This window comes from Bartonella sp. CL266QHHD (genome assembly GCF_042195355.1).
In the GTDB taxonomy this organism is placed as follows: domain Bacteria; phylum Pseudomonadota; class Alphaproteobacteria; order Rhizobiales; family Rhizobiaceae; genus Bartonella.
The window spans coordinates 1-57671 of sequence record NZ_JBHIOD010000018.1 but is presented as its reverse complement, the minus strand read 5'-3'; the positions used below and the strand labels follow the sequence as shown (position 1 = coordinate 57671).

At 38.5% G+C, this 57671-nt stretch carries 47 protein-coding genes, 1 tRNA gene and 1 pseudogene (1 of these 49 running past the window's edge); 15 read left to right on the top strand and 34 right to left on the bottom strand.

Annotated features, from left to right (window positions below):
• From sdhA to rimM, 6 genes are all read right to left on the bottom strand, one after another.
• Positions 1-250, bottom strand: the start of a protein-coding gene (gene sdhA, locus ACFIK7_RS01490) for a succinate dehydrogenase flavoprotein subunit (protein WP_375662795.1). It extends 1595 nt beyond the left edge of the window; the window shows 250 of its 1845 coding nt (coding positions 1-250); it begins with the start codon at positions 248-250; the stop codon falls past the left edge of the window.
• Positions 251-256: 6 nt separating this feature from the next.
• Positions 257-643, bottom strand: coding sequence for a succinate dehydrogenase, hydrophobic membrane anchor protein (gene sdhD, locus ACFIK7_RS01485; protein WP_273790057.1), 387 nt, complete (start codon positions 641-643; stop codon positions 257-259).
• 18 nt (positions 644-661) lie between these two features.
• On the bottom strand, positions 662-1063 hold the full coding sequence (sdhC, locus tag ACFIK7_RS01480; protein ID WP_375662794.1) for a succinate dehydrogenase, cytochrome b556 subunit: 402 nt from the start codon (positions 1061-1063) through the stop codon (positions 662-664).
• 475 nt (positions 1064-1538) lie between these two features.
• The gene (gene rplS / locus ACFIK7_RS01475) at positions 1539-1979 is read right to left on the bottom strand and encodes a 50S ribosomal protein L19 (protein ID WP_273790058.1); all 441 of its coding nucleotides are present in this window, start codon (positions 1977-1979) and stop codon (positions 1539-1541) included.
• 209 nt (positions 1980-2188) lie between these two features.
• Positions 2189-2887, bottom strand: coding sequence for a tRNA (guanosine(37)-N1)-methyltransferase TrmD (gene trmD, locus ACFIK7_RS01470; RefSeq protein WP_273790059.1), 699 nt, complete (start codon positions 2885-2887; stop codon positions 2189-2191).
• Positions 2888-3170: 283 nt separating this feature from the next.
• Positions 3171-3728, bottom strand: coding sequence for a ribosome maturation factor RimM (rimM, locus tag ACFIK7_RS01465; protein ID WP_375658007.1), 558 nt, complete (start codon positions 3726-3728; stop codon positions 3171-3173).
• 131 nt (positions 3729-3859) lie between these two features.
• Here rimM and ACFIK7_RS01460 point away from each other — a divergent pair, with 131 nt between their 5' ends.
• Both ACFIK7_RS01460 and ACFIK7_RS01455 read left to right on the top strand, forming a co-directional pair.
• Positions 3860-4681, top strand: coding sequence for a SapC family protein (locus ACFIK7_RS01460; RefSeq protein ID WP_375630713.1), 822 nt, complete (start codon positions 3860-3862; stop codon positions 4679-4681).
• Between the two features lie 3 nt (positions 4682-4684).
• Complete coding sequence (locus ACFIK7_RS01455; RefSeq protein WP_273790062.1) at positions 4685-5653, top strand: tyrosine recombinase XerC; 969 nt, start codon at positions 4685-4687, stop codon at positions 5651-5653.
• 18 nt (positions 5654-5671) lie between these two features.
• On the opposite strand, the gene ACFIK7_RS01450 is transcribed toward ACFIK7_RS01455, so the two are convergent.
• On the bottom strand, positions 5672-5944 hold the full coding sequence (locus ACFIK7_RS01450) for a BolA family protein (RefSeq protein ID WP_375622119.1): 273 nt from the start codon (positions 5942-5944) through the stop codon (positions 5672-5674).
• Positions 5945-6068: 124 nt separating this feature from the next.
• Here ACFIK7_RS01450 and ACFIK7_RS01445 point away from each other — a divergent pair, with 124 nt between their 5' ends.
• The 3 genes from ACFIK7_RS01445 (at position 6069) to cobT (ending at position 9781) form a co-directional block, all read left to right on the top strand.
• Positions 6069-6689, top strand: a complete 621-nt coding sequence (locus ACFIK7_RS01445; RefSeq protein WP_273790064.1) for a J domain-containing protein — start codon at positions 6069-6071, stop codon at positions 6687-6689.
• A gap of 201 nt (positions 6690-6890) precedes the next feature.
• Positions 6891-7871 carry a cobaltochelatase subunit CobS gene (gene cobS / locus ACFIK7_RS01440; RefSeq protein WP_273790065.1) on the top strand — a complete coding sequence of 327 codons (981 nt, stop codon included), beginning with the start codon at positions 6891-6893 and terminating at the stop codon, positions 7869-7871.
• Positions 7872-7885: 14 nt separating this feature from the next.
• Positions 7886-9781 carry a cobaltochelatase subunit CobT gene (cobT, locus tag ACFIK7_RS01435; RefSeq protein WP_375637339.1) on the top strand — a complete coding sequence of 632 codons (1896 nt, stop codon included), beginning with the start codon at positions 7886-7888 and terminating at the stop codon, positions 9779-9781.
• 48 nt (positions 9782-9829) lie between these two features.
• On the opposite strand, the gene ACFIK7_RS01430 is transcribed toward cobT, so the two are convergent.
• The 3 genes from ACFIK7_RS01430 to rpmB form a co-directional block, all read right to left on the bottom strand.
• Positions 9830-10012 carry a HaeIII family restriction endonuclease gene (locus ACFIK7_RS01430; protein WP_375659825.1) on the bottom strand — a complete coding sequence of 61 codons (183 nt, stop codon included), beginning with the start codon at positions 10010-10012 and terminating at the stop codon, positions 9830-9832.
• Positions 10013-11167: 1155 nt separating this feature from the next.
• Positions 11168-11851, bottom strand: a complete 684-nt coding sequence (locus ACFIK7_RS01425) for a VUT family protein (protein ID WP_375662793.1) — start codon at positions 11849-11851, stop codon at positions 11168-11170.
• A gap of 120 nt (positions 11852-11971) precedes the next feature.
• Positions 11972-12289, bottom strand: a complete 318-nt coding sequence (gene rpmB, locus ACFIK7_RS01420; protein ID WP_273787609.1) for a 50S ribosomal protein L28 — start codon at positions 12287-12289, stop codon at positions 11972-11974.
• A gap of 297 nt (positions 12290-12586) precedes the next feature.
• Here rpmB and ACFIK7_RS01415 point away from each other — a divergent pair, with 297 nt between their 5' ends.
• The 3 genes from ACFIK7_RS01415 to ACFIK7_RS01405 all read left to right on the top strand — a co-directional run bounded on the left by ACFIK7_RS01415 (position 12587) and on the right by ACFIK7_RS01405 (position 16209).
• The gene (locus tag ACFIK7_RS01415) at positions 12587-13369 is read left to right on the top strand and encodes an SURF1 family protein (RefSeq protein WP_375654306.1); all 783 of its coding nucleotides are present in this window, start codon (positions 12587-12589) and stop codon (positions 13367-13369) included.
• A 718-nt stretch (positions 13370-14087) separates the two neighbouring features.
• A complete protein-coding gene (gene purH, locus ACFIK7_RS01410; protein ID WP_375659682.1) occupies positions 14088-15707 on the top strand; it encodes a bifunctional phosphoribosylaminoimidazolecarboxamide formyltransferase/IMP cyclohydrolase in 1620 nt (539 codons plus the stop codon).
• Positions 15708-16056: 349 nt separating this feature from the next.
• Entirely contained in the window at positions 16057-16209 is a 153-nt protein-coding gene (locus tag ACFIK7_RS01405) for a DUF1127 domain-containing protein (protein ID WP_273790070.1), read from the top strand.
• A 930-nt stretch (positions 16210-17139) separates the two neighbouring features.
• On the opposite strand, the gene ACFIK7_RS01400 is transcribed toward ACFIK7_RS01405, so the two are convergent.
• From ACFIK7_RS01400 to htpX, 3 genes are all read right to left on the bottom strand, one after another.
• The gene (locus tag ACFIK7_RS01400; RefSeq protein ID WP_375643052.1) at positions 17140-18885 is read right to left on the bottom strand and encodes a heparinase II/III family protein; all 1746 of its coding nucleotides are present in this window, start codon (positions 18883-18885) and stop codon (positions 17140-17142) included.
• Between the two features lie 64 nt (positions 18886-18949).
• The gene (locus tag ACFIK7_RS01395) at positions 18950-20314 is read right to left on the bottom strand and encodes an RsmB/NOP family class I SAM-dependent RNA methyltransferase (protein WP_375662792.1); all 1365 of its coding nucleotides are present in this window, start codon (positions 20312-20314) and stop codon (positions 18950-18952) included.
• Between the two features lie 47 nt (positions 20315-20361).
• Positions 20362-21408, bottom strand: coding sequence for a zinc metalloprotease HtpX (gene htpX, locus ACFIK7_RS01390; protein WP_375630696.1), 1047 nt, complete (start codon positions 21406-21408; stop codon positions 20362-20364).
• A gap of 83 nt (positions 21409-21491) precedes the next feature.
• Between htpX and ACFIK7_RS01385 the strand changes: the two genes are divergently transcribed.
• A complete protein-coding gene (locus ACFIK7_RS01385; RefSeq protein WP_273790074.1) occupies positions 21492-21707 on the top strand; it encodes a DUF1674 domain-containing protein in 216 nt (71 codons plus the stop codon).
• Positions 21708-21843: 136 nt separating this feature from the next.
• On the opposite strand, the gene rpsP is transcribed toward ACFIK7_RS01385, so the two are convergent.
• From rpsP to ACFIK7_RS01365, 4 genes and pseudogenes are all read right to left on the bottom strand, one after another.
• On the bottom strand, positions 21844-22218 hold the full coding sequence (rpsP, locus tag ACFIK7_RS01380; protein WP_273787601.1) for a 30S ribosomal protein S16: 375 nt from the start codon (positions 22216-22218) through the stop codon (positions 21844-21846).
• Positions 22219-22234: 16 nt separating this feature from the next.
• Positions 22235-22563, bottom strand: a pseudogene (locus ACFIK7_RS01375) (chorismate mutase).
• Between the two features lie 24 nt (positions 22564-22587).
• Entirely contained in the window at positions 22588-24156 is a 1569-nt protein-coding gene (ffh, locus tag ACFIK7_RS01370) for a signal recognition particle protein (protein WP_273790300.1), read from the bottom strand.
• A 230-nt stretch (positions 24157-24386) separates the two neighbouring features.
• Entirely contained in the window at positions 24387-25043 is a 657-nt protein-coding gene (locus tag ACFIK7_RS01365; RefSeq protein ID WP_273790076.1) for a carbonic anhydrase, read from the bottom strand.
• 276 nt (positions 25044-25319) lie between these two features.
• On the opposite strand from ACFIK7_RS01365, the gene ACFIK7_RS01360 reads away from it, so the two are divergent.
• Positions 25320-30029: an NAD-glutamate dehydrogenase gene (locus ACFIK7_RS01360; protein ID WP_375662791.1), complete on the top strand. Its 4710-nt coding sequence runs from the start codon at positions 25320-25322 to the stop codon at positions 30027-30029.
• Between the two features lie 1310 nt (positions 30030-31339).
• On the opposite strand, the gene ACFIK7_RS01355 is transcribed toward ACFIK7_RS01360, so the two are convergent.
• From ACFIK7_RS01355 to ACFIK7_RS01340, 4 genes are all read right to left on the bottom strand, one after another.
• Positions 31340-32326, bottom strand: coding sequence for a DUF2125 domain-containing protein (locus tag ACFIK7_RS01355; protein ID WP_375662790.1), 987 nt, complete (start codon positions 32324-32326; stop codon positions 31340-31342).
• 795 nt (positions 32327-33121) lie between these two features.
• The gene (locus ACFIK7_RS01350) at positions 33122-33868 is read right to left on the bottom strand and encodes a glutamine amidotransferase (protein ID WP_273790078.1); all 747 of its coding nucleotides are present in this window, start codon (positions 33866-33868) and stop codon (positions 33122-33124) included.
• 146 nt (positions 33869-34014) lie between these two features.
• A complete protein-coding gene (locus tag ACFIK7_RS01345) occupies positions 34015-35574 on the bottom strand; it encodes a heme biosynthesis protein HemY (RefSeq protein WP_375662789.1) in 1560 nt (519 codons plus the stop codon).
• Positions 35575-35585: 11 nt separating this feature from the next.
• Positions 35586-36770 (bottom strand): COG4223 family protein, encoded by a 1185-nt coding sequence (locus ACFIK7_RS01340; protein WP_375662788.1) that lies wholly within the window; start codon positions 36768-36770, stop codon positions 35586-35588.
• A gap of 286 nt (positions 36771-37056) precedes the next feature.
• Here ACFIK7_RS01340 and tsaD point away from each other — a divergent pair, with 286 nt between their 5' ends.
• The 3 genes from tsaD (at position 37057) to ACFIK7_RS01325 (ending at position 40736) form a co-directional block, all read left to right on the top strand.
• Positions 37057-38151, top strand: coding sequence for a tRNA (adenosine(37)-N6)-threonylcarbamoyltransferase complex transferase subunit TsaD (tsaD, locus tag ACFIK7_RS01335; RefSeq protein WP_375662854.1), 1095 nt, complete (start codon positions 37057-37059; stop codon positions 38149-38151).
• A gap of 587 nt (positions 38152-38738) precedes the next feature.
• The gene (locus ACFIK7_RS01330; RefSeq protein ID WP_273790082.1) at positions 38739-39173 is read left to right on the top strand and encodes an EVE domain-containing protein; all 435 of its coding nucleotides are present in this window, start codon (positions 38739-38741) and stop codon (positions 39171-39173) included.
• Between the two features lie 882 nt (positions 39174-40055).
• Entirely contained in the window at positions 40056-40736 is a 681-nt protein-coding gene (locus tag ACFIK7_RS01325) for a response regulator transcription factor (RefSeq protein WP_375630684.1), read from the top strand.
• 499 nt (positions 40737-41235) lie between these two features.
• On the opposite strand, the gene ACFIK7_RS01320 is transcribed toward ACFIK7_RS01325, so the two are convergent.
• The 6 genes from ACFIK7_RS01320 to argH all read right to left on the bottom strand — a co-directional run bounded on the left by ACFIK7_RS01320 (position 41236) and on the right by argH (position 48140).
• Positions 41236-41367, bottom strand: coding sequence for a DUF4102 domain-containing protein (locus tag ACFIK7_RS01320; RefSeq protein WP_375630682.1), 132 nt, complete (start codon positions 41365-41367; stop codon positions 41236-41238).
• Positions 41368-41670: 303 nt separating this feature from the next.
• The gene (locus ACFIK7_RS01315) at positions 41671-42441 is read right to left on the bottom strand and encodes a class I SAM-dependent methyltransferase (RefSeq protein ID WP_273790085.1); all 771 of its coding nucleotides are present in this window, start codon (positions 42439-42441) and stop codon (positions 41671-41673) included.
• A gap of 222 nt (positions 42442-42663) precedes the next feature.
• Positions 42664-45093 carry a TIGR02302 family protein gene (locus ACFIK7_RS01310; RefSeq protein WP_375662787.1) on the bottom strand — a complete coding sequence of 810 codons (2430 nt, stop codon included), beginning with the start codon at positions 45091-45093 and terminating at the stop codon, positions 42664-42666.
• A 126-nt stretch (positions 45094-45219) separates the two neighbouring features.
• On the bottom strand, positions 45220-46500 hold the full coding sequence (gene lysA / locus ACFIK7_RS01305) for a diaminopimelate decarboxylase (RefSeq protein ID WP_375662786.1): 1281 nt from the start codon (positions 46498-46500) through the stop codon (positions 45220-45222).
• Positions 46501-46508: 8 nt separating this feature from the next.
• Positions 46509-46688 carry an LPS translocon maturation chaperone LptM gene (locus tag ACFIK7_RS01300; protein WP_273790088.1) on the bottom strand — a complete coding sequence of 60 codons (180 nt, stop codon included), beginning with the start codon at positions 46686-46688 and terminating at the stop codon, positions 46509-46511.
• A gap of 51 nt (positions 46689-46739) precedes the next feature.
• Positions 46740-48140, bottom strand: coding sequence for an argininosuccinate lyase (gene argH / locus ACFIK7_RS01295; protein WP_273790089.1), 1401 nt, complete (start codon positions 48138-48140; stop codon positions 46740-46742).
• A gap of 32 nt (positions 48141-48172) precedes the next feature.
• Here argH and ACFIK7_RS01290 point away from each other — a divergent pair, with 32 nt between their 5' ends.
• Positions 48173-48868 (top strand): TlpA disulfide reductase family protein, encoded by a 696-nt coding sequence (locus tag ACFIK7_RS01290; RefSeq protein WP_273790090.1) that lies wholly within the window; start codon positions 48173-48175, stop codon positions 48866-48868.
• A gap of 2 nt (positions 48869-48870) precedes the next feature.
• Here ACFIK7_RS01290 and ACFIK7_RS01285 read toward each other — a convergent pair whose 3' ends face one another.
• The 7 genes from ACFIK7_RS01285 to ACFIK7_RS01255 form a co-directional block, all read right to left on the bottom strand.
• The gene (locus ACFIK7_RS01285; protein WP_273790302.1) at positions 48871-49347 is read right to left on the bottom strand and encodes a YaiI/YqxD family protein; all 477 of its coding nucleotides are present in this window, start codon (positions 49345-49347) and stop codon (positions 48871-48873) included.
• Between the two features lie 30 nt (positions 49348-49377).
• The gene (locus ACFIK7_RS01280; protein WP_273790091.1) at positions 49378-50232 is read right to left on the bottom strand and encodes a YihY/virulence factor BrkB family protein; all 855 of its coding nucleotides are present in this window, start codon (positions 50230-50232) and stop codon (positions 49378-49380) included.
• Positions 50233-50642: 410 nt separating this feature from the next.
• Entirely contained in the window at positions 50643-51572 is a 930-nt protein-coding gene (locus ACFIK7_RS01275; RefSeq protein WP_273790092.1) for a prephenate/arogenate dehydrogenase family protein, read from the bottom strand.
• Between the two features lie 1954 nt (positions 51573-53526).
• Positions 53527-54567, bottom strand: a complete 1041-nt coding sequence (gene holA, locus ACFIK7_RS01270; protein WP_375662785.1) for a DNA polymerase III subunit delta — start codon at positions 54565-54567, stop codon at positions 53527-53529.
• A 4-nt stretch (positions 54568-54571) separates the two neighbouring features.
• Positions 54572-55366: an ABC transporter ATP-binding protein gene (locus tag ACFIK7_RS01265; RefSeq protein WP_273790094.1), complete on the bottom strand. Its 795-nt coding sequence runs from the start codon at positions 55364-55366 to the stop codon at positions 54572-54574.
• The gene (locus ACFIK7_RS01260; protein ID WP_273790095.1) at positions 55359-56255 is read right to left on the bottom strand and encodes an ABC transporter permease; all 897 of its coding nucleotides are present in this window, start codon (positions 56253-56255) and stop codon (positions 55359-55361) included. The genes ACFIK7_RS01265 and ACFIK7_RS01260 overlap by 8 nt, the downstream gene beginning before the upstream one ends.
• 64 nt (positions 56256-56319) lie before the next feature.
• The gene (locus ACFIK7_RS01255; protein ID WP_375637309.1) at positions 56320-57297 is read right to left on the bottom strand and encodes an ABC transporter substrate-binding protein; all 978 of its coding nucleotides are present in this window, start codon (positions 57295-57297) and stop codon (positions 56320-56322) included.
• 186 nt (positions 57298-57483) lie between these two features.
• Here ACFIK7_RS01255 and ACFIK7_RS01250 point away from each other — a divergent pair.
• Positions 57484-57558: transfer RNA gene (locus ACFIK7_RS01250), tRNA-Gly, on the top strand.
• Positions 57559-57671 lie beyond the last annotated feature (113 nt).

The window sequence follows — 57671 nt, the reverse complement described above, 5'->3', positions numbered from 1 at the left end:
GCCACTGCCAATTATCAGGTCCCATATTTGAAAGCGATGCAGCAATTCCCCCTTGTGCTGCAACCGTGTGTGAGCGCGTTGGAAAAACCTTCGTAATACAAGCTGTCTTTAATCCTTGTTCCGCCATACCCAATGTTGCACGTAATCCTGCACCACCTGCCCCAACAACAACAACATCAAATTTATGATCTACAGTGCGATAAGGGGCGTTACCTGCTTTAGCGCCCAGAGATGATCCTGTACCCGCCATATTTGTTTAACCCCCTAATGCAATTTTCAAAAGAGAAAAAATAATGATACCACCTATGAGAAAACAAAATAAAATATTTAACGTCAAAAAGAATATCCGGAAACCTTCACGTGGAATATAATCTTCAATCACCACTTGCATACCAAGTTTCATATAATAAAGGACCGAAAAAGTCATCAATCCCATCAAAATAGCAACAATAGGATGTGCAAGTCTTGCACGCACAATGCTATAGTCCTTTCCCACAAGCGAAAGAATAAGAACAATAAAAAATATCAAAAGTGGTAGATTGATAAACCCTGTCAAACGTTCTAGCCAAAAATGCTCTGTTCCTTCATGAGCACTGCCACGCCCCCGTACTTTTCCAAGTTCCGTTCGAAAATCTTTTTTCATATCTCTTTTCACCCCCAGCTAAACAACGGTATATCCAATAATCCAAATCGCAAAAGTAACAATAAGAGAAATAAACACTGTCGCCCAAGCAGTGACTGTTGCCTTTTCTTTTGCCAAAAGGCAAGGTTTCAGATCCCAAACAATGTGGCGAACACCACCAACCATGTGATGAACCCCTGCCAAAGTATAAAGAAACAAAATACACAATCCAAACCAAGAACTATAAATCTCGTGAACCGTTCTGAATGCCTCCTCCCCGCACGCAATAGCAATTAACCAAACAGCAAGAAAAACCGTTCCAATATAAAGTGCCATACCCGTAATGCGGTGTGCAATGGACATAGCCATAGTAATTGTCCAACGATAAATACTTATATGAGGGGAACGAGGGCGCTCTTTTATCCTAGTTGTCTCTGTCATAAAATATCCTGACCTGGTTTTTACTGCAACCGCAATGAACGAGAAAGTTCGCGCAAAACGACTAAATATATTCTCTCGTTTTCACTTGTTTGGCATCTCAAGATACCGATACTACAGGTCGGTTGTCTCAAATAACGGATTAAAGGTCACGCATAAAAAAACCGATTACTCCACGGATATGATCCGCAAAACTTGCTTTAATCTAATACAATTTTATCTTCACGTCAAAGGTCTAACATCTTTTCTCAAATATAAACAGGCATTTTTTCAGATTAAACTTATCCTTTTGAGTATCCATGATATATGCAATGGTATCTTAAATTGCACCCATGATTAAGGATAAAAAGAGGAAAAAATTGATAGATTAAACATTTTTATGTCCCCTCCAAGCCTTTTAAAAGGCAAAACGAATCACGAAAGACACAAATAAGCGGCATAAAAGCCGCTTTTGCATAAAGTTTAGCCGATATAATCTTTACTCAGCAACTTTCTTTTCAACATCTGTGCTGACAGATGCTGCTTCTACTTTCTCAATAACCTTTTCAGCTTTTTTCCGATAATCTCTCTTTTCAGCGATACGCGCAGCTTTACCTCTCAAACCACGAAGATAATAGAGTTTTGCACGGCGCACTTTACCACGGCGCACCAGCTCAACACCTTCAATCAACGGAGAATAAACAGGAAACACCCGTTCCACCCCTTCACCATAAGAAATCTTGCGCACTGTAAAGGTCTCATTCAACCCACCGCCTGAACGTGCAATACAAACACCTTCATAAGCCTGAACACGCGTCCGCGTACCCTCCGTCACACGCACCATGACACGAACTGTATCTCCTGGCTTAAAGGCTGGAAATTGGCGCTTTTCTTCAATTTTTGCACATTGTTCAGCTTCAAGTTGTGCGATAATATTCATTTCTTTTATCCTTCATGTTCTTTATCGAACAGTCAGAGCGCTCAACTCTTACCAAAAAAGCCTTTATTAAGAATAAGGAGCTCTTTAGGCTATGTCTTACACAGGAGCGAATACACCATTCCTTCATTTTAATTTTGGAACTACAGAAAACCTTTTATAAAAAACTCTCTAAAAAGAGAGCCATGCAATACACTACCTTATCATATGAATCAAGTTTTCTGATGATTTTTATCATAACGCGCATAAAGATCAGGGCGACGTTGACGTGTTAACAATTCGGCTTGGCTTTGACGCCAATCTGCGATCGCTTTGTGATGACCTGAGAGCAATACAGGCGGAATACCCCGCCCTTCGAAAAGAGAAGGGCGTGTATATTGCGGATGTTCCAGCAAGCCATTTTCAAAACTTTCACACCTTGCAGAAGCTGCATTCCCCATCACTCCAGGCAGAAGACGTATAATAGCATCTAAGATAACCAATGCGGCTGTTTCACCCCCTGAAAGAATATAATCACCAATAGAAACTTCTTCTAATTCTCGTGCTTCTATGACTCGCTCATCAACCCCTTCAAAACGTCCACAAACTAACGTTACACCCGTATCACGAGCCAAGCTATGCGCGTAAGCTTGGTCAAAAGGGCGCCCACGTGGACTCATCAACAATCTTGGCGAATCCTGTGGACAACAATCAAGAGCCGCCGCCAATACATCCGCCCGCATTACCATACCCGCCCCCCCACCAGCAGGTTTATCATCAACGCTATGGTGTTTGTCTAAAGCAAAATCCCTAATCTGTACCGTCTCCAGTGACCAAATTCCGCGCTCTAAAGCTTGCCCTGCTAAAGAATACCCTAAAAAACCAGGAAACATTTCAGGATAAAGGGTTAAAACGCGCGCCTGAAACTTCATTTTATTTCTCATCCTTATTTTCTTAAACAGACTCTTAATAGCAAAAATAGCACAAACAAGATTTTTAACGCTATAGCGTTAAATTGAATCTCCTTGATCTGCGCTTTATTCAATACGATCCTTCTAAATACTTGCACTAAAAAAGACTCTAAAAATTCAGAACTATTTCGAGATAAAGTGCTTACAATATCTGCTCAAAAGTGCATTTTTAATATTTCCACACATTCCACTTTTTATTGACGAAATTTATCTGTTATTTTTTCCTTCATCTTTATTTTTAGATTCAAGCTATTTCCTTTTTATCATTGTCTCCCCCATCACTTAAACCAGCTGCCATGGGATCAACAACAAGAAAACCAGAATTCATACAAACTTCTGGTACCGCCGCCTTACTAAAGGGAATAAGGACTCTTTTACCCGTATTCAAACGTATTTCAAGCAAATCACCAGCCCCGAAATTAAAAAAACCACACACTTCACCTAAGATTTTTCCCCCACAATCTTGGACACACAAGCCTATTAAATCGACTTGATAAAACTCATCCTCCATCAAATCATCAATTAATTGATCACGCGTCACATAAAGGCGAATACCTTTTAAAGACTCAGCCGCATTACGATTTTCTATCCCTTTAAAACGTACAATCGCCTTATTTTTTTGTATGCGAAGAGTTACAATTTCATAAGAACGCCCCATATCATCATAAAGAGTGCTGTAAAACTTGAAACGCTGTGGCTCAGCACTTAGAATTTTAACAAAAACATCTCCTTTTATACCATGAGGCATACCAATAATGGCAAGATAGACTTTATTTTTAAGCTTTTCTTTATTATACTTCATACGAAAATATTATCTCTCAAAAATGAACCCTTCAATCTTATAGTTTTCTATTCAATCTTGTTGCCATATGAGACAATCTTCTAAAAGACCTTTCTTGGTAACAAAAACAAATTAATAAAGGAGAAAGTCTTATGGCAAATATTATGCTATTTTACAAAGATATCACGCCAATCAACAAAGTTTCCCATAAAAATCTAAAATTTGCTCCTCCAAGTGATATGTCTTTTGCCAAGGATACTCACTGGGTTCCTTTAGCAAGTACTGAATATTTTCAAGCAGCACTAGACTATCCTATTTTATTTATGTGCGCCGAAGATGAACAAAAAAAACGGCACTACACATCCGCAGCTCTTGTCGGCCTTTCTAATGACGAAAATGACTATATCGCTTCTGATAAAAGTTGGAAAAATAATACTTATGTTCCTGCTTTTGTCCGTCGCTATCCTTTTGTTTTGGCACAAATTAGCAATGAAAAAGAACTTTCTGTTTGCTTTGATCAACAGTCAGGTATGTTTAATGAAGTTGCAGGAACAGAACTTTTTAATTCCGACGGCTCTATTTCTCCTTTTATGGAAGAACGTATTCGTTTTCTTGAAAGTTTTAAAATCGCTATGGAAAAAACCTCTGAGTTTATTGATGCTCTTGTAGAAATGGATCTTCTAAGCCAAAAATCTATCAATGTGAAAAACGATAAAGGTCTCTCAGCTCAATTAGAACATTTTTGGGTTGTTGATGAAGAAAAATTGAATAAATTATCAGCAAGCCAACTTGCCAAACTTCATAAAAATGGCTTTTTAGGATTAATTTTTGCGCATTTGATGTCAACGCACAATCTTGTGAAAATACTCTCTCTCAAAGGTGAAAAGCAACTTATCAATCGTGAAGAGCAACCCCAAAACAAGAATGGTCATTCTAACGATGAAAAATCTAAAAAGAAAGAAACTCTCAACTAGATAATGCCTATCAAAAACGACAAGAGAAAAGATGAAAATATTCCTCTCATTCCAGCAGACCATGCAATTTTAAACGCAAGGAAAAATTGGTTAGAGTGTCTTACCCAAACACGTCGTATGTCAGCACAAACAGTGCAAGCCTATGAACGTGATACGCGGCAATTTTTGTCTTTTCTCTGTCAACACTTAAGTCATACACCAACCCTTACAGATCTTGCTCATTTACGCATCAGTGACTTGCGTGCTTATCTTGCTTATCGGCGTACAAACAATGTAAGTGCTCGTTCTTTAAGCCGCGGAGTAGCAGGCATCCGTTCTTTTTTCAAGTACCTATCACGTGAAGGAATCGTCAATGTTCCGGCGGCTCAACTTATCCGAAGCCCCAAACACCCAAGATCGCTCCCAAAACCTTTAGCGATCAAATCAGCACTTCACATAGTCAAACAAGAAAACCAGCTAGAAAATGAACCTTGGATTAGCGCTCGTAATGCGGCTGTCCTCATGCTTCTCTATGGCTGTGGAATGCGAATATCAGAAGCCTTAAGCCTCACACCAGAACAATTTTCTGATCCTGAAAAAACAAGTTTATTTATAACAGGAAAAGGTGGAAAAACACGCCTTGTTCCTCTCATCAAAATTGTTTCCGAAGCTGTACAAAATTATCTCAAATGTTGTCCATATCCTTTAGTGGATAACCAACCCATATTTCGCGGGGCACGAGGCGGTCCCCTACAGCCCGCCATTATTCAGAAAACTGTACGCAACTTACGAGCAAGCCTTGGTTTACCAGAAACTGCAACGCCTCATACACTGCGCCATTCTTTTGCCACCCATCTTTTATCACGGGGGGGAGATTTGCGCACGATTCAAGAACTTCTTGGGCACGCTAGTCTTTCCACCACACAAATCTATACCCATGTCGATACAGACCATTTGTTAAAAATTTATCAAAAGGCCCATCCCCGTTCCTAAAAGTGTCTCATCAAAAAATTAGAGTGTTTCAACCTCAAGTGCCAAAGCATGGACACAAGTAGCTAACTCTTCTTGTAAAACTTTATAAATCGCTCGATGTATTTCTACGCGTGTCATATTAGAAAAAGAAGAAGATAAAATTTTCACTCGAAAATGTGTTTCTCCTTTACCATCAAAAGCATGTTCATTATGAGAATGCCCCTCATGAAGATGACTTTCGTTAATCACTTCAAGCTTTTGCGGATGAAAAGCATCCTGAAGCTTTCTCTGGATTATTGTTTCTATAAACATTTTTCATTCCTCAAACAAAATGAACGTGCAAAAATACACCTTTTTCATAATAGAATAAGTGTGAAAACAAATTTTTCAAAAGTCAATTCTTGTAAAATTAATCAATTTTGCATAAACCAATAATATGACAATAACATCTAAATTATTCGATTCAATTCGCATAAGCTCAAATAAAAAACAAAACGCTGAGCCAGAAGCACAACAGTGTCAGTGGGAAGGTTGTGAAAAAACAGGGGCCCATAAAGCACCAGCAGGTCGAAATCACGAAGGACAATATTTATATTTTTGTATTGAACACGTACGCGCCTATAATAAAAATTTTAATTACTTCTCTGGTCTTAGCAATAAAGATATCGCAAAATTTCAAAAGGATGCTCTCACAGGACATCGTCCGACATGGCCTACAGATCTGAGCAATGGTACATCGAAAAAAACAGCCGCTAATTATGCAAAGATTCGCTCTGGAACAGCTGCCTATCAAAATCGTATGCGCGATCCCTTCACGCTTTTTACTGGGCAGCATTCAAGCAATAAATTCTCACGAAAATTAAAGCCCTTAGAAGCAAAAGCTTTTGATACACTGGGACTACAGGCAAACGCTTCAGCAGAAGACATCAAAATGAAATATAAAGAGTTGGTAAAAAAGCACCATCCTGATTCCAATGGTGGTAATCGTGCTTCAGAAGAGCGCTTTCGTGATGTTTTACATGCTTATAATTTGCTAAAAAAGTCTGGTTTGTGCTGAAAACATGCGCTTATATGAGTCTATTTTCATTTAGACCATCATTATTTGCGCAAAATGTTACTTTTTTTGCAAAACATTATAGAATACGTAAAAAATCTTTCTTCAATATCTAAGGCTCTCATTATAGAGCATTGCATAAATACTCTAACTCTTGTATCGTTTCTAATGAATAAATAGCATCCTCTCCCTTCCAGAAACATAATGACAAATCTTACCGTTGAAAATTTGCCCGATATTACACTTTGTGCTCGCGATCTATTTCATATTGAAACAGATCTGAAAGTCCCTGCTTTTAGCACAAAAAGTTCCCATGTTCCTGATATCGATTCTGATTATCTTTTTGATCAGCAAACAACTTTAGCGATTCTCGCAGGTTTTACCTTCAACCGCCGTGTAATGGTTTCTGGCTATCACGGTACAGGGAAATCAACGCATATTGAACAAATTGCTGCACGTCTCAATTGGCCTTGTCTTCGCATTAATCTCGATAGTCATGTAAGTCGTATCGATCTTGTAGGAAAAGACGCTATCGTTTTAAAAGATGGCTTACAAATCACTGAATTTAAAGAAGGCATTTTGCCATGGGCTTATCAAAATAATATTGCTCTTGTTTTCGACGAATATGATGCGGGGCGTCCCGATGTTATGTTTGTCATCCAACGCGTTCTTGAAACCTCTGGAAAACTAAGCTTACTTGATCAAAGCCGAGTCATCTCTCCACACCCAGCCTTTCGTCTTTTTGCAACAGCAAACACCATTGGTCTTGGTGATACAACTGGTCTCTATCATGGTACCCAACAGATCAATCAAGCTCAAATGGACCGCTGGTCTATTGTTACGATACTCAATTATTTACCCCATGATAAAGAGGTTAATATCATTTGTTCAAAGGTCAAATCCTTTCAAACGACTGAAGGAAAAAAGATAATTTCACAAATGGTTCATGTTGCTGATATGGTACGCCAATCTTTTATCAATGGAGATCTTTCAACTGTCATGAGTCCACGTACCGTCATTACTTGGGCAGAAAATACAACAATTTTTCAAGATGTCGGCTTTGCCTTCCGATTAACCTTTCTCAATAAATGTGATGAACTCGAACGTGCCACTGTTGCAGAATTTTATCAACGCGCCTTTGGACAAGAGCTTCCCGAATCACTTATTCATGGTGTTTCGCCTTAAGGAATCTGTCACTCATGGCTACCGATATTGGCGACAACAAAAATCCGGCAAAAGATTCTTCCAACAACACTCTTAATATTGAAGCTTTTAAAAAAGCACTTTCCACCTGTATGCGTGCAATTGCAGGCACAAACAACCTTGAAGTTTCCTTTAGTCATAACCGACCATCTTTAAGCGAAAGTTGCGCGCGTTTACCAGAATTACCTCAATACGCAACGAATAAAGACATCACCATTACCCGCGGATTAGGTGATTCCATGGCTCTGCGCAAAGCATGGCATGATAACCGCATTCACATGCAATTTTCTCCACTAGAATCAGAAGCACGTGCTGTCTTTGATGCCTTAGAACAAACACGTGTTGAAGCAATTGGTACTTTAGCCATGGAGGGGCTTGCAAAAAATCTTGATATCATGCTCGCCGATAAATACAAAAGAGCCCATTATCATAAGATTAGCAACCAAAGTGAAGCCCCCATCCAAGAAGCAATTGCACTTTTATTGCGTGAAAAAATAACAAAGCGCGCAGCTCCAAGAGAAGCGGGTCCTGTCTTAGAACTGTGGCGTCAAGAACTCGAACAAAAAGCAGCAGCAGAACTCAATGAACTCCCACATCATATTTACAACCAACAAGATTTTGCACAGATTGTTCGCCAAATGCTTGTTACACTCAAAATGACAGTGCAACAAGCTGAAGCTTCTAACAGTGAAAACAATAAAAAATTAAAAAATGCGTGTGAACCTCAAGACCAAGGAGAAGAAGAGAGTAAAAACAAAAAACACGCTCAAAGTGAAGAACAAACCAGCACTGAACAAGAAAGTGATGTGCAAGATGACGGAAAAACACAAGCGACACAATCAAACAACAATGATCAAGCTGACGGCGAGCAAAAAAATGGACCTTGGCAAGAAAAGCCGAGCAAACCCAAACACCTTTTTTCTGATTCGGAACAAATGGAAAGACTTGGCAATTATAAAATCTTCACCCGTCAATTTGATGAAATTTTGGAAGCAACAGATTTTTGTTCTGAGAACGAGTTAGATCACTTACGCCGTTATCTTGATAAGCAAATCAATCATCTCCAAAACATCGTTGGACGTTTAGCAAACCGTCTCCAGCGCCGCTTGATGGCGCAACAAAATCGCAACTGGAAATTTGACCTTGAAGAAGGATATCTTGATACAGCACGGCTTCCACGTCTAATTATTGACCCCATGCAACCCCTTTCTTTTAAAATGGAAAGCAACACCCAATTTCGGGACACAGTTGTTTCACTTCTCATTGATAATTCAGGCTCAATGCGCGGACGCCCCATTAGCGTTGCTGCAAGTTGTGCTGATATTTTGGCACAAACTCTTGAGCGTTGTGGTGTCAAAGTTGAAATTTTAGGTTTTACCACCAAAACTTGGAAAGGGGGCAAATCGCGCGAACAATGGCTTACCCAAAACAAACTCCATAATCCTGGACGCCTCAATGATTTATGCCATATCATCTATAAAAGTGCTGATACCCCATGGCGTCGCGCACGACGCAATTTAGGTTTGATGATGCAAGAAGGATTATTAAAAGAAAATATCGACGGAGAAGCTTTGATTTGGGCTCATCAACGCCTTTTATCACGGCGTGAACAACGTCGCATCCTCATGGTCATTTCTGATGGCGCTCCTGTTGACGATTCGACACTATCGGTCAACGCCAGCAATTATTTAGAAAAACACTTACGCGCAGTGATTCAAGAAATCCAAACACACTCCCCCATCGAACTCATTGCCATTGGAATTGGTCATGACGTCACACGTTATTATCAACGTGCTGTAACAATTATGAATGCTGAAGAACTCGCCGACGCCATAACAAAACAATTAGAAATACTTTTTAGTGATAAAAGGACTCATTTTCATAAGAAATAAACCTGCCTTAAATCAGCAACGATTACATTTAAAAAATTATTTCTATCATTAAACCATCGGAATTTGATGGCTAACAACCTGAGAAGATAATCCCACAAATTGAATATCGAACTTTAAAGAAGCTTCTACTTTACTGGATGCATTATGAATCCTAAAAGAAATGCTCCAACCATCTTCAAAAATTATAATGAGTTTGTTTTTACTTTCTGGTTTTAGTGCAACTGATAAAATTTTGCTTGGAATTTTTCATTTACGTCCATATCCCAGAGTGCCATTCAAATTAAAAGACTGAATAATTACCCGTTTTTGTCTCGATCTTGTGTTATTTCATTATATTTAAATATTGAAATACACGTATATAGAAAAATATCTCCACTAGACATAGCTCTAAAGTGCTGCTCTCACAGAAAATATAATGCATAGACTTTCACCTTCAGTAAAACAAAAAGATAAAAGTTGTATTTATTATACGCAAAAGAAGAATCATCCAAAGAGGATATTTTAAACACTAAGAATTATTTTATAAAAGAATCAGCATAAATGGATTCATAGCGATTTTTGCCGAAAAATCGCTAAAGCAAGCGAGAGCCAACCTGTTCCTAACCTTCCCAAAACAGTACTCACCACGGGTGATCTATCAACATAAGCTCCCATCTCCTAGATAAAAGAAAAAATCTTTACTCACATAAAATATAAGAAAAACACGAAAAAAAGAATATTACTTCATTCACGAAAAAGAACACACCATTATATATCTTATCCGCACTCCTACTTTAAAGAAACATTCTTCCTTGCTTCCAAGCTTATTTCACGACAGCGCCCATATATGGCATAATGCAAAATCCAGAATCATCCTTTACTTTACAAGCTACAAGCCAAAAGCAAAATCCTACTTTCAAGCTTCCAATGTTTTTAAGATAAATCAATATACTTCCAGCGCCTAATATTGCACTTCTATTACATTAAAGCTCTTCATAAGAGTATTGCTTTCTCAAATGACGTTGTCCGCACGCCAATTCCTCTTATAACATAGGCAAGCAAATGATTTTTATTAACTCAATATAAGAGTATTTAAAACGCGTAAAATTTTATGATATTGAGCTCTTTCACTCAAATGAAAAATATAAGTTATCATTTTAAATCAATCTATTAATAAACATCAGTTGCAATTTCTGTCACATTTAATCATTTGTAAAAAGTATATTAGCCCCTTCTCAAACAAATGACTTTATCTTTTCCTCACAAGAGAATTTTGAAATAAAAAACGCGTTTTGTGTTGGAACTCTTACTTAAGTTGGAAAATGATAAAGTATCCATTATAAATAACGTGCCACACCAAGCATAGCGTACAATTTTCTTGGCTTCATGAAAAAAAGACAAAAATCATTATTTATGACAAACAAAAGAAGAATCATCCTTTGAATGACTTTGATAAAGAGGAAGCTTTACAATATTAAGAATTGTCCCATAAGGAATCAACATCAACAGGCTCATAATAATTTTTACCGAAAAATCACCAAAAGCAAGCGATAGCCAAACTGGTATGCCTATCCCTCCCAAAACAGTACTCTCCACCAGTGAACTATCAGCATACCCTGTTATCTTATCAAGAACAGAAAACGAGCTAGAAAAAGCAAGAGCAAAAAACAGCACTGTATCCAAAGCTGAACCAACCAACGCTGCTGCTAAAGGTGCTTTCCACCATGTTTTACGTCGTAAAGGAGTAAAAACAACAATATCAAGGAGTTGCCCAAATAAAAATGCAAAACTAGAAGCAAGGGCAAGCCGTGGTGTCGCCAATATCCAAGAAACAAAGACCCCCGCAAAAAAACCAGCATAAACCACACGCCGCGCCGCAGATGGACCATAAAAACGATTGGTTAAATCATTGATCAGAAAAGCAAATGGATAGGTAAAAGCCCCATAAGTCAACAGCTCATTTAAATCAAACCAATAGACAGGATATTGAACCAAAATATTAGAAGCCGTAACAGCAAGGCACATTGCAAAAATAGAAAAAACAACATACCTTTTCTTTTGCTGTTCTAATAAAGGACCGCTTGAAGACATTTTTTTTAACCTGGGATATGGAACCAATAAAATGAAACGATCAACCTGCAAAAAACTTAACTTCTAGAACAGAAAACCGAAATCAAAGCGTTAATAAACCAAAAAGAATGGCGCTAACAATTACGCTGCCTGTTCAGCCTTTTGCTCACCTTCTTGCTCAGCTTTTTTCTTAATGATTTGGCGTTTTAGCAAACGCGCACGTTGCGACAACTCTTTATCATCTGCTTTAACTAAAAAACCATCAAGGCCACCACGATGCTCAACAGAACGCAATGCACTTGCTGAAATACGCAAGCGATAACTTTGCTGTAACACCTCTGAAATCAATGTCACATTGCAAAGATTTGGTAAAAAACGACGCCGAGTCTTATTATTTGCATGGCTAACATTATTACCATACAGAACCGTCTTCCCTGTCAATTCACATGCACGAGACATAAACTTCACCCTTAAACTCTAAGAAACTTTCAAATCCCCATACCCAAAGGACACAATGAACGCAAAACACGCGCAATGCAACCTTGAACGGGCATCATTGGGAAGTTTCTTTCTAATAGGGGGTCGACAACAAAAGGTCAAGTCTTTTATAAAACCTTTTTCATCTCTTGTTGGCTCATTTTTCATCTTTTTCCTCAATAAGACGTGCAAATTCCGCCAAAAAGCGTACAAAATGTTTTTTTTAAATATATACCATGTTAGAATAAAAGCCTATTGTCCCGAAAGGAAGCATAAATCATGAGCAAAAAAGAGCCCCCCATGACAAAGCTTCAGGGAAATTCTTGCCGTTTTTCTTCTTTTTTATTTGGAACTTTATGTATTTGTTTTTTTCTTCTCTTCAGTGCATTAGGTATATGGCAAGTACAACGGTTAAACTGGAAAACAAATCTTATCACCAGTGCTAATCAGCGCATTCATTTACCCCCCATAAAAGCCCCCAAAAAAAATCAATGGTCAGATGTTACTTTTGAAAAATATGAATATCAACCTGTTGTTATCACAGGAAAATTTTTAACAGATAAAAATATTTTAGTCACTGCTGCCGCTCAAAATACTACAGGCTATTGGGTTTTGACTCCTTTACAAACTGCTGATAATACACTGATCTTTATCAACCGTGGCTTTATCCCCATGGATGAACGTAATAATTTTCAAAACTCAGAGAAATCGCATACAAATGCCTCATCTCAGCAAAATTCTACCACGGACACAGAACAAACAATGATTATAGGTTTATTACGCATGAGTGAAAAAAATGGATTTTTCCCGCGTAAAAATAATCCTGACAAAAATTTATGGTATACGCGCGATCTCCCCGCTATGGCACAAAAACTTGGTTTGTCCACTGTTGCCCCTTATTTCATTGATGCCAGAAAAACATCTCCACAAGCAAATCTTCCCGTCGTTGGTCTTACGATTATTCATTTTCGAAATAATCATCTCGTTTATGCAATCACGTGGTTTATTTTAGCTGCTGGTGTGTTAGGAGGTTTTCTTTTTCTGCTACGGCAAAAAAACTAAAAAAATACCTCTTCCATCTCAAGTAACAAAAATTTTTAGAATCTTGAAAACTGATAAAGAGTATAAAATCTACCAACTTTCACCTTTGTTAAATAAAGATCATAGGCATACAATGAACTTTATACAATCCACAAAAGATTTACGCGACACTCTTTAAAAAATCATCATAAAACGAGGGTTTATTCATTAAAAATGTAATGCCCAAAAATGTGAAGCAATGCATTATCTCCACTCTATAAAAAATTCACTCTTAAAAAACATTGTCATAAACGCTTTTGAAAAACATAAAGCCAAATTTAAAAATGATAGGAAAGATAGGCACTCATTTTTGCCTTTATAATTTTATATTCTTGTTTCATTAGATTGTTTCCCATTTCAGAGATTATTCCAATTGATATACGTAATACTTTCGCCTTCATATAGTATAAAAGCTAATATAGCAGAGAACATACGGAGGCATTTTTTGTTTCACAACTGCTATGAAGATGAGATGTTGAGTTATAAGCAACAAAAAAAACATTTAATTTCTCAACGCGACTTTTATACCTATCACCACACCTCAAATGAGAGGTTTTTACAGGATAATAGAAAAAGGTGAGCATCCTATATTCTAAAAAGACAGTTTATCCTTTCAGTGTATTTTGCTAAAGGCTTATGCTATAAACGTATAAGCGTGTTTTACTAGAATTTTAACTCTTTCATTTTTAAGGCTTCTGTTATGGGTGTTGTTGCCAAAAATTTTCCCATACCTGATCTTCATCGGGTTCGTCGTGTTCTTTTTTCTGTGTCTGATAAAACGGGTGTGGTTGCTTTTGCACAAGCCCTTCATGCTACTTACAATGTTGAATTAATTTCAACAGGAGGAACAGCAAAAACCCTCATAGCAGCTGGTTTACCCGTAAAAGATGTTGCTGAAGTTACCGGATTTCCTGAAATAATGGATGGGCGTGTAAAAACACTCCATCCTTTGATTCATGGTGCTTTGTTAGGGGTAAGAGAAGATCCTAGCCATAGGGAAGCTATGGAAAAGAACAGCATTCATGGAATTGATCTTTTGGTGGTGAATCTTTACCCTTTTGAAGAGACGATCCTATCGGGAGCTGATGGACAAACGATTCTTGAAAATATTGATATCGGTGGACCGGCGATGATTCGCGCCGCGGCAAAAAATTATGCTTATACCGGTGTTGTAACAGCGATAAAAGATTATGATTCGATTCTAGCTGAATTAAAGCAGCATAATGGATGTTTAAGCTTATCTATGCGTCATCAGCTAGCAATGCGCGCTTATGCACACACCGCTGCTTATGATACGGCAATAGCAACGTGGTTTGCACGGGATTTAAAAATTGAAATTCCATCATGGCAGAGTTTTTCCGGTCATCTTGAAAGTGTTATGCGCTATGGGGAAAATCCACATCAACAGGCAGCATTTTATCGCAATAATGAAAAACGTTTTGGTATTGCAACAGCAAAACTTTTACAAGGCAAAGCGCTTTCTTATAACAATCTGAATGATACAGATGCAGCCTTTGAGCTTGTGGCAGAATTTGATCCGCAAAAAACCGCTGCTGTCGCTCTTATTAAACATGCCAATCCTTGTGGTGTTGCGGAAGGAGAAAATTTGAAAGACGCTTATTTGAAAGCTCTTATGTGTGATAATGTATCGGCATTTGGTGGAATTGTTGCTTTAAATCAAACCCTTGATGAAGAATGTGCTGAAGAAATTGTTAAAATTTTCACAGAAGTGATTATTGCTCCTGATGCCACAATGGCGGCACGTGAAATTATTGCCAAGAAAAAAAATCTTCGTTTGCTCATTACAGGTGGAGTTCCTGATCCACGCTGTGGAGGACTTCTTGCGAAAACACTTGCAGGAGGCATTTTAGTGCAATCACGTGATAACGTGGTGGTGGATGATCTTAAATTGCAAGTAGTGACAAAGCGGGCACCAACTCAAGATGAAATGCGTGATCTTCAATTTGCTTTTCGTGTAGCAAAACACGTTAAATCAAATGCTATTGTGTACGCGAAAAATAGCGCAACAGTTGGAATTGGAGCCGGACAAATGAGCCGCATCGATTCAGCAAAAATTGCTGCAAGTAAAGCAGCAGAAAGTGCGCAAAGAGCAGGCTTAACAGAAACCCTTACAAAAGGATCTGTTGTTGCATCAGATGCATTTTTTCCTTTTGCAGATGGTTTATTAGCAGCAGCTGAAGCAGGGGCAACAGCAATTATTCAACCAGGAGGCTCCATGCGTGATGAAGAAGTTATCGCCGCTGCTGATGCACAGGGTTTAGCAATGGTTTTTACAGGAACACGACACTTCCGCCATTAATAATTTTGCTGATTCCCTCTTCGTATAAGACAAATGTTTCAAGGAATTTTTCATAATCATCGTATAACTATTGATAACTATTGAAATGGAAGCAGTTATTCAATCCAAAGAATCTACACGTGAAGAAGTTTATCACCGAAGAAAATGCACATAATTTAGCCATTGTTTAGGGAAAGAATATTGTTCTTGTTGATATTTTTAATGGTTGCCCTTTCACATGAGGAAAATGTTAAAGGGATGCTATCTTGTATGTAGATGCATACCTGTTATGATATTATAACACAACTCTTTTTAGTAATATGCTCTATTCTTAAACTAAAGAGTGTAATGAAAAGTTTGAGTAGAGGATATGAATATTCTACGTTTTTATAGTAATTGGCGCCGTTATCGTCGAACCGTTAATGCGTTAAGTCGTCTTTCAACATATGAACTCAGCGATCTTGGAATTTGTCGAGGTGATATTGATTCAATTGCACGACGTTATTCGCGTAAATCTTTATGAAAGTTGTTTGAGATATTTGAGAGAATGCTTTGCTCTGAAAAAGCGTGCATTTTGTGATTTGTTATTACGCCTTCATTTGTAGTATAATAATAATAAAGAGCAGAAGAGTTGTTTTTCTCAGCCATTGCTGTGTATTGTTTCTCAAATTTTCAGTGTTTCTGTGATATACAACATTTGATTTATAATGATAATTTAGCGTTATTCATATTGAATTAGAACTCCGAATACCGTGAGATTCTTCCATTTAAAATCTATGTATGTTGAATCAACCAAAACCATTCGCCTGCACGTTACAAGCGGGGAGAGCTGTATGGATAAAAACTATTAAGAAAAGGCTAAAAATGCCTCTTATGAACCATCTCTAGTGCCAAGAGTTGTTACAAACATTGGGCACTGATAAATAGTGTGATAGTGCCGAACTGCTCCTTCATAAGCATAAAGATGGGGGGTGCTTAATGGATTTACCGTTATACCCATCACGGGCATCGTCGCAAAATAGGCTTGGAAGCATTAAGGAATTTTTCTTTAAAATAAGTCCGTGAATATACAATACAATAGCGCTCTGTTTTTCGTGAGGAGTGTAGCCCTATTAATGCAACTCTCTCAGAGATAAATATTGATCCCAACAGCACACTTAAAAACTTATCGAAGATAAGCAACGGCTTAATTTTCTTTCCATATCTTTAAAGATATGAAGATCCTTAACCAGTACTCATCTGTCAACAATGGTCTTTCCAAAAACTTTTTTTCTGGAGCCAATCCCTTTTAGCATCACCTCATGAGATTCTATGAGCAAACCTTGCCTAAAAACATCCAACCCATACTCTAACAAAACTCTTCATGTATAAAATTGATATGATCTTCAAATTTTGAGAATATTACCACAATAAACGATAATGTTTTGCGACACGCAAGATAAAACGCAATATACTATGGGTTGGAATAATGTTCTAATTTTTTATCAAACGCTTTACGGATAAAACGCCAACGAACTTTTTCCTGAAATGCTGGACGAAAATATAAAACAATCTGTTGTGTCCGTTGTGGACCTGTTAATTCTGCAAAATCAATCGAATCTTCAAGACAAATATCTGCGTCAGGCGATATAAAATACCATACTTGTTCGCTCTTCACGTTCTCATTCTTTACGGTTAAACATACACGTTTGCCATCATAGTTAACTTCAACTTGTGGATGAAGATGAAACCGAACAGCAACATGATTTTTTTCATTTTGCACACTCTTGTGTCTCTTTCCCCCTTTATTGGGCATAAAAAAGCGATCAAAACCCTCAATCATATCTCCATTTGTCGCCAAAATAAGACCACGCTCATGAATAAGATTAAAGGGTCGCATATAACCATTATGACTCGCAATAAAACCCGTCTTCTCTGAATCCTCTATACGGCACACTTGAACATCTGTTGGTCCATCAAACAAAAATGGCGCGCCATTTTTCTTTTTATGATAAAAAGCACCTACTGAACAATCATTAAGCGTAGCTGTTGAATGTGCTGCAGTAACACGCCCTAAATGTCGATAATCTTCCCGCCCATCAGGATTAACACCGGTATTGATAATAAAACGGTGCCCTTGTGAAGACATTTCAAAAGACAAACACCCCGAACAAGCCTGCTGTGCTACAGAGCGGGGTGGAAACTTTCCTGTATCTGCAAGCACTGTTGTTTGATTGGCTTTTAAGCGGTGAAATCCTGAATAACGGGCATAACTAAAAGGATGTCCTCCTGTTTCATCAAGCTCCAAAAGTGATGATAACCGTTCCGATACAAGGGGACCAACCCCATTAAAATGGGCCAACGTTTGATCCTCATGGATAAAGAATCGTAAAGCTGGCAACATACGCTCAACAGAATCAATCAAAATACGGGGTGCTGTTTCATTGCTACGCATAAAAAGATGCCGTAACGACAATAAATCCGATAACAAATTCAGCAAAATAACAGGACTACGGGAAATATGCCCACCATCAACTAGGATTTGACGGGAAAGCTCCTCTATAAGTGTGGTTTGTACCTTTTTTTTCACTGCCGCTGAAACAGGCAAAGCAAGAGATGCGAATGTCAAAGCCACTGCTGCTTGTAAACGTTGATCATTGTGCTCCATACTACAAATTGTTACGCGCAAATAACGAAATTGCAAACCAAGTGCACGTAAAAAGCGTTTTTCAAACCGTTCACTTGCCCCTTCTAACAACATTTTCGAATGACAAATCCATGAAATCAAGCGCCGCGCCACAACAGGATCACTCCAAGCAAGCCCTTTTACCTTCTTACCAGCATGGTCAAACCAGTCTTCTAAAAGAGAGCGTGCATGTGCAGAAGCTAAATCACTTCCTGCTGCCTCCATATGGCGCAACCAATGAAAATCATGTAGAGCCGCTTCCCATTCTAGCGTTGGTGGAACCAATGAAAACGGAGAAACAGCACCAGAATGAACAATGTGACCAGCAAAAGCAAAACGACCATGATAAAATTCATGCGCCATCATCGGATCAGCTACATGCAAATCCATGGGATGCGCTAAAATTTTATGAGGACGAAACCCTGAAAACCGCCAACGAAACAATGGTCCAACCCATAAACGCCGCATAACATTCTGTATCGTATCGATACAGGCTGCCACTTTTACCTGAGGAGCTTTTACCGCAACCGCCAAAATTTTATCTCCATTTATGCTGAATCAAATACAATTTCGACCATTTTTGTAAATGAAGCGTTAATTAAGCAATTTTTCGTAAGCGCGCAGCAAAAAAACCATCCATTCCTAAAAATACGGTTTTCTCAGCATCAAAATTTTTATGACAAAAATCCGCAGGCGTTGTCCGTAACATCCCCCCACAAAGCAAATGTTCCAGTGCTCCCATTTCCTCTGGATAAATAGGGTCTAAAACAATGTCATTGCGTGTCGATAAAATTTTTTCAATAAGATCTTCACCTTCTTCTCTTGCCAATGAACAATTGGAAAAAACAATCCGTCCCCCCTCCTTTACCAAAGAAATTGCTGCGACAAGCAAATCATATTGCAACGCCACTAACTTGACGATATCTTCCCTCGATTTCGTCCATAAAATATCCGGATGACGACGGATTGTTCCTGTAGAAGAACAAGGAGCATCAAGAAGAACTGCATCAAAAAGCTGTGTGGGATAGAAATTTCTCACATCGCCCTGCCAAATGTGAACTGAAAAATGAAGCCGTTCCATATTTTCTTTTAAACGCTTTACGCGGTTAGCAGAAAGCTCAATTGCTGTCACCTCTGCCCCTTGCAAAGCCAATTGTGCTGTTTTTCCCCCAGGGCTCGCACAAAGATCAGCAACGCGTTTACCCTCAATACTCCCAAGTAAACAAGCAGGCAAAGCTGCTGCAAAATCTTGGACCCACCAAGACCCTTCACGATAGCCTGGTAAATCAGAAACAGAACACTCCAGACGCTTCAATCGAACAGAACCATTGGGCAATACCACACCGCCAAGCCTTTCAGCCCATCCACCACTATCAGATTTCACTGTCAAATCGAAAGGAGGTTCCACACTTTGAATTGCGATAATCTGATGTGCCTTTTCTGTTCCATAAGCTGATATTAAAAGCTGTCCAAACCACGCTGGCACACCTTCAATGGTAGGAACTTGTTGACGTAAAGGCTCTGCCTCACGTGCAACATTGCGCAAAAGAGCATTCACCACCCCTGAAAAACGGCGCATTCGAGGATCAAGTTTCGCCACACGCACAGCTAAATCAATAGCCGCATGATCGGGAATATCAAGATAAAGAATTTGTGCAACACTGATATGCAAAAGATGCTGAAGTGAAAGTGCTTGTGAAGGCAAAGGACGCACCAAAAAGCGTGAGAGAGCCGCCATAATCTGCCCTCGATGACGCAATGAAGCTGTTAAAATAGCCCGACATAACAAACGATCTCGTTGTGAAAGCTTCAAATATTGTGGATGTCCGTGTTCATTATCCGTCAAACCAGACAGAGGCGTGTACTTATCAACTACCGCCCCCAAAAGACGCACACACACCTGTCGAACAGCTAATCCTGGAACATTTTTTTCAGACACATGCCCCGCTTTTTTGTGTTTCAAACCACCACCTTTATATTATTGCTTCCTTAAAAACTCCCTCAATAACTCTATGAACGAGATCTTTTTGAATTTTCATAACGCAGCCAAGAAGGACGTTTTGTAACACGCTGAAAAGAACTATTTTCTTTCTCACCTAATGCATGAGCCTGACCACTATGAAAATCTCCATAGTTCATCCCGCTACTTTTTTCATGTATAGCGTCTTCTTTGTTCCATCCCACACTTTTGGCAAGAGCCCCTTTCATCTCTTCTGCTTGCTGATAAAGAGCAGCAATACGATTTGCAGTTGCTGGATGTGTCGAAAAAAGACTATCCGCTCCCTCACCGCTCAAAGGATTAATAATAAACAGATGCGCGGTTGCTGGATTATGCTCTGCTTCTTCATTATATACCCCACGTCCCCCATCAGCAATCTTACGCAATGCCGAAGCCAACCATAAAGGATTACCACATATTTCAGCCCCTCTCCGATCCGCAGCATATTCCCGTGTACGGCTAATCGCCATTTGCACCAGCATCGCTGCAAAAGGCGCCACGAGCAATGCAATAAATCCTCCAATTGCCCCAGCGCCATGAGAATCTTCTGAAGAGTTACGCTGTCCTCCCATAAAGAAAGCAAAATTACCAAGCATTGAAATTGCCCCTGCAATCGTTGCGGTCAGAGTCATTGTTAACGTATCACGATGCTCAATATGTGCGAGCTCATGCGCCATAACGCCGGCAATTTCCTCAGCGCTTAACCGCTCTAACAACCCAGTACTTGCAGCAACAGCTGCATTTTGCGGATTACGTCCCGTTGCAAAAGCATTTGGCTGTGCATTCTCAATAACATAAACCTTTGGTTGAGGAAGAGAAGCCTTTTGTGCTAAATCGCTTACAATCTTATAATAAACTGGTGCTGAATGCTGATCAACTTCACGCGCCCCGTACATGCGTAAAACGATTTTATCTGAATTCCAATAAGAAAAAAAGTTTAAACCACTTGCCATCAAAAGAGCAATGACCATGCCACCGCCCCCTCCAACAAGATAACCAACTCCCATAAAGAGAGCAGTTAAAAAAGCCAAAAGCATAGCTGTACGCATTATATTCATTACTCAAAAAACTCCATGATAAAAGTCAATCAATACTATATGATGGTGTTTTCTTTCTGCTTCTTCAATGGAATAGGTGTAAAATGAATAAAAAAGATGAGAAAACAAGCAAAAAAAATGCAACTGTCGTTAAACAGCAATCTCTTTCTCCCGCAGCACAACGCGCCCTTAAAGAAGCTGAAGAAAGACGAAAACGCGCAGCAAAAAAAGAACAACCTTTAGAAAACGGCGGACGCGGCGGCAAAGACCCTTCCCGCTATGGAGACTGGGAAATTAAAGGCCGCGCCATTGATTTTTAAAACCATTGATTTAAAAAAAAACGGCGCAATTTAAACAAGCAGCTTTTTAATGAAAATCCGTTTTTGATAGACAAAAACGGATAATATTTATTTTTCTAAAGCTTTTAAAAACACATTGATTAAACAATCATGCTTCTTATGCTGAAGCAGATTCTGCTTCAGCCGCTGCCGCTGCTTCTTCTGCTGCTTGCTTTGCTGCTGCTATACGTTCTTGTGCTTTTTTACCCGGTTCACCTTTATGTGGATTATTACGAGTTGGACGCTTTTTCAAGCCAGCTGCATCTAAAAACCGTAAAACGCGATCTGTTGGTTGAGCCCCTTGCCCAAGCCAATATTGGATACGTTCTTCATTAAGTTTCACCCTCGGTCCATCTTTAGGCAACATTGGATCCCATGCACCAACACGTTCAAGAAACCGCCCATCGCGCGGACTACGAACATCTGCAACGACGATATGATAGTAAGGACGTTTTTTTGAACCTCCACGGGACAAACGAATTTTCAATGCCATATTTTATCTCCTATTGTCAGCTCTGGCTTTCGTTTAAATTGACTTTTTTGTTTTTTGCTCTTCAGCAATAACTTCATGATGACGCACAACTTCTTTAATAATAAATTTTAAAAATCTTTCAGCAAAATCAGGATCAAGATCACTATCCATAGCCAATTGCCGCAAACGCGCTACCTGATATTGCTCACGCAGAGGATCTACTTTAGGCAAATCATAACGCGCTTTTAAGCGCCCAACAGCTTTCGTACAACGAAACCGCTCTGCTAAGATATGAATCAAAGTTGCATCAAAATTATCAATGGATGCTCGTAAATGTGCCAATTCGTTTAATACTGTTTCCTGCATTATATTCCTTTCCCTCTTTACATCTTATTTTTTCTTAGGATGCTGAGGAAAATTTCCCCCATCGACAATGCCATTGGAAAGACCAGGAAAAGTAGGTCCACGCTTGGGAAGTCCGGGCAAGAGCTTCCCTCCATTACCATTTTCAATTTGCTTTTGAAGCGTTGAGAATTGCTTTGGATCCAATCCCGACAAATCCGGCATAGCTGGAGAATCCCCTCCCAAGTTTCCCATACCACCAAAACCCATTTTGGAACCAAGGCCTCCCAACATCTTTCCCATAAAACCACTTTTTCCTTTACCACCCATGGCTTTCATCATATCAGCCATTTGGCGATACATCTTCAAAAGTTTATTAATATCAGCCGCCGTCGTACCAGACCCCTTAGCAATTCGTTGTTTGCGGCTATGTTTTAAAAGCTCTGGATTCGCCCGCTCTTTGGGTGTCATAGATGAAATAATGGCCAATTGACGATCAAACAAACGATCATCAAACCCCGCAGCCGCAATCTGCTCTTTGACTTTCCCCATTCCTGGCAACATGCCCATAATACCGCCCATTCCACCCAGTTTTTTCATTTTCTGCAACTGTTCCGCAAGATCATTCAGATCAAATTTTCCGGCTTGCATTTTTTTTGCAAAAGCAGCAGCTTTCTCATGATCCATTGTTTCAGCAGCTTTTTCAACCAAAGAAACAATATCCCCCATTCCGAGAATACGATCAGCAATACGACTGGGATGAAATTCTTCTAAAGCATCTATTTTTTCACCAGTTCCAATTGCTTTAATTGGTTTACCTGTAACAGCACGCATAGAAAGAGCAGCGCCACCACGCCCATCACTATCCATACGTGTTAAAATAATCCCCGTAATCCCTACACGCTCATCAAAAGAACGAGCAAGATGAACGGCATCTTGCCCCGTCAAACTATCAGCCACCAACATAATCTCATGAGGAAGGGAACATGCTTTAATTTCAGCCAATTCGAGCATCAAAGCTTCATCAATATGATTACGTCCTGCTGTGTCAAGAAGAAGCACGTCATAACCACCTAATTTAGCAGCCTGCACGGCACGTGATGCAATATCAACGGGCAGCTGACCCGCAATAATAGGCAAGCTTGCAAGTTTTGCCTGCTCTCCCAATTGGCGCAATTGCTCCTGTGCAGCGGGACGGCGTGTATCTAATGACGCCATGAGAACTTTTTTATTGTGCTTATCAGTAAAACGTTTTGCAAGCTTTGCTGTTGTGGTTGTTTTTCCGGAACCTTGCAAACCAGTCATCATGATAACAACTGGAGCTGGTGCATTTAAATCACTCAGAACGCTTTCATTTCCAAGAATATGAACCAATTCATCATGAACAATTTTAACCACCATTTGGCCTGGTTTAATTGATTTAACGATTTCGGCCCCAACAGCTTTTTCCCGAACTCTATCGGTAAAAGAGCGCACAACATCAAGAGCAACATCAGCTTCCAATAAAGCGCGACGAATTTCACGCAGCGCCTCTACAACATCCTGATCCGATAAAGCGCCACGTCCCGTCAAATGAGACAGGATAGAACCAAGTCGCTCTTGCAAGGATTCAAACATCATTTACCTCATTGTTGCATAACAAACAAACCAAAATAGCATCCGAGAACGCATCGCGCCGTCGGATGTTGACCTCTGAGATCTCTTTATACCCTTAAACTGGGGTCTCAGTCGGTGGCTCCAAGTTAATTTTGTCACTGAAAGCTTGCTCCTTCAAACAATAAAACCCCAGCTTTGTCAAGTTTTATCATAAAATATCTTTTTATACGAAGAAATAAAAACAACAAATACTATACTTCAAAACTTTCAACTTCAACACGCATAAAACAACCTGTTTCCTGTTCCATGCTCCATAATTTTCCGCTAGAGATATCAAACCAAACCCCATGCAATGTCAAAAAACCTTGATCTTTGCGAAGCTTAATCCACGGAAACGTCTCTAAATTTCTCAACGAATGGCGAATAGAAAGCTGCTCTAATGCCGTCTGTTTTTCTGGCCAAGACAGCGACTTATTATTCAAAACGATTTCTGCTGCTGGTGCTAAGAGACTTATCCATTGACCGATAAAATCATTTGATAATAAAGATTTATATGTCTCATTAAGAGCAGTACGAATGCCTCCACAATGGGCATGACCAAAAACGACAATATGTCTCACCTCAAGCAATTGCACAGCATATTCAAGAGCTGCTGATGTTGCGTGATATTGGTCATCAGGAGAAAAAGGAGGAACCACATTCGCCACGTTGCGCAGGGTGAAAATTTCCCCTGGCTTAGCATCAAAAATCATTTCTGGTACTGCACGCGAATCACAACAAGCAATGACCAAAACTTCAGGTTTCTGCCCCTCAATCGCCAATTGCTGATAATCTGCTATTTTATATAAAAAATGATTGTTTATAAAGTTTTGGTAACCACTTAAAAGTCTTTCTGGTAAACGCGCCATTCTCTCTTTACTTTTGCTTCTTTTTTTACTTTTATTTTGTATATTTTAAAAAACAAACTATTAACATACAAAAATACTAAAAGTGCCCTTTCCTTGAAGCAAAATATTTCTTTAAAGTGCAAAATATTACTAAAAAATAGCAAAAACAAACTCATTCTTTCCAAATAAAGAGCTATTTTCTTTAGAAAGAAGGTGTTACAGTATATAAAAAATATATATGGTCTGCTTTTAAAAAGAGAAGAAAAGACTCCTTAAGAGCAAAAAGGGAGAGTGAATGTGTTGCAACAAAAAAAAACAGAGACAAAAAACACCCAAGATAAAATAGAACAAATCCTTTTTGCCCAAACCGATAAAGAAGATATTGCTTATTACGAAAATGAAGAACTTCAAAAAGCCACAGCCATCGCGGTAAAAGCTTTTAATCTCCATCAGACGGGAAAAAATACCATCTGCTTTGAGCAAAATTTAACCCGTAGTAACAGACCTATAACCGTTATCACGCTTGTCAATGATAACAAACCCTTTCTTCTCGATTCTATTTTAAATGTTTTTAATCAACACAAAAACCATATCTATTTGATTGCACACCCCATTATTGATTGTGCTTCTGGAAAACGCATCAGTCTGATGCAAATTCACATCGAGTCATTAAACAAACAGCAAATACAAAAACTTGAAAATGAACTCACCTTAGTTCTTGAACAGGTTAATGCTGCTGTACAAGACTGGAAACCTATGCTTGAAGAAGTTGAAAAGCAGATTCATGCCTACCAAATAAGTCTTCCCCCACACTACAAACAAGAAGGCGAAAAAGCTATTGAATTTCTTCACTGGCTAATGGACGATAATTTCATTTTCCTTGGTATGCGCACTTACAACTTCATCAAAGACCAAAAACCCCTAAAATCCTTTACAGCCAGTAATATTGAACTTGGTATACTCACGGATGCTTCTATTCATATTGTTGACGATAAAAGCATGAAAGAACCTCCTCAAGAAGTTTTATCCTTCATGGAAAGCGATAATCTGTTTATCGTGACAAAAGCGAACAGCCGCTCCAAAATTCACCGTTCTGTTTGGCTCGATTATATTGGTCTTAAAATCTTTGATAAAGAAAACCAACTCTGTGGAGAATTACGCATTGTAGGGCTTTTTACCTCCTCAGCTTATACACGTTCTATTTTGCAAATTCCTTTCTTAAAAGAAAAAGCCCGAACTATTATTCAACGACTTGGACACAATCACGCCGATTATTCAGGAAAAGCACTCATCAGTGCTTTAGAAACCTATCCAAGAGATGAAATGTTTCGCTCTGATGTTGATACATTGACAGAAAACACTAAGCTTATTCTACAATTAGATGAGCGCCCACGTTTACGGGTTCTTGCCCACACTGATTCTTTTGGACGCTTTGTTTCTATCCTTGTCTACGTACCGCGTGACCAATATAGCAGCAGCTTGCGTGAAAAAGTTGGCGAACATTTTGTTGAGCTTTATAAAGGTGACTTTTTTGAATCTTATCCGCTATTTTTGGAAAGCACCCTTATACGTGTCTATTATATCATCCATCGCAAAGGAAACGAAACTGTTCCCCTTCATGAGCGCTCCACACTTGAACAACATGTACGTTCGATTGCACGAAGTTGGGAAGACAGGGTTCAAGCCATCGCTCTTACCCAGAAAATAACAGAGCAACAAACACGTCTAGCCAGTGAATTCCCCAACAGCTATCGTGATTTATTTTCAGCTGAAGACGCTATTAACGATGCCGGACATATTCTAAGTCTTCATGATGAAAAGCCCCTTTTCGTGATCTTTTATCACGCACAAAACAAAGAAAAACAGTACATTTCTCTTCGGCTTTTTCACCGCCATGAAGCTCTTGCCCTTTCCAAACGTGTACCACTCCTTGAAAATATGGGGTTTCGCGTTATTGCTGAACAAACCCTTGAATTACCAGATGGCAATGGGCGCTCTGTGTATCTTCATGATATGCAGCTGGAAAGTACTTTCCAGCGCTGTATCGATTTTGAAAAAGACGGGCAAAAACACGCCGAAACCTTTGAAGCCATTTGGGCACAAAATGCTGATAATGACGGCTTTAATGCTCTCACACAAACAGCTGAGCTTGATTGGCATGAAATTGTTATTTTGCGCCATTATGGGCGCTATCTCCAACAAGCTGGAATTCCTTATTCGCAAGATCGCGTTGCCCAAACTTTAAATGCTTATCCTGACATTACCCAAGATCTTTATGCTTTATTTCATTTAAAATTTCATCAAAGCCATACAGAAAAAGAACGGGAAAAAAACCAACAAGTTATTCAAAAGCGCATTGAAGAAAAATTACGGAAAGTCTCTGGTTTAGATGATGACCTGATCTTACGCCGTTATTGTAACCTTATCGAGGCGAGTTTACGAACGAATGCCTTTACGCCTCTTTCTGATGGAAATCCACGGCGTATTTTAGCCACCAAATTAAATCCACGCCAGATTGAAGGTTTGCCTGAACCGCGCCCTTACCGAGAAATTTTTGTTTATGGACCAGAAGTTGAAGGGGTCCATTTGCGTTTTGGACCTATCGCTCGTGGCGGCATTCGTTGGTCTGACCGTGCATTAGATTATCGTACCGAAGTGCTTAGCTTAGTCAAAGCCCAACAAGTTAAAAATGCAGTTATCGTTCCTGCAGGTGCAAAAGGTGGATTCTATCCCCATCGGCTTCCCCAAACAAATGACCGTGCTGTCATCATAGAAGCAGCACGACAAGCTTATACAGACTTTATCACAGCTTTGCTCTCCATCACAGACAATCTGATTAACGGCAAAATAAGTTCTCCCCATAATGTCATCTGTCATGATGACCCTGACCCCTATTTTGTTGTCGCGGCAGACAAAGGAACAGCAACTTTTTCTGATACAGCCAACGCCATCAGCCAAGCAAATCACTTTTGGCTCGATGATGCTTTTGCCTCTGGAGGCTCAGCAGGTTACGACCACAAAGACATTGGTATTACAGCTAAAGGTGCATGGGAAGCCGTCAAAAGACATTTTAGAGAATCATTTAATCACGATATTCAAACAACGCCCTTCACCTGTGTCGGTGTTGGCGATATGTCTGGTGATGTCTTTGGCAATGGAATGCTGCTTTCCAAACAAACAAAATTGATTGCCGCTTTTGATCACCGCGATATTTTTATTGATCCAGATCCGAACATAGACGAAAGCTATGCAGAGCGTACGCGTCTCTTCAAACTGCCTCGCTCAAGCTGGCAGGATTACGACCAAAGCAAATTATCAAAGGGCGGTGGTATCTTCTCACGAAAAGAAAAAACCATTACTCTCTCACCTGAAGCATCACAAGCCATTGGTTTCGAAAAACAAACAGGAACACCCTTTGAAATTATCTCTGCTCTTCTCAAAGCCCCTGTTGATCTTTTATGGTTCGGTGGCATTGGTACTTATATCCGTGCTGCAACAGAAAACGATGCCCAAGTAGGTGATCGTGCAAATGATGCAATACGCATTACCGGAGAACAAGTGCGTGCAAAAATTATTGGCGAAGGGGCTAATCTTGGTGTTACACAACGTGGACGAATTGAATATGTCTCAAATGGTGGTCGATGCAATACGGATGCCATTGACAATTCTGCTGGTGTTAATTGTTCTGATATTGAGGTCAATCTCAAAATTGTTCTTGCATCAGCACTACGTGCCAAAACGTTAACCCGCGAAGATCGCAATAAGCTCTTGAAAAAAATGACGCCTCAAGTCGAGCAACTCGTCTTGCGCAACAATTATCTACAACCTCTTGCGCTTTCTTTGGCGGAAAACCAGAGCACTGCTGATTTGCCCTATCAAATACGCTTTATGCACGACTTGGAACAAAAAAAGCTTCTAGATCGCAGAGTTGAAATACTCCCTGATGAGCAAATTTTACGACAAAGAACAACCCAAGGCAAAGGTCTTCTCCGTCCAGAACTCGCCGTTATTTTTGCCTATGCTAAATTGACCTTAAAAGAAGAAATTGCTAATAGCCCCATTGTTGATGATCACTATTTCAATACAACCTTGCTGAACTATTTTCCAACCCAAATTCAAGAAAATTTTAAGAAGGAAGTTATTAACCATCAATTGCGTCGTAATATTATCGCAACGCTGATTGCCAACGATATTGTAAATCGTGGAGGCCCCACTTTTGTTAATAGACTACACGATGCAACAGAACAAAAGACTGAAAATATTATTCGCGTTTTCATTGCTATCCGCGATGGTTTCGAAATTCCTCAATTGTCTGAGCAAATTGATAAGCTTGATAATAAAATACCCGGTCTTGTCCAAAATAAATTCTACGCAGCAATGACCCCAATGCTCTTTGAAACAACCAATTGGGGTTTGCACAACATAGATCTCTCACGTCCATTAGAAGAAATTGTAAAAACAATAAAGCAAGCCCGTAGCGTTATTGAAAAAGAGCTTATGCATTCTCACGACAACGATATTAAGCAAAAGATTGAAGAAAAAGCATTACACTACAGTGAAGAGGGAGCACCAAAAGCATTAGCGAAACAATTAGCTCTCTTGGAAGCTGCTTCAACAATCTGTGATATTTCTTTAATTGCAAAAAAAAGCAACAGTGATCTTATTAAAACCGCAGAGATCTACTTTTCACTTGCGCAAATCATTCGTATAAACCGCATTAACGAAGCAAGTCGTATAATCCCTGTAGTAGATTATTATGATAGTATGGCTTTAAGCCAAGCCAAAGAAAATGTTTCTGAAAGCTTTCGGCAAATCGTTATGAAAATCCTCAAAAATTATGGAAAGAAAAAAGATCCTTTTGACACTTGGAAAAAAACAGAAGAAGATCATATTCACAACATTACAAACCGCATTAGCGCCCTTATTGAAAATGATCTCAATATTTCTCGTTTTACTTTTGCAGCAGGATTGATTTCTCAACTTCAAAATATTGGCTTTCAAACCTAAAGCAAATACAAAACGACCCACTCAATCTCCCGTTCTATCCCACCACCACGACAAACCAACTAAGACAGAGCAGAAGTTTGCATTTTAGACATAACACCAACAATAAAAATCTCGCTATTTATCACAATAGAATTGTTTGCAACAATTTCAAAAAAACAGTAGGATTGATTTCTCACCCTAAAAACATAAACTTTCAGACTTAAAAGCAGTACAAAACAGCTAAGCTTTTGCTCCGTTCTATCCCCCCATGACTAATCAGCAAGGGAAGAACGAAAGCCCTATCCTGCATTTTTAGACAGAGCACTCAAAATAAAAAATAAATTCAGATTTTACTTTCAAATATCCTTCATCATAAAAATATAATATATTGATTTACAATCATAATTTTATCATTTTTATGATAACTGATAATCCGATATTCTAAATTTGTCTCATTTAAAATCTGTTTATATTCAATCAATTAACCCCATTTCCCCTTGCATATTGCAAATGGGAAAGCCGAATAGATAAAAACAGTAAAGAAAAGACTAAAAATGCCCCTCATAAACCGCCTCAAATGCCAAAATCCGCAGTAACATTGGGAGTTAGCAAATATAATATGATGGTGTTGCCCCAGCTTATTACTCCATAACCGAAAAGATGGTAGCCCTTAATGGCTCTATCGTTATACCATTCATAGGCGACATCGTAAAATAAGAAGCACTGAGAAATATTTTTTTTAACAAATGCGTAAATATGCAATACAAATATATTCTGTTTTACGTGGAAGACATATAGCTTCATTAAAAAACATCAGAAATAAAAGGATAAGCTTAATCTATCATTTAAAATGATATAACTGTAACTGCTTTTGAAATGCGTAAAATCGAATAAAAAATGACAGTAAAGATGGATGTTGATTTTTCCCTTTACAACTTCATATTCTCCTCCAACTAGGCTATTTACTGGTTTTAAGAGGTTACTCCCAAACAGATATATGCAATATACTCATTCCATATATAAAGAAAAAGGTTCCTAACAAGCACCACACCACCTGTATAAAAAGGCAATTCAGCATACTTTAAAATGCCACTTTTTCCATACAAACACTGTTACTATATGTAGTTTGATATAAGATTTTGTACTAAGTGAAAAGAGGTTGGACGAATTAGGAGTAGGTGGTAATTTTTTATTTTTATAGCTATTTTTTTTACCATTAAATACGCATTTTGTTAAAATAGATTTTGACACTCTAAAATTGCAAAAAAGTATGAAAATCAGAAAAAATCGAAATTTTGTGGTAAAAATTAAAAAAGGCTTTGGTACAACACCTAAAGCGGAGCAAGACGACCAAGTTTTAAAAAGCCTAATTTTACCCACCCATTGTTAATGAGCAAGGAAAGAACGGGAGCGCCGTCCGCATTTTTAGGCAAAGCACCTAAAATAAAAAATAACGCTTGAAGATTATTGGTTTGCGTGGGAAATAAGCGCTGCAGAGTGTCAAGAAGCTTCATAGACTGAATAAGGACAAGTTCAAATTTTGCTGTCAAATATCCTTCATCATCAAAAGAAAAAGGTCCACTAATACGCACTGCACCACCTGTATGAAAAGTCAATTCACCTTGCTTTAAAAGTCCACTTTTTCCATACAATCGCTGTTGCCAATTTTTTTCTTCATGTTCAAACAGAAGAGAGGCATCATTTAAAATCCATTTCAAATTGCCATCAATTTTAGGAATATCAACAAAAGAAGATTTTAAAAAGGGAGAAGCATCAAAACCGTCAAAAGTTATATGTCCCGATAAATCATTCTTTTCATGTTTAAGATCAAGTCGAAAAAATTCTGCCGTTATTTTTGGGGAAGCTTCTTTTGGCTCTAACGGCTGAATAATCACGTTATGCGTATTTTGCAAAGATGCCTGATCTTCAATATTTTCTTGTGTCGTTTTTTTATCTGTCGTTTGTGCTCCTAACGCTTCTTGAAGCTTTTGACCTTCAAAGGAAGAAGAAAAAGGTGAAATCTCAAGCCCTTCAGCTATAAACTTCAATGTCTTACCCGTTTTCCAATAAGGTTCTGTTTCAATCATCAAATTGCGCCAACTGGATACTATGGAAGTTTTTCCAGAAAAAACAATTAATGCAGGGGAATGAACATTAAACTCGACCAAATGAGGTGCATAAATTGGTGCACCAGCTGTCAAACGCCCCGTCGATAAAGAAACCCCATGTAAAGGCCAAGAAAATTGAAACTTGTCACAAACAACACCGACACGTAAAGGATAACCATCCTTGTGCACATTCTCACATACCGCCGCCATATTATGGGAAGATATTTTTGTGAATATATCAGAAACATAGTCTTCTATTTTACGTGAAAAAAAAACCAGAGCGCGCTATAAATAAATACCAAAGCAAGACAAAAGAGCCCACAAATTAAATAACTCAAAGAAAAACTTTTTTGTGATGATGGTATTTGAAAGGATTTAGACAATATTCAAACTTTCTTTATCTCTTAACTTCCTCCCCACCCTAAAAAGGATAAAGATTCCCAACCACGGTCAGTTTATACACAATCCAACTTCTTAATCGACCGGATTTTATCTACTGGTCACTTCAAGAAGTCCCTATACATCGTTCTAAAGTACAGTATCTCATAAGCTCAACAAACAAGATTTTCTTAAAAAACCCTTTACACCCTTTAACAAAAAACACCTCATGTGTAAAGTTTTACATAGATTTTCTACCTCTGCCTTAAACCATACTGTTTTACAGCACAAAAAAAATGATAATGAATAGTGTTTCTTAACGATAAAACCATTGAGCACCCCCATCTTTACGCTTATTGAGGAGCAAAGCCAGCACCATCATTATATTTGGCTACCCCCACAATTTTGCGACAGCCCTTGGCACTTAAGACAGTTCATAAGAAGCATTTTTAGTCTTTTCTTATACAGTTTTTGCCCACACGCCAGCCCTACTTGTGACAGCAAGCAAGAGGTTTTTATTGAGTCAACATACACAGGTTTGGAATGAGAAAACCTTACGATATTCGGGGTTCTCATTCAATATGCAAAACAGTAAATTATCTATATAAATCAATGCGTTGTCAATAATCACACAAGTACGGGCGGTGTACAAAAAATCTGGTGTAATGCGCTTTCAAACCATTGGCTCAAAGCTCGATCATAGATTAAACGACCTTTCAAATGTGCACAAGCAGGTTGAGCACCTTTTTCAGTCAATTTATGTGCCGAACGCACGACCAAACGCCGCATCATAGCGCGTGTAAACTCAGCATGAAACTGCAAGCCCCATGCATTGTTTCCATAACGAAAAGCTTGTGTAGGATATGTATTCCCTGTTGCCAAAAGCATTGCCTCTTTCGGTAAATCATAAATACCTTCATCATGGAAATGGTAGACCATTTCTGGCCAATTCATCAATTCCTTCCCTTGTGGGGTTGCTTCTAGTGGATACCAGCCGACTTCAACAGTCCCATCACTTCTTGTACCAACGCGCCCCCCTAGATTTCGCGCTAACATTTGTGCTCCAAGACAAATACCCAAAAAAGGCTTATTTTCCTTTAGTGATAACGAAATCCAATCAATTTCCTCACCAATATAAGCTTCGCTGTCATTCACACTCATCGGCCCCCCTAAAATAACAACACCGGCATAATGCTCTAATGTATCAGGGAGTTTTTGTCCAAAAATAGGACGATAAATATCAAGAACAAAACCTTTTTGTTGTAAAAATTTTCCCAAACGACCAGTATAGGTAGAGCGCCGATGAATAACGACAGCAATCCTTGGTTTGTTATTTTTTTGTTTTTTATCAAGACATCTCTGATTTAAAAACATTTTCTAACCAATCACCTCTGCTACCAAGCAAAACTTTATTTTTAAAGCATAAGAGAATAATTTTATTGGAAAAGACTAACGATATTTTTTCTTCTAGGTCAATTGTTTCTTCTGAGAAAACATTCGTATTATCACATTGGTGCAATTTAAAATAAACGAAACTTTTTCCTCGATAAAGATGTTTCTTCTTCTGTTTTAACCCCTGGATCATCAACATTTAAATGAATTTGACTGAACATTTTTACATCTTGTTCTTTTATATCTTGTTTCTCCACCTGCACATTATGCAAAAGAGAATTATCTATAGGTGTTAATTTTTCCAGCTTCTTATCTTCAACATCATCACTTTTTCCCATAACATACTCTTTGTCTTGCTTTTTCGGCACAATATTGTCCGCCTCTAATGTGAGAGAAGGCATACAGGGAGGCGCCTTCCATTCAAAACAGCCCAAACGTCCACTGATTGGAGAAACCGCTGACCAAGAAGAAAAAATGGACCCATCACACATCCATACTGGATCACGTTCAGCACGAAGTGCTAAAGAAAGCCATTGACGCACAGCACCTTGATTGTTTCCCTGTGCCTCTTCAATATCTGCCAACAATAAATAAACACTTTCCCGTGGATGACATTGTAATGCTTTTTGTGCCTTCTCTCTTGCTAATGCTGTTTCACCAGCATCCAAAGCTGCTTTAGCAATAAGAAAAGCCGACTCAAATGCATCTTTATTATAAGAAGCAAGTGTCTTAGCCCTTTTCAATCGCCCAATGGCTCCTTCTTCTCTTTCAAGATAAAGCGTCCCCAAATCAGGATGAGGATTCTTTTGCCAAGCCGCTATAATCATTTTATCCGCTTTACGCGTTTCATTTAACTTATAAAGAATATCAGCAGCAATAACTATTATTGGAACAAAATCAGGCGCCAATTTATGGGCTTTCAAAATAGCTTCACGTGCTTGTACAGGATGTGTATCAAACAAAGAAAGTGCCTGCCCACTTAGTAGTAAAACCTGTATATGCTGCCGCTCTGGAGTCGCGCGAGCAGAACGCGGGAGAGCTTTTTGCGTTCTTTCAAAAACAGTAAGTGCCTTATCCCATTTACCTTCAGCACTTAACCGATCAAGCACCGCCTTATGCGCCCATAAAAGTGCTGGCGATAAGGTCAGTGCCTCTTCGGCATATTGTTGCGCTGCCTCATAAGCTTTACTCTTCATTGCTTCACGAAACAAACCATAAAGTCCAACCAGTTTTGTCGGATCTTCCTTTCTCATCTCTTCATAAAGACCAATGGCGCGAACAGAGTCATTTTGTAAAGACAAGGTTTGCGCCTGTAAGAGTTTTACCAATGGCTCTTGTTTTCCTGCAAGATATTTAGCAACCCGTGCTTCCATTTTTTGCGCAACCATACTATCACCAGCAAAAGTTGCAAGAATCCCCTTTGAAAGAGCTTCGTAACCACGCTTTTGGTGGCGTTTATAAAAATAATTGGAAAGAGCACTCGGTATGGAAAAAAAGAAAGATAATAACCACCATAAAAGCACCAGCGTTATAAAAAACAAAATAAGCACACTTAACACTGTAAGAAATGAAGCAGAAAATCTGAAATGCAAAAATGTGAGAACAAAAATACCATTGTGATTAGCAACCCACGTGAAAGCTAAACCGAGGATACAAACAACAAAAATATAAATAAAAACACGTATCATCTTGGGCCTATTTACATCTTTGTTGCTTTAAAAGATCCTTGTTGCACAGACAATAACAATTGCTGCAACAACTGTTGAATAGCAATATGTCTTTCAAGCTGCTTAACAAAATCCATTGAAACATCTTTTGCACTTTGAGGCAATGATTGCCATTCGCTCAAAGCCTTTTCGTAATCACCAGCTTGAATGGCAACTTCCATGCGTGCCGCAATAGCCCCCAGCGTTGTCCCTTCAACATTTCCAATCGGTCGCGAAACAATGAGCCCTTTTATCCATGCTAAAATTCGGTCAAAAAAACCAGCATCTGACGCAACAAGATTTTGCGTACCAACAATTGCATCGGCAACATGAGAAAAATTAACTGAAAGTTGTGCTGAACTTGGAAGGCCCACAGTAGCTGTTTTTTGCAACACATCAAGTCCATTAATCGAAGGCGATAATTGTTGTAACAGCTTTAATTCATTATTATAAGATCCACCACGCTCCACAGCATTTTTTAATGAACTAATTGCAGTAAAAAGCGCGGTATCTATTTCTCTTTTCTCACTATTTTTAACAGCAGTTTCTTCCTGTAGTGCTTCTAACTGTTGTTTTAACGCAGCAAGATCATTTGCATTGCTCTGCCCAACAGACAAAGCCGTCTCTATCTCTTTCGACTCTCTAACAAAAGTTTGTACAGTTTCTTCAAGAGCTTTTACTTTTTCCTCTAAAATCGCAAAAGCTTTTTTGCTTTCTTCTTTCGATAGTTCATCATTTTTCGTTGTTTTAAACTGTTGTGATGAAAAAGAAGAAAACTCTGTTTTTAACGCATCGATTTCTTGAAAGACCCGCCTCAATTGTTCCTTTGTGTCTTCACCTTGACTTTTTGCGGCTTCAGCAATCTGCAAAGCTTTTTCTCCTCCAGCAGAATTTTCCACAAAAGGAGAAGGAAAAAAACCAGCCCATTGAAGCCCCATAAAAATTCCCAAAGCAATGAATCCTCCCAAAATCCCAGAAAGGGACAAGAAAAGCCAAGTTGTACTAGAGGTACTTTTATCCTGACCTTGCATATTCTGTTTTTCTCGCGCATGAGCTTCTACAGAATTGTGGATTTTTCCCTCTGAATCATGGGGAACAGCTTCATGTTCAATAACTGGTTTCTTACGGCGCGTACCAGCATAATGTGGTTTAACTTTTGGTTTTGAAGAATCGACCATCTCTGTCACTTTTCGTGCACACTTTTTTTAATGATAAAATAATAAAATGAAAAAAGTTTTAAAAACGCAGCTTTTCTCAATAATATTTACAAGTATCGCCTTTAATAGACAAGTTTTTAAAAAAACATTTGCATTTTATACTCGAAAATACAGCTTTATTTTTTAATCAACGATATCATAAAATTCAAAGAAATAGAAAAAACAATTCTAAGAGAAATACTTTCCATCTTTTTCTGTTCATGGTACGCACGCAAGAAAGAAGCTTCAATATAAGGTTTTGTTTAAAATGCGTCTGCTGGGAATAGAAACAAGTTGTGATGAAACGGCAGCGGCTGTCATTGAATATAACAATGAATCAAACAGCCGAATTCTTTCCAATGTTGTTTGGAGTCAAATTGATCACCATGCACCTTACGGCGGTGTTGTTCCTGAAATTGCTGCTCGTGCCCATGTTGAAGTTCTTGATCATTTAATTCTGCAAGCACTAACAGAAGCAAACACAAAATTAAAAGATATTGATGGCATTGCAGCCACCAGTGGTCCTGGTTTGATAGGAGGATTGTTGGTAGGCGTTATGAGCGCAAAAGCACTCTCTCTTGCCACTGGCAAGCCATTTATTGCGGTAAATCACTTAGAGGGACATGCTTTAACAGCTGTGTTAACGCACAACGTCAGCTTTCCTTATTTATTACTTTTAGTTTCAGGAGGTCATACACAAACAATCATTGTTCATGGAGTAGGTAACTACCAACGTTTAGGAACCACTATTGATGATGCATTAGGAGAAGCCTTTGATAAAACAGCAAAACTTTTAGGTCTTCCTTATCCTGGTGGACCAGCACTTGAAAAAGCAGCTTTATTTGGTGATAAAAATCGCATCCCTCTTCCACGACCTTTAAAAGGTGAAAAACGGTTAGACTTTTCTTTTTCAGGACTCAAAACTGCTGTTCGACAAGCCGCAACAGCCATAGCTCCCCTTACAGAAAATGATATTGCTGACATTGCCGCAAGTTTTCAAGCCGCTGTGACCGATACAGTACATGATCGTATTCACCTAGCCCTACAACACTTTACCCACCAATATCCTCTCTCTCATGATCAAGAAAAGCGTTCTCCTGCTTTGGTTGTCGCAGGCGGTGTTGCCGCAAACCAAGCCATTCGCTCTACGTTGCAAGACCTTGCCCATCAACATGGTTTTGAATTTATAGCCCCTCCTCTTTCCTTGTGTACCGATAATGCTGCAATGATTGCTTTTGCCGGTGCACAAAAACTCGCACGAGGAGAAACAAGCTCTCTTGACATTGCACCCCGCTCACGCTGGCCATTAGATGAAAACGCCGCGCCCTTGATCGGGATGGGACGCCGTGGAACAAAAGCATAATAAAATTGACGTCCCACACACACCTTAAAGAACGAAGATTTCTACTCAATCCGGTCTATAGATAGCCCGAATTCTCTATCGAGCAGCTTCCACCTGCTTCCCACTCACACAATTCACTTAACCCAAAGCTCGACACGTAAACCTAAATATTCACCACATATTCTGAAAACCTTCATGTTTCAAAAAAACTGCCTTATATCATTACATTTCAAATGACGGTATTTTACAGCATAATAAGATCTACTCTCTCCCACGAAGCATAGATATGAATGCCATTCGTTGACCTCTTCATCTTTGACCATTCATTCGTTTCATTATCATTGTAATCTTAAAGCTTTTTAGAACCAATTTTCTTCATTTTTTCCCAAAAACTCTTATAGTGACCGCATTTCAAACCATAGCTGAAAAGATAAGAAAAGAGCAAAATACCTTTATACAACATGAAATATCAATGGAGCGCGTCTCTCTATTTTGAAACAAGAAAAAACAGATAATAGCCGTTCTTTACCCCATTTTAAAAATCATCGTTGATGGTATTACAAAGATACTTATAAAAATGCATAACAATCTATGAAAAAGGAGAACTCATGGCTTATTGGCTTTTTAAATCTGAACCCCATAAATGGTCATGGGAGATGCAAAAGAAAAAAGGAGTTAATGGCGAACAATGGGATGGTGTACGCAATTATCAAGCCCGTAATAATATGCGCGCTATGAAATATGGCGATAAAGGTTTTTTTTATCATTCAAATAAAGGTTTAGAAATTGTAGGAATTGTAGAAATATGTGCTGAAGCGCACCCTGATTCTACAAGCTCTGATCCACGCTGGGAATGTGTGGACATCCGTGCACTTTGTGACATGCCAACACCTGTTTCATTAAAACAAATTAAAGCCAATCCCAAACTAGCAAATATGGTGCTGGTCAAAGCCAGCCGCTTATCAGTGCAACCCGTAACAGAAGATGAATGGAAAGAAGTCTGTTTGATGGGCAACCTTAAGGAGGAAATGCTTTTATCTTAAAACAATAATTTTTTATTCATTAACTCATATAAAAAGATGCTTCATAGCGCAGAAGAATAAGCTCAACACATCCTTCTGTTGAGGTATTCTTATGCTAAATGCATAAATATGATATTTTTTATCCTGCACTCTTTCTCAATACAGTCTCCTTCCAAATTACACAAAAAGCCTCTTTATGATGCATCTTTTCGGCATTGCTAAAGGCAAAGCTTGCTCAACGATTATAATAAGCACCACCACGAACATAACACACAGCCCCCTTCACACACAAATGCAACAAAAAAACAAAACTGAACGTGGATAAAAACAGTGAAGTTCTCCTAAACAGTGCATATGTGCTAGGTGTTGCACAATTCTCTTCACGCTTAAAAAACGCATCATATTGCGTGTTCATTGTTTTGCATGTTGGACGAGTGCGCCTCATGCCGCAGGATTCTCTCATTCCCAACCTGTTTATATTGAATCAATCAAAAGCTATTTGCTTGCACATTACAAGCGGAGAAAGTCCCATATGGATAAAAACCGTGAAAGAAAGAACTAAAAATTCCTCCTATGAATCGTCTCAAGTGCCAAGGACTATCCGCAACACCCACGAGCTGGCAAAGTGAATGATAGTGCTAGCTTGTTTCTCCATAAAGCGTAAAGATGATGACACTCAATAGCTAAAACACGTTCTAGAACATAAAAAACGCTTCCAACCAATACGTAAAATACTCTGCAGACGGAATACCTTCTTTTCAGCAAGCAACCATTAGAAATTATAAAAGTTTATTTTTTAGAAACGCTCTTTTTTAATTTTTCTCTTTTAATTTTTCTTGCATGAAATCTCATTTTTCATGAAACTATACCAATCAGTGCATCAACATGCCTATAAGGAACAACATGAACCACTATACTCTTTTAATCGTTGAAGATGATGATCTACGCCCCATTTTAGTAGAACAATTGCAAATGCATCAAGAGTTTAAAATTTTCCAAGCAAAAACAGCAGAAGCGGGAATGAAAATAATCCAAGAAGAAAATATTGATCTCACTATTTTGGGACTTCAACTTCCTGATCTTGATGGTTGCAAAGCAGTTAAACAATTACGCTCCCAAGGATTTCGTGCCCCCATTATCATGATAACGAATTATGATACAGACTGCGATAATATTTTAGATCTTGAAACAGGCGCCAATGATTATGTGACAAAACCCTTTCGCTTTGCGGTGTTATTAGCGAGAATTCGAGCACAGTTGCGCCAATATGAACAAAATGAAGACGCAACCTTTCATATTGGTCCCTATACTTTTAAACTAAGACAAAAACTTCTTCTTGATCAATGCAACAATAAAATCTGTCTCACAGAAAAAGAAGCAGCGATCCTTAAATGTCTCTATTATGCCAATGATAAAATTGTCAGCCGTGAAACATTGTTAGAACAAGTTTGGGGATATAATGAAAATATTGTCACCCATACTTTAGAAACCCACATCTATCGTTTGCGACAAAAAATCGAAAACGATCCCTCCAATGCACAAATTCTCATGACAGATCAAAATGGTTACCGTTTAAATCTTTAATTCGAGATTTACTGTTTCAAAAATAATTTTAATATCCTAAATGAAAACAGAAAGAGATGAAAAAAACTTCGCGTATAATTCAAATGCTATTACATAAAACTTACTCTTATCTGTACTCTTATAACAAAATATATAACATTATGAATAAAAAACGAAATATTCAACATGATAACCAGAAACAAAAATGCTTTCAAACCTCACGATATACTTTGTAACTTCTGTTTCACATACTTTTGTTCTTTCTAAAATTTTTAATATGTTCCGCATATAAATAATCGTGATATCTTTTAGCAACATTCTTGATCATAACTATCATCTTTAGATGAGTGCTATTTATGATTATTTTTTTCAGAAAAACCGCTCCACGCAATGCTTTATCTCATATTCACTAGCCTAAATTGAGAGATGTTTTTTATCTTTATAGTTTTCCTCCATTCTTTATGATTTTATCTCCTCTTAAGAGGTTGTATAATTAATGATATAACGCTAAATGTTTATCCTAACGATAAAGCCACTGAGCACCACCATCTTTACCCTTATAAAAGAACAAGCCGGCACCATCACACACTTTGTTAGATTTCAATGTTGCAGAGGAGCCCTTGACACTTGAGAGATGGTTCATAAGAAGCATTTTAATCCTTCCTTGTACAGTTTTTAACCACCATGAACCATATTATGCAAGATCCCTTGGATCTCTGCTATTTTTATGCTTACGAAGATACCAGCATTTTTTCTTTTAAAATGTTTCCACTATTCATGAAATATGGTTCAGTATATAGATACTTGAGATTTTTTATATAGATACTTGAGATTTTTTATTCACATGCCAATTCCACATATAATGTACAAAAGAATATTTTTTAATTGTAAATGCAAAAAATTGAAATAAGAGAATCCTTCTATATTTGCGGTTCTTATGCCAAAGGCAAAATGATTAATTATCTTTATAAATTAAAATATTCCGCACTTGTGGTGATAACGCAGGAATAAAAATACGTCGCGACTGACGACGCTGTACGAGCAAACCCTGATAAACACGTTTTTGTGCCTGACACATTAAGAGTCCACCAAAATAAGGCAAAAGATAGCGTGCAAATGGCTCATAAAAAAATGAGAACAACCGCGAAACATAACCCGTAGAGGGCATATAATGTACAATTTCTTGTATTGGCCCAGAAACAAAATTTGTTTTTTCAAACAAACGAGTAATTTGTTGCCGACTATAGGGTTCGCCATAACCAAAGGGCGTAGTAATATTGCGCGCCCAAAAGCCAGAGCGATTAGGTACAATAACGATCAAGTGGCCATTGGGTGCTAAAACACGCCATATTTCATTCAACGTTTCAAACGAATTTTCTGTATATTCTAATGCATGTACCAATAAAATACAGTCAACTGACGCATCAGGAAGTGGCAAATCTTCTTCAAAAACAAGCGCTGTAGCAACTTGCTCAGCACAAGGCCAAGGCGAAGCACCCTGAGAAGCTGGCATAAAAGCAAAACATTGTTGGGCACGTTCACGCAATGTAGAAAGATAAGGAAGCGCATAACCCAACCCCATAATCCGTTTATCCGTAAGATCAGGCCACCATAAATTCAATTGGTCACACAGCGTCTTTTGCACACGCAGCCCAAGTGCAGAAGCATAAAAATCTTTCAGCGTAACGATATCCAACTCAACATACCATGTAGAAACAAATTTCAAACATTACAGATTTTCATATACCAAACTTATATGGACTTCTGCTCTTTTTCCGCAATAGCGAACATTTTAATATTTCATATTTTAAACTTAAATGATCAAAAAATCAGTACAGCAGGATAATTATTGCCTTACAAGCACTTTAATCATTTTTTGGGAGATGAACTCCATAGAGGTTCTTCATACACTGTTTTTGACATCAATTAAGAAAAAAGCCAACATTGGTTAATTAAAATGAAGCAATCTTTCAAGATAGTTTTTTTCTTCTTCTGAAAGATGCTCTTTACCAAGACGTTTGCGAATTTCATCCAAAATCTGCCGCGTACGCATTTGATCACTTTCTTGTGGTAGTGCCTCGCCTTCTTGTTCTTCATCTGTTTTTGAAGAAAGTGGACGTCCTAACGGATCTTTAGGACCAGAATCAGCATTTTGATCATCTCCCGTTTCTTTGAGTGTTTCGCGCATTTTTTTCAAAACATTTTGTGCACCTTGCCTCAAAGATTCCAAAGCATCAGACTGATTTTGTATAGATACCTGATGATTTCCATTATCAAGAGCATTTTCCGCAGAATTCATTTTTTCTTCTGCCCTTTTCAACGCGCCCCCTGTTTCAAATCCTTGTTCTGATAATTCTTTTTCTAATGTTGATAATTCAGACTGCAATTCAGCTTGACGTTTTTTTAAAGATTTTTTTTGTGTTTCTGGCACATCTTCTCCGCGTTTTTGTTCCATCTCTAACTGATGTGTTTCATTGAGAATTTCTTGCTGACGACGCATTAAATCTCCAAGCTGGTCCATCTTTTCTTTCATTTGTGCAGATTGGCTTTTTTCTCCCTCATTTTGATTGCCTTTTTGCACATGCAAATGATCAAGCGTCTGTTCAACTTCCGCCAAGAGTTGTTCAGCTGCTAAAGAAGAGCCCGTTTTAGCCATTTCCTCAATTAAATTTAGTTTTTCTTGTAATGTAGATTCAGAAAGATTAGGACTTTTTGAGCTTTTAGAATTTTTAGAAACTTGACTATCCGGTGCTTTTTCAGCCAAAGCACGAATATACTCATCCATAGCTTGACGTAAATCTGCCATAAGCCGTTCAATTTCTGCCGCTGAAGCACCATAACGCAGTGCATCACGTAAAGCAGCTTGTGCTTGTTTTAACTTTTTTTGCACGGATTCAAGCTGATTATCTTCAATACCCAAAGCAATTTGCCATAAATAATCCACCACATCGCGCAAATCCTCGTCTGTTTGTGCTAAAGAAAGTCTTGTCCACGCACTTTGTAGAACAATAAAATGCGATGCATTTTGCAACCCCTTTTCTGGACGCACAAGCAAAGCAGAAAGCATATCCAATACACGCTCTTTCACAGAAGCATCAAGCGCTAATAGACGACGCAATTCAACCACTGCGCGTGCAACAGGATTCGAAAAAACACGCTGTGGTAATATCATAACAAAAGTTTTGCTACGCCCTTTCTGCCCCGCACCATCTTCTGCCACCAAAGTAATTTTGACTTGCGAACCTGCCCATGGATGCGCTGATATATCCTGCACCATTCGCATTTTCCCCTTTCCACCACGCGGAAGAAGAAGCTCTATTTCCGGAGCATTATAAAGAGAAGAAGCACTTTTATTCTGAGGAAGAAAAGGCTCTATTTCAACAAAAGCCTTTGTCACACCATAATCATCATCCACCACATATCGTAACTCCAACGATCCCGTTAAAATCCTCCCTGGTTTTTCCAGCCAATGAATTGTCGGAAGCTTGTCCTTAATTATCTGCAAATGCCACTGCTGTTTTTTACGACGTGATGATACAAATAAATTTATTGAATGCTTTAAATGTGTTTCAAAATGAACGATTGGATCATTCAAAGCTGTTTGTTCCGTTTTCTCTGAAAACGAAACTTCCCTCCCATCTTCTACAGACTTTGCTTTTACTGTAATACCAGCTCCATTGACAACACGCACAACAACATTACTCCCTTCAGGGATTTCTAGTTGTGTTTTCTCATCTTTTGTCAAATAAATCGGTGCCACACCGGTATAAGCTGGGGGTGTTACCCAAGCATCAATCCGCATGAGTTTTTCATCAACGACAGGACGAAAATCAAAGGCATCAGCCAAACGCCCCCCTTGTGAACCAAAAGAAAAACTAAAAGCGCACACAAAAAGAAGAGCACACAAAGCCCTCAAAGCCAAAGGATCATAATCCGCACTATTAAGAGAGATAAATCCAGTTTTTAAATGGTATAATTGCTTTGCCATTCGGCGTTGATGTTCACGCCAAATAACAGCACTAAAATCTTCATCATTTTCAGAACATAAAAGATCTGTCTGAATATTCAAAGGCTGGTGTCTAAGATCATTGACGCGTTCAAGGCGGCAATTTACTTCCCGCATTGTGGGAAACCGAAAACGAATAAGAAAAAACAAACTCGCCCCAGCACAAACAAGTATAACTCCAAGTAAGAGCAAATGTGACCAATAGCCCAAAATGCCAAAAAGTCCCAACCAGCTAAACGAACAAAAGAGACTAAGAACGAGGAAAAATGGCAACAACCGTACCCACATCCGTTCAAATGAAAGGATCCCCCACATCAAAATGCGCACACACAAAAGCTTCATTGCAAAACCTTTGATGTTTTTATTTTTCATAAACAAGCATTTATCCCCTTTTATCGTGGTGCATTAAGATCATAAACCCCATACAAAACAATTTCTAGAAAATAAATTGTTTCATCAAAGTTTAGTAAAAATAAGACCCAAAATATTTAATAATGCTCAATCTAATTTGGGCTCAATCCAATCTGGAATATGATCACAGCCTATCAATTGTTCATAATCAAGGCGTGGACGAATGACTGCATAACGTGTATCCTGAACCAAAACTTCCGGCACCAAAAGTCGACTATTATAAGTGCTTGCCATCACTGCGCCATAAGCCCCTGCTCCTGTTAACATCAAAACATCACCCGCTTTCAACACTGGTAAAGAACGTTCCAAGCCTAAATAATCACCAGTTTCACAAATAGGACCAACAATATCAGCATTAATCAGAGGGGCATCTACTGGTGTTTTTTTCACTGGCATTACATTTTGCCACGCATCATAAAGCGTTGGACGCATGAAATCATTCATCGCCGCATCAACAATAACAAAATTTCGTCCTTCCCCCTTTTTTAAATACACAACCGATGTCACCAACACACCAGCCTCACCAACAATACTACGCCCAGGTTCTAAGATAATATTGATCCCTAAAGGCGCAATATGTTTCTTTACCAGTGCTGCATACTCAAAAGGAGAAGGTACTGGATGCTGCTCATAACCATAAGAAATACCAAGCCCGCCCCCAATATCGATATGGGTTATCGCATAACCATTATTCCGTAATTGACGCACAAAATCTGCAACAATAACAAATGCATCTTCAAACGGTTTTAAATCACAAATTTGACTGCCAATATGGAGATCAACACCACACACATGAAGACCGGGCAATTGGGCTGCTTTTTTATATGCATCACCCGCCAAAGACAGTGGAATACCAAATTTATTCTCAGACTTACCTGTTGTAATTTTCTTGTGAGTCTTAGCATCCACATCAGGATTAATACGTAAAGAAATACGAGCCGTTTTTGAAAGCGCAGCAGCCCGCGCCGATAATTGTTCAAGTTCTGGCTCTGATTCAACGTTAAAACAATAAATATCTTGTGCAAGAGCAAAATCTATTTCTTTCACTGTTTTACCAACACCAGAATAAACAATATTCTGCGCAGGAATACCAACAGCAAGTGCACGCCGTAATTCCCCTTCTGAGACCACATCAGCTCCCGCTCCATTGTTAGCTAAAAGTTGTAAAACCGCTTGATTGGAATTCGCTTTAACCGCATAAGCAATTAAACTCGGCATATCATGAAATGCATTCTGATAATCTTTAAAATGTGCAACGATTGCGCTAGCTGAATAACAATAAAAAGGTGTTTCAACTTTCCGCGCAAGTTCCAAAAGCGAAAGACCTTCAGCGTGGAGCACACCCTGATGATAAGAAAAAAAACGCATAAAAATCCCTATTGTATCAACCTATCAAGAATAAAAGGTTTATCTGTTTTGCCTTGAGGAACAAAAGTTCCTTGTGAAGAATTCACTCCTGTTGAAGGAGGTAACTCTAATGACCCTTTACGCCCACACCCAACGATACCCAAGCCCCCCAAAAGGACAATCATCACCCCCTTTAATATAATTTTCATCTGTCCTCTTTCCTCATCTCGATCTCTTTTTTACCTTTAAAATACAATCACTCAAGCGCTCACGAGACGCTTTTTCCAATACGCAATTTGCCGAAAAACCTCTGAAGGCGCTGTTCCCCCAAAGCTTTTGCGACTTTCAACAGATTTTTCAACGGTCAAAACATCAAAAAGTGTCGCATTGATATCAGGACAAATTGCTTGAAGTTCATCTAATGATAAATCATGGAGGCGACACTGTTTTTTTTCTGCCAATGCCACAGCACACCCTGTGATGTGATGTGCTTCGCGAAAAGGAATCTCTGATTCGCGTACAAGCCAATCAGCAAAATCTGTAGCTGTTGCATACCCTAAATCCGCTGCTTGTTTCATGGCTTTTTTATTCACTTTCAAATCAGCAATCATCCCTGTCATTGCTGCTAGTGATAATTCCAAACTCAAAGCCCCATCAAACACATATTCTTTATCTTCTTGCATATCCTTTGAATAAGCAAGCGGTAATCCTTTCATCACCGTTAACAATCCCATAAGCGCACCATTCAATCGACCTGCTTTCGCTCGTACTAACTCTGCCGCATCAGGATTTCTCTTTTGTGGCATAATAGACGAACCCGTTGAAAAAGCATCTGATAAATGAATAAAACAAAACTGTTCACTTGACCAAAGAATTATTTCTTCTGCTAAACGTGAAAGATGTGTTGCACAAAGAGCGCCAGCGCTTAAAAATTCCAATGCAAAGTCACGATCTGAAACACTATCAATTGAATTGCGTGTAGGTTCGCGAAAGCCTAGCGCTTTTGCTGTCATAAAACGGTCAATTGGAAAGCCTGTCCCCGCTAAAGCAGCCGCTCCTAAAGGCGATTCATTCATTCGCTCAAGAGCATCACGCATCCGCGATAAATCTCGACCAAACATTTCAACATAAGCCATCATATAATGACCCAATGTTACGGGTTGAGCCAATTGTAAATGCGTAAAGCCTGGCATAAAGGTATCAACATGTTGTTCTGCGCGAATAAGTAATTGCTCTATCAATCCTTTTAAAGCTTGTGCTATCTTTTGCGTTGCTTCACGTACCCACAAGCGAAAATCAACAGCAACTTGATCATTGCGTGAACGCGCCGTATGCAAACGCCCAGCTACAGGACCTATCAATTCGCTCAGCCGCGCTTCAATATTCATATGAATATCTTCAAGCTTTCGTGAAAAAACAAATTTACCGTCTTCAATTTCTTGGCGAATAAGTTTCAAACCATGAACAATTTTTTCATAATCTGATTGTGAAATGATTTTCGTTTGCGCTAACATAGCTGCATGAGAAAGAGAACCTTCAATATCTTGTCGATAAAGTTTTTGATCAAAATCAATAGAAGCATTAATTTCTTCCATAATTGCAGCAGGGCCTGCCGCAAACCGACCACCCCACATTTGGTTCTTTAACTTCTCATCTGTCATATTCTGAAAACACCCATCCAAAGGACAAAATTATGATTTTTCAAATTTTCATCAGCAAAAAAAACAATAAAAAAAGGCAACTTTCCCTTGCATTCTTTATCATTGCATTGAGTTTATACGCAACCATAAACTACGATACCAAAAGAGAGTTTTTTCTTTTCAATTTCATTTCAGCAGCACAAGCACAAGAAATAAACATTAATAAAGCACGAGCAGAAAAAATGATGGCGATACGAAAAGCAGCAAAAGGCTTTTTTAGCCACATACGATTTGCTGATACGCCCTCAGATATGAATAAACTCTCTTTCAAGGATATTCTAGGAAAAGAGCACACACTCAGCGAATTTACTGGAAAACCAATGCTGGTCAATCTATGGGCTATTTGGTGTGCACCTTGCCGCACAGAAATGCCTGAACTTGCGCAATTAAAACGTGAATTAGGTGGAGAAAACTTTGATGTCATAGCTATTAATATCGATAAAACTGCTTCTCCTGAAAAAATTCAGCAATTTTTACAGAATATTCATTCAGATAATTTGCTTTACTATCGCGATGAAACAATGGATATTTTCAACAATGTTAGAAAACAGGGGCTCGCTTTAGGACTCCCCATTACATTGCTCATTGATAAAGAGGGATATCTCATTGCTTCTTTCAATGGTGCAGCTCCATGGGCCAATGACGATGCCAAAGCACTTATAAAAGCAGTCATTAAAGAAGCCCTATAACTTTAATAACCGCGTCTTTTTAAACGTTGTATAACAAGATCCAGTGCTGACAAAAAAGCAGAACGGTCTTTACGAGAAAAAGGACGGGGACCACCTATTATACTGCCCTGTCCACGCAAATCTTCCATCAAATTGCGCATCGCCAAAGCCTGACCAATTGAATTTACATCAAAAATACGCCCCGTTGGCGAAAGACAAAAACCCCCAGCTTGCACAACCCGTGCTGCTAAAGGAATATCACTGGTAATAACGATACTTGCCTCATGCACATGTTCTACAATCCAATCATCAGCACCATTGAATTCACCAGCAACGACCACTCTTTCAATGAGTGCTTCATCTGGAAGGGACAAAGAACGATTTGCCACAACAAATGTCTTAAGCTGATAACGATTCATCACACGATAAACTTCATCTTTTACAGGACAAGCATCCGCATCAATCAACAAAGTGATAGCAGGCTTTATTGGGATATTCATACCTTGGCTTTCAAGCAATAATAAGCTCTTTCATTCATCTGAATGTTGCAAATCCTTGCGATAAAACATTATCGCCGCGTTTATTTCTCCTCCCAAAATAAAAATTGCACTCAATATGTAGAGAAAAATAATAGCAACCATAATAGATGCCAACCCTGCATAGGTAGAAATATAATCAAACATCGTTAAATATTGCGCAAAAGCGATAGAAGCCATAAACCATATAAACATTGTCACCACTATTCCTGGTAAAATATCTATAATTTTCCGCCGCCCTGCTGGAAGCCATTTATGAACAATCAAAAGACTGATAAACAAAATAACGATTGCAACTGTATAACGCCATACACGAATAACAGCAATATATTCAGTCATAAAAAAAGAATGATTTTGCATAATTTTGATCAACAAAGGCGCCAGAATCAATAAAAAACTAATCACAACAAGACCAACAGCTCCAAGGATTACAAAAAACAGGCTTTGAAAACGACAAAATAACAAACTCCGTCGATCAGTAACACGGTAAGCTTTATTTAAAGCCGTACGCAAAGCCTCTATCCCATTAGAAGCAAAATAAGCCGCTCCAATGACAGAAAGCGTCAACACACCTCCTCGATGAATGGTTAAAACATTGACAATTTCCTGAGATAAAGGCTCTGCAATAACATCAGGCAATAACTGCACCAGTGCTTTAATTTTTTGCGGTGTATAGGTAAAAGCCCCTAGAAAACGAGCAAACGATGTTCCAAAAATAAAAAAAGGGAAAAATGCTAAAAGCCCCGATAGCGCAACATGGCTTGCAAAAGCACTCCCATTATCACGCCAATAATGACTTACTGCGTCACCCAAAATACGATAGCTATACCAAAAGATATTTTTTAACAAAACTCAATACTTTCTGGTAAAACTCTTCCTCAGTCTATTTCAAGTTTTATAAAAATCATCAAAACTCTGCAAATAAACATTTTGCAATGCTGCAATATAAAGGTCAATAATCAATACGGTCAAGCCCGACTTTATACCAAAACAAAAACAATAACCCACTCTATGAAGTTCTACAACGACCTCATTTTTTTGTTACTTCTACAGATCAGTAACCTCTTCTGTACATCATATGCCCTATAGAGAGCTAAGCAAGATGATCGTGCACACATAAAACCTTTTGAAGTCATGATTATCTGTATCGGAGCAATCGCCCCTCCTTTTTATTGCAATCTATGACTGAATAAAGAAAAAACTTCTTATCGATTTCTAGAAAAAACCAACGAAATTCAACAAAACCCCCTTGCTTTTATTCACCCTTTTTTAGAAACACTCTGACGTCCAAAATCAGGAGCATCAATTTCCTGTCCAGCATCAATAATATTGCGACGTACAGCACGCGTACGTGTAAAAAAGTTAAACAGTGTCTCACCATCTCCTAAATGAATTGCCCGTTCTAAAAAAGCAAGCCCCTCACTAAAACGGCTCAACATTTCTAAAATAGCATCCTTATTATGCAAACAAATATCTCGCCACATAACGGGATCAGAAGATGCTAAACGCGTAAAATCACGAAAACCGGAAGCGGAATAAGCAATCACTTCCGAATTTGTTACTTTTTCTAAATCACTCGCTGTCCCAACAGTATTATACGCAATCAAATGGGGTAAATGTGAAACAATAGCCAAAACAAGATCATGATGCTTAGGTTCCATCTTTTCGACACGCGCACCACAAGCTTCCCAAAACGCTGTTAATTGTGCGACAGCAGTAGCATCGCTATCCGCAAAAGGCGTTAAAATACACCAACGATTCATAAATAAATCAGCAAAACCAGCATCCGGTCCTGAATATTCCGTTCCAGCAATTGGATGCCCTGGAATAAAATGAACCGTTTTTGGCAATAAAGGTGCCATTTCCGCAATAACCAACGCTTTCGTAGAACCAACATCACTCACAATCGCTCCAAGTTTTAAATGATCACGAATAGTTTTTGCCACTTCTGCACTAGCCCCAACAGGAACAGAAAGTATAACCAAATCTGCTCCTTCAACAGCTTTTGCATTATCTGTCGTATAAAAATCCCCAAGCTCCAATTCACGCGCTCTTTTCAGGGTTTCTGGACGACGTGTTGCAATAGAAATCTGAGCCGCAAGATTTTTCTTTTTAATCACTCTTGCTAAAGAAGACCCAATCAGACCGATCCCAATGAGTGCTATTTTTTCAAACTGAATATGGAGCATCTTTCACCTTCAAAGATTCTTTGCAAATGGCAATAAAGACAATTGTAAAATCACAATTTTCTTGTTTGTTTGTTCAAGAGTTATGCGTAAAACATTAAAAAATGACAACTAGGGAATAAAGAATAACGCAGTTTACCAATTACACCTGCGCAAGCTGACAACAGATCACTTTACCTAGAAAACACATAAAAAATAAATGACGAGAAATCTAACATCACGCTCTAAAACTCCCTCTTAATTACTGATCAAAGCGCATCACCGAAACAAAATAAAATGCACTCTCAATTAGGATAACAACGACTCTACATAAATCCCATCAGTTTACTTTATCTTACTAATTTACTCACAAAAAAACACATCAAAAGCGTAAGTAGACACTAACTCTTCTCCAATTATCCCGATACGTTCATTAATTTGTACATTAGACCTATATAAAAACGTATTACGACTCCACCTACAACATCAACATAAGTTTCGCGAATATTGAAAACACCGTAAAACAACGCATACCAAAAGATACCATTTAAAACATTTTCCTCTCCCGATTCCGGATACCATAAATCAAATAAATATGAGAAAAACACGCCCTCTCAATAAAGAAAAAGTTTGATAACAAAAACACTGAACATCCCTTTAATGGAATCACACCCCTCGCGTAAAATAGAACGCCCTAAATAGAATAGATTTGGATTACAAATTCATGCGTTTGTTTTAAAAAGGCATCTCGCTCCTCAGCCTATCTCACGACAATGTTCGTAAATGTTATAACTATAAATCCATTAAGCACGACCCTCTTTACACTTAATAAAACACTATTATTATATTTTCCTACCCCCAATGTTGCAAAAAACCTTGGAATTTGAGAGCATTCATAAGAGGCATTTTTAGTGCTTTCTTGCACAGTTTTTATCCACACGCCCCCACTTATGTCGTGTAAAAGACATTGTTCTGATTGATTCAATATGAAAAATAATAAATTATTAATAATAAACAATGGCTAGCTTTGTTTATGAGACACATTCATTGCTAAGATAATCATCTCTGTATCAAACATAAAAGTTTCCCCATAGGTGCTGTCGTTTTCATCATAATCTATTTTGACCTTCTCCTCATCCCACGAAGATTCTTAATTCATACAGATCTGCACACCGTTCATTTTCTTGTCTAAAAGATTCCTCTGGCTCACTATTTTATGTGATTCAATTAATCTATAGTATATTGATTTATAAAAATAATAATTTTTTTCAATTTGAATCATAACTTCGAATACTGTAAAATTCTTCCATCACAAACCCTCTTATCAATTAAAATCTCTTTTCTACACGTCACAAGAAGACATGTGAGAAAAAATGATGAAAAACGCTTTCTAATGCTAAAAACTGTAGCAACATTAGAGGCTAGCAAAGTATATAATGAGTGTCGACTTGCACTTTTATTAAGCGTAAAGATAGAGTTGCTCTATGGGTTTTATATTCTTCACAAGGAACTTTACTTCTACACCATTCATAAACACCGCCGCGAAATAGATATGACGCGCATTAAAAAATATTTCTAAGAAAGCGTATGAATCTACCATACAAGTGTCTTCTGTTGTTTGAGATACTCTGTTTTACATGGGGGTGTTACTCCATTAAGACTCTATGAACCAACCTAATATTCACCAAATATCCACACAAAAAAACATCGAATACATAAAATTTGATATGAGCCTCGTATCACTACTCTAAAAAACAGTACTTTACGATACAACAAAATAATAAAACTGTTTCAAAATGGCCTTTTGAAAATAAACTATTTCTTTTGAAGAAAAATTTCTATCAAGCTTTCAAGCTCCTAAAATGCATCCTCAAAAATACAAGTTCCACCAACCTCTACTTGATAGCATAACAGTTTTAATTGCTGAAAATGCCTCTGTGGTATACCAAAAATAAAAAATCATTATATTTCTAGGCTGTTAAGCTGCCATCTGGCGTCGTGCAATAATTGTAAGCCCTAACAAAACTTGACGAATGATAGCTTCGCCCAAAAGTGGATTTTTACGACTGTCTAAAACAGCACTCTGAATTCTTTCCATTGCATAAGAAATTTGTTCTAATTTCCAATATTTTAAAGCTTGTTCAACGATCTTTTTCCGTTGAAAAAAAATGGGAGGACGAGCTTCAGAAACCACCGTAAAAGGCGATTTTCCTTCAACCTCTACCTGATAACGCAATAGCTGTAATTGCTGAAAATGCCTTTGAGCTGTACTCAAAATAAAAAAAAGCGCCCCATGCACTGCTGCATGTCGATTAAAATGCACTTCAAAGCCTGATATATCGCCCAATAAAAGAGCATCAATGACTTCATCTTGAGAAAGAGCACTGACATCGCTTACAACAGCTTTCACATCTTCAAGAGTAACGTGAACATTTGCAGCGTAAAGACAAAGCTTTTCTAATTCACCTCGTGATACAAGGCGATCCGCCCCTAAACTTTCATGCAACCATCTACGTGCATCCAAAGAAATAGTCTTCTTAAACTGCCTTAAAACCTCATCAATCAAACCGTCAAGAGAACGCATATCATCTGCAAAACAGGGCAAAGCCATCGCTTTTGACGCCATTTCAACAGCATTGCGCAACCCTGTTCCTTTTTTTAAATCCCCTGCCTCAATGAGAATAAAACAAGCTTCTGGTGGCTTCTCAATTAAAAGTTTTAAGGCAGCAAGAAAACCTTTTTGATTAGCCGCATTAGAGATCCATATCAAACGATCTCCCCCAAAAAGCGATAACGTACGCGCTTCATTTTCCAAACGCGCAGGATCTTTATCAATTTCAGCAGCATCCAAACGAATTGTCGAAAATGGATCTTCTATTGCTACCTGTGTAAGTTTTGCAAAACATTGTGCACGCTCACAAACAAGACCACGATCTGGCCCATAAATGAGAACAATAGGAAAAGCACGTGAAAAACGCGTTAAAAACTGATCAACTTCATGTGCTTTTTTCTGAGCCACATTATTAATCCATTAATAGTTCATCATCATCAAGAACTTCCCCGCGAACTTTCTGAAACATGCCAATTAAATCATTGACATTCAAGCCCTTACGCTCTTCATGACAGACATCCAAAATCACTTTTCCACCATGCAACATCAAAGTGCGATCGCCATAATCAAGAGCCTGACGCATAGAATGAGTCACCATGATAGTCGTTAATTTTTTCTCTTCAACGATTTTTTCAGTCAACCGCATCACAAAATCAGCCATTCCAGGATCAAGTGCTGAGGTATGTTCATCAAGCAATAAAACATCCGCATGTGCTAACGTTGCCATCACAAGACAAACTGCTTGGCGTTGCCCACCTGATAAACTATCCATAGGATTATGAATATATGCTTCAAGACCAATGCCTAATTGAGCAATTTTCTCTCGAAAAAATTGCCGTTTCTCATAATTTAACGCCGCACGCAAACCACGACGACTTCCTCGAAGAGCAGCAAGAGCCAAATTTTCTTCAATTGTTAAAGAACCACAACTTCCCTCTAACGAATCTTGAAAAACACAAGCAATTTTTCCAGCGCGTTCACTGACTGATTGCCTAGAAACATTTTGTCCATTGATAACCACTTTCCCTGTTGAAGGAAGCGTTGCACCCGCTAAAACACTGAGCAAAGTTGATTTACCAGCACCATTTGAACCAATAACCGTAACAAAACTACCCTGATCAATTTTCAGGTTAATATCAATTAAAGCCTGTTTTTCCAAAGGTGTTTGCGGTTTAAATGTGACCCCAACATGAAAAAATTCAATCACGTTTACGCCTCCTCCAATAGCGTGGCACAATAAGGGTTAAAATAACCAACAGTGAAGTAATCAACTGAAGATCTGTCGACGTATCAATACCAATTCCATTTGCTTCAAATGCAAATTGCACCGCCACACGATAAAGCACAGACCCTACAATACAGCTGATTATAATCCAAAAAATATTGCGCGTACGAAAGAGAGTTTCACCGATAATCACGGCTGCCAATCCAAAAACAATTGTTCCAATTCCACCGGTAATATCTGTTGCAATCGCAGTTTGAATATAAAGAGAACCACCAAGTGCCACACACGCATTGGAAAGCCCCATTCCAAAATATATCAATGCTGATGTATGAACACCTTGCGCCGTCGCCATGCGTGGATTAGCTCCCATTGCACGCATAGCAAGACCAATTTCACTTTCCAAAAAGCGCCAAATCAAAAACGCCATAACGAGCAACACAATACCAACGAAAAGAGGACGCACAAAAATATCAGACAAACCAAACAGATTATAAAAGGGCGTTAACGCCGTATCAGCAAGAGCTAAATTAACATTAGACCCTCCCATAATTCCCATAATACGAAGATTAACCGTATAAAGTGCCGACATTGTTAAAATAGAAGCTAAAAGATTCAAAATGCCAAAACGCAAATTCAACATAGCCGTTAATAAACCAGCCACCATACCTGCACAAAAAGCACATGCCATAGCTGTCCATGCATTGAAACCCAAGAGAATCAAAACACCACAGACACAGGAACCAAGAAGAAACGAGCCATCAACCGTTAAATCAGGAAAATCTAAAACCCGAAATGAAAGATAAACCCCTATAGCAACAAACGCATAAATAAGGCCTAATTCCACAGCACCAGAAAACGCAAATATATTCATGTAAAAACAATCTCCATGAAAACTTAACGTATTTTTATAGGATCAACACTTTGATCAATAAAAGTTATTGAATCACTTTTGTTGCACGGTCAATAACTGCCTGCGGAATAACAATCCCTGCTTTTTGGGCTGCTTTCAAATCAATTCGAATGTCATTATTAGCTGCCTGTACAACATCAATATCACTAGGTTTTTCACCCTTTAGAATACGCACGACCAATTTTCCAGCATCAACCCCTACATCATAGAAATTCACACCTTGCGTCATAAAAGGCCCGCGCCCGATAGTATTAGCATCAACAGTAAATACAGGCATATTGGCTTCCTCTGAGACCTTTATTGCACCTTCTAAAACAGATAAAATCGTATTATCAGCAGGAACAAAAATAATATCGACCTTACCGATTAAAGCGCGTGTTGCTGCCTGCACATCTGAAGGCTTTGGTGCCGATGAGGGAATGATTTCAATTCCAGCTTTTTTTGCTACATCCTTTAACGTTTTAAGTGTCGAAACAGAATTTGCCTCAGAAGCATTATAAAGATAACCAATTTTTTTCAAATCTGGTTTTACTTCTTGTAAAAGTCTAACACTTTCTGCAACATCTATACGATCAGAACTCCCCGTCATATTACCGCCAGGTTTGGTAAGTGAAGAAACGATTTTAGCTCCGATAGGATCAGAAATCGCTGCAAAGACGATAGGAATTGTTTTTGTTGCCGCAAGCATCGTTTGTGCTGAAGGCGTGGTAATTGCTACAATAACATCGGGTTTATCACCAACAAATTTACGTGCAATTTGCGTTGCTGTTGAAATATTACCCTGCGCTGATAAAAAGGTAAGTTGAAAATTTTCACCTTGCTTATAACCATTTGCTGCAAGCACATCTTCCACACCTTTACGAACAGCATCCGCAGCAGGATGGACCATAATTTGCGTTATTGCAACTTTAACGTGTTTAACTTGGTCATCGGCCTTTGCAACACTGTTCATCATAAAAACAGTTGCAATGATAATCCCTAATATATTTATTCTCTTCAACATTATATTCCACCCCTCTCCATGCAAAAATTAAAAAAGGAATAATTTATTACTGAAGAATTTTCTAAAATCAATCTTTATTTCATTTTATTTAAACATGGACAAAATAAATCAAACTAAAATGATATTTTTTTGTTGCAATTCGTAGAAGCCTACGCCATACAGACAAGACATATATCGAATCGGTAAGCGGGTGTAGCTCAGGGGTAGAGCACAACCTTGCCAAGGTTGGGGTCGTGGGTTCGAATCCCATCGCCCGCTCCATTGAATTTTGTATTTATTCGTTCTTGTGTGGATGTAGCTTGCCAGTGGGTTTTGTATATTTTGACACTAGGTTTTGTACCAATTTATTTTTTTTAAAGAGTTTTAAAGATGTT

Bases quoted from the DNA above. Each gene is read 5' to 3' on its own strand.
- sdhD (WP_273790057.1), bottom strand. From the start codon at position 643: ATGAAAAAAGATTTTCGAACGGAACTTGGAAAAGTACGGGGGCGTGGC.
- sdhC (WP_375662794.1), bottom strand. From the start codon at position 1,063: ATGACAGAGACAACTAGGATAAAAGAGCGCCCTCGTTCCCCTCATATA.
- rplS (WP_273790058.1), bottom strand. From the start codon at position 1,979: ATGAATATTATCGCACAACTTGAAGCTGAACAATGTGCAAAAATTGAA.
- trmD (WP_273790059.1), bottom strand. From the start codon at position 2,887: ATGAAGTTTCAGGCGCGCGTTTTAACCCTTTATCCTGAAATGTTTCCT.
- rimM (WP_375658007.1), bottom strand. From the start codon at position 3,728: ATGAAGTATAATAAAGAAAAGCTTAAAAATAAAGTCTATCTTGCCATT.
- ACFIK7_RS01460 (WP_375630713.1), top strand. From the start codon at position 3,860: ATGGCAAATATTATGCTATTTTACAAAGATATCACGCCAATCAACAAA.
- ACFIK7_RS01455 (WP_273790062.1), top strand. From the start codon at position 4,685: ATGCCTATCAAAAACGACAAGAGAAAAGATGAAAATATTCCTCTCATT.
- ACFIK7_RS01450 (WP_375622119.1), bottom strand. From the start codon at position 5,944: ATGTTTATAGAAACAATAATCCAGAGAAAGCTTCAGGATGCTTTTCAT.
- ACFIK7_RS01445 (WP_273790064.1), top strand. From the start codon at position 6,069: ATGACAATAACATCTAAATTATTCGATTCAATTCGCATAAGCTCAAAT.
- cobS (WP_273790065.1), top strand. From the start codon at position 6,891: ATGACAAATCTTACCGTTGAAAATTTGCCCGATATTACACTTTGTGCT.
- cobT (WP_375637339.1), top strand. From the start codon at position 7,886: ATGGCTACCGATATTGGCGACAACAAAAATCCGGCAAAAGATTCTTCC.
- ACFIK7_RS01425 (WP_375662793.1), bottom strand. From the start codon at position 11,851: ATGTCTTCAAGCGGTCCTTTATTAGAACAGCAAAAGAAAAGGTATGTT.
- rpmB (WP_273787609.1), bottom strand. From the start codon at position 12,289: ATGTCTCGTGCATGTGAATTGACAGGGAAGACGGTTCTGTATGGTAAT.
- ACFIK7_RS01415 (WP_375654306.1), top strand. From the start codon at position 12,587: ATGAGCAAAAAAGAGCCCCCCATGACAAAGCTTCAGGGAAATTCTTGC.
- purH (WP_375659682.1), top strand. From the start codon at position 14,088: ATGGGTGTTGTTGCCAAAAATTTTCCCATACCTGATCTTCATCGGGTT.
- ACFIK7_RS01405 (WP_273790070.1), top strand. From the start codon at position 16,057: ATGAATATTCTACGTTTTTATAGTAATTGGCGCCGTTATCGTCGAACC.
- htpX (WP_375630696.1), bottom strand. From the start codon at position 21,408: ATGAATATAATGCGTACAGCTATGCTTTTGGCTTTTTTAACTGCTCTC.
- ACFIK7_RS01385 (WP_273790074.1), top strand. From the start codon at position 21,492: ATGAATAAAAAAGATGAGAAAACAAGCAAAAAAAATGCAACTGTCGTT.
- rpsP (WP_273787601.1), bottom strand. From the start codon at position 22,218: ATGGCATTGAAAATTCGTTTGTCCCGTGGAGGTTCAAAAAAACGTCCT.
- ffh (WP_273790300.1), bottom strand. From the start codon at position 24,156: ATGTTTGAATCCTTGCAAGAGCGACTTGGTTCTATCCTGTCTCATTTG.
- ACFIK7_RS01365 (WP_273790076.1), bottom strand. From the start codon at position 25,043: ATGGCGCGTTTACCAGAAAGACTTTTAAGTGGTTACCAAAACTTTATA.
- ACFIK7_RS01355 (WP_375662790.1), bottom strand. From the start codon at position 32,326: ATGGCGGCGGTATGTGAGAATGTGCACAAGGATGGTTATCCTTTACGT.
- ACFIK7_RS01350 (WP_273790078.1), bottom strand. From the start codon at position 33,868: ATGTTTTTAAATCAGAGATGTCTTGATAAAAAACAAAAAAATAACAAA.
- ACFIK7_RS01345 (WP_375662789.1), bottom strand. From the start codon at position 35,574: ATGATACGTGTTTTTATTTATATTTTTGTTGTTTGTATCCTCGGTTTA.
- ACFIK7_RS01340 (WP_375662788.1), bottom strand. From the start codon at position 36,770: ATGGTCGATTCTTCAAAACCAAAAGTTAAACCACATTATGCTGGTACG.
- tsaD (WP_375662854.1), top strand. From the start codon at position 37,057: ATGCGTCTGCTGGGAATAGAAACAAGTTGTGATGAAACGGCAGCGGCT.
- ACFIK7_RS01330 (WP_273790082.1), top strand. From the start codon at position 38,739: ATGGCTTATTGGCTTTTTAAATCTGAACCCCATAAATGGTCATGGGAG.
- ACFIK7_RS01325 (WP_375630684.1), top strand. From the start codon at position 40,056: ATGAACCACTATACTCTTTTAATCGTTGAAGATGATGATCTACGCCCC.
- ACFIK7_RS01320 (WP_375630682.1), bottom strand. From the start codon at position 41,367: ATGCTTCTTATGAACCATCTCTCAAGTGTCAAGGGCTCCTCTGCAACA.
- ACFIK7_RS01310 (WP_375662787.1), bottom strand. From the start codon at position 45,093: ATGAAAAATAAAAACATCAAAGGTTTTGCAATGAAGCTTTTGTGTGTG.
- lysA (WP_375662786.1), bottom strand. From the start codon at position 46,500: ATGCGTTTTTTTTCTTATCATCAGGGTGTGCTCCACGCTGAAGGTCTT.
- ACFIK7_RS01300 (WP_273790088.1), bottom strand. From the start codon at position 46,688: ATGAAAATTATATTAAAGGGGGTGATGATTGTCCTTTTGGGGGGCTTG.
- argH (WP_273790089.1), bottom strand. From the start codon at position 48,140: ATGACAGATGAGAAGTTAAAGAACCAAATGTGGGGTGGTCGGTTTGCG.
- ACFIK7_RS01290 (WP_273790090.1), top strand. From the start codon at position 48,173: ATGATTTTTCAAATTTTCATCAGCAAAAAAAACAATAAAAAAAGGCAA.
- ACFIK7_RS01285 (WP_273790302.1), bottom strand. From the start codon at position 49,347: ATGAATATCCCAATAAAGCCTGCTATCACTTTGTTGATTGATGCGGAT.
- ACFIK7_RS01275 (WP_273790092.1), bottom strand. From the start codon at position 51,572: ATGCTCCATATTCAGTTTGAAAAAATAGCACTCATTGGGATCGGTCTG.
- ACFIK7_RS01260 (WP_273790095.1), bottom strand. From the start codon at position 56,255: ATGAATATATTTGCGTTTTCTGGTGCTGTGGAATTAGGCCTTATTTAT.
- ACFIK7_RS01255 (WP_375637309.1), bottom strand. From the start codon at position 57,297: ATGTTGAAGAGAATAAATATATTAGGGATTATCATTGCAACTGTTTTT.